Source organism: Agrobacterium tumefaciens, from assembly GCF_017726655.1.
Taxonomy (GTDB): Bacteria; Pseudomonadota; Alphaproteobacteria; order Rhizobiales; family Rhizobiaceae; genus Agrobacterium; species Agrobacterium tumefaciens_B.
The window spans coordinates 427,501-484,247 of the sequence record NZ_CP072309.1 but is presented as its reverse complement, the minus strand read 5'-3'; the positions used below and the strand labels follow the sequence as shown (position 1 = coordinate 484,247).

49 protein-coding genes (2 of these 49 only partly in view) are annotated in these 56,747 nt (G+C 58.9%); 31 read left to right on the top strand and 18 right to left on the bottom strand.

Going from position 1 to position 56,747, the window contains the following annotated elements:
- The 9 genes from AT6N2_RS16335 to AT6N2_RS16295 form a co-directional block, all read left to right on the top strand.
- Positions 1–466: the 3' portion of an ABC transporter ATP-binding protein gene (locus tag AT6N2_RS16335; protein WP_063947202.1), read on the top strand. 236 nt of this gene lie to the left of the window's left edge; only the last 466 of its 702 coding nucleotides appear in the window; its start codon lies beyond the left edge, outside the window; it ends in the stop codon at positions 464–466.
- A 2-nt stretch (positions 467–468) separates the two neighbouring features.
- A complete protein-coding gene (locus tag AT6N2_RS16330) occupies positions 469–1,356 on the top strand; it encodes a branched-chain amino acid ABC transporter permease (protein ID WP_004437878.1) in 888 nt (295 codons plus the stop codon).
- A gap of 1 nt (position 1,357) precedes the next feature.
- On the top strand, positions 1,358–2,365 hold the full coding sequence (locus AT6N2_RS16325) for a branched-chain amino acid ABC transporter permease (RefSeq protein WP_209090234.1): 1,008 nt from the start codon (positions 1,358–1,360) through the stop codon (positions 2,363–2,365).
- 73 nt (positions 2,366–2,438) lie between these two features.
- Entirely contained in the window at positions 2,439–4,034 is a 1,596-nt protein-coding gene (locus tag AT6N2_RS16320) for a GMC family oxidoreductase (protein ID WP_063947205.1), read from the top strand.
- Between the two features lie 13 nt (positions 4,035–4,047).
- Positions 4,048–4,932 carry a 3-hydroxyisobutyrate dehydrogenase gene (gene mmsB, locus AT6N2_RS16315; RefSeq protein WP_209090232.1) on the top strand — a complete coding sequence of 295 codons (885 nt, stop codon included), beginning with the start codon at positions 4,048–4,050 and terminating at the stop codon, positions 4,930–4,932.
- Entirely contained in the window at positions 4,929–6,884 is a 1,956-nt protein-coding gene (locus AT6N2_RS16310; protein ID WP_209090230.1) for an acetoacetate--CoA ligase, read from the top strand. The genes mmsB and AT6N2_RS16310 overlap by 4 nt, the downstream gene beginning before the upstream one ends.
- Positions 6,885–6,888: 4 nt before the next feature.
- The gene (locus tag AT6N2_RS16305; protein ID WP_209090228.1) at positions 6,889–7,674 is read left to right on the top strand and encodes a 3-hydroxybutyrate dehydrogenase; all 786 of its coding nucleotides are present in this window, start codon (positions 6,889–6,891) and stop codon (positions 7,672–7,674) included.
- Positions 7,675–7,806: 132 nt separating this feature from the next.
- Entirely contained in the window at positions 7,807–8,148 is a 342-nt protein-coding gene (locus tag AT6N2_RS16300; RefSeq protein ID WP_209090226.1) for a hypothetical protein, read from the top strand.
- A gap of 97 nt (positions 8,149–8,245) precedes the next feature.
- Complete coding sequence (locus AT6N2_RS16295) at positions 8,246–10,582, top strand: glucose/quinate/shikimate family membrane-bound PQQ-dependent dehydrogenase (RefSeq protein WP_209090225.1); 2,337 nt, start codon at positions 8,246–8,248, stop codon at positions 10,580–10,582.
- Between the two features lie 158 nt (positions 10,583–10,740).
- Here AT6N2_RS16295 and AT6N2_RS16290 read toward each other — a convergent pair whose 3' ends face one another.
- Entirely contained in the window at positions 10,741–11,241 is a 501-nt protein-coding gene (locus AT6N2_RS16290) for a ferritin-like domain-containing protein (RefSeq protein ID WP_063947211.1), read from the bottom strand.
- A gap of 170 nt (positions 11,242–11,411) precedes the next feature.
- Between AT6N2_RS16290 and AT6N2_RS16285 the strand changes: the two genes are divergently transcribed.
- Positions 11,412–11,897: an MgtC/SapB family protein gene (locus tag AT6N2_RS16285; RefSeq protein ID WP_063947212.1), complete on the top strand. Its 486-nt coding sequence runs from the start codon at positions 11,412–11,414 to the stop codon at positions 11,895–11,897.
- A gap of 34 nt (positions 11,898–11,931) precedes the next feature.
- Here the strand turns inward: AT6N2_RS16285 and AT6N2_RS16280 are convergent, their stop codons facing one another.
- From AT6N2_RS16280 to AT6N2_RS16260, 5 genes are all read right to left on the bottom strand, one after another.
- Positions 11,932–12,342: a TIGR02588 family protein gene (locus AT6N2_RS16280; RefSeq protein ID WP_063947213.1), complete on the bottom strand. Its 411-nt coding sequence runs from the start codon at positions 12,340–12,342 to the stop codon at positions 11,932–11,934.
- 7 nt (positions 12,343–12,349) lie between these two features.
- Positions 12,350–13,210 (bottom strand): TIGR02587 family membrane protein, encoded by an 861-nt coding sequence (locus AT6N2_RS16275; RefSeq protein ID WP_144578492.1) that lies wholly within the window; start codon positions 13,208–13,210, stop codon positions 12,350–12,352.
- Positions 13,211–13,264: 54 nt separating this feature from the next.
- Positions 13,265–13,705 carry a PPC domain-containing DNA-binding protein gene (locus AT6N2_RS16270; protein WP_209090224.1) on the bottom strand — a complete coding sequence of 147 codons (441 nt, stop codon included), beginning with the start codon at positions 13,703–13,705 and terminating at the stop codon, positions 13,265–13,267.
- A gap of 63 nt (positions 13,706–13,768) precedes the next feature.
- Entirely contained in the window at positions 13,769–14,329 is a 561-nt protein-coding gene (locus AT6N2_RS16265; protein WP_209090223.1) for a DJ-1/PfpI/YhbO family deglycase/protease, read from the bottom strand.
- A gap of 18 nt (positions 14,330–14,347) precedes the next feature.
- The gene (locus AT6N2_RS16260; protein ID WP_209090222.1) at positions 14,348–14,569 is read right to left on the bottom strand and encodes a hypothetical protein; all 222 of its coding nucleotides are present in this window, start codon (positions 14,567–14,569) and stop codon (positions 14,348–14,350) included.
- Between the two features lie 290 nt (positions 14,570–14,859).
- On the opposite strand from AT6N2_RS16260, the gene AT6N2_RS16255 reads away from it, so the two are divergent.
- Genes AT6N2_RS16255 through AT6N2_RS16245 form a run of 3 tightly spaced genes read left to right on the top strand, consistent with a single transcriptional unit; the run spans position 14,860 to position 18,621 of the window.
- The gene (locus AT6N2_RS16255; protein ID WP_209090221.1) at positions 14,860–15,690 is read left to right on the top strand and encodes an N-formylglutamate amidohydrolase; all 831 of its coding nucleotides are present in this window, start codon (positions 14,860–14,862) and stop codon (positions 15,688–15,690) included.
- On the top strand, positions 15,687–17,564 hold the full coding sequence (locus AT6N2_RS16250; protein ID WP_144578488.1) for a flavohemoglobin expression-modulating QEGLA motif protein: 1,878 nt from the start codon (positions 15,687–15,689) through the stop codon (positions 17,562–17,564). The genes AT6N2_RS16255 and AT6N2_RS16250 overlap by 4 nt, the downstream gene beginning before the upstream one ends.
- Before the next feature lie 10 nt (positions 17,565–17,574).
- Complete coding sequence (locus AT6N2_RS16245) at positions 17,575–18,621, top strand: glutathione synthase (RefSeq protein WP_209090220.1); 1,047 nt, start codon at positions 17,575–17,577, stop codon at positions 18,619–18,621.
- On the opposite strand, the gene AT6N2_RS16240 is transcribed toward AT6N2_RS16245, so the two are convergent.
- Positions 18,622–19,641 carry an NAD-dependent epimerase gene (locus AT6N2_RS16240; RefSeq protein WP_209090218.1) on the bottom strand — a complete coding sequence of 340 codons (1,020 nt, stop codon included), beginning with the start codon at positions 19,639–19,641 and terminating at the stop codon, positions 18,622–18,624. It abuts the gene before it with no gap.
- A gap of 86 nt (positions 19,642–19,727) precedes the next feature.
- Positions 19,728–21,059 carry a UDP-glucose dehydrogenase family protein gene (locus tag AT6N2_RS16235; protein ID WP_209090216.1) on the bottom strand — a complete coding sequence of 444 codons (1,332 nt, stop codon included), beginning with the start codon at positions 21,057–21,059 and terminating at the stop codon, positions 19,728–19,730.
- A 378-nt stretch (positions 21,060–21,437) separates the two neighbouring features.
- Here AT6N2_RS16235 and AT6N2_RS16230 point away from each other — a divergent pair, with 378 nt between their 5' ends.
- Together AT6N2_RS16230 and AT6N2_RS16225 are read left to right on the top strand one after the other, a co-directional pair.
- Entirely contained in the window at positions 21,438–22,325 is an 888-nt protein-coding gene (locus AT6N2_RS16230) for a DMT family transporter (RefSeq protein WP_209090214.1), read from the top strand.
- 104 nt (positions 22,326–22,429) lie between these two features.
- On the top strand, positions 22,430–23,410 hold the full coding sequence (locus AT6N2_RS16225; RefSeq protein ID WP_209090212.1) for a glutathione S-transferase family protein: 981 nt from the start codon (positions 22,430–22,432) through the stop codon (positions 23,408–23,410).
- Between the two features lie 11 nt (positions 23,411–23,421).
- Here AT6N2_RS16225 and AT6N2_RS16220 read toward each other — a convergent pair whose 3' ends face one another.
- A complete protein-coding gene (locus tag AT6N2_RS16220) occupies positions 23,422–24,324 on the bottom strand; it encodes a LysR family transcriptional regulator (RefSeq protein WP_209090209.1) in 903 nt (300 codons plus the stop codon).
- Positions 24,325–24,534: 210 nt separating this feature from the next.
- On the opposite strand from AT6N2_RS16220, the gene AT6N2_RS16215 reads away from it, so the two are divergent.
- The 4 genes from AT6N2_RS16215 to AT6N2_RS16200 all read left to right on the top strand — a co-directional run bounded on the left by AT6N2_RS16215 (position 24,535) and on the right by AT6N2_RS16200 (position 28,876).
- Positions 24,535–26,064, top strand: a complete 1,530-nt coding sequence (locus AT6N2_RS16215; protein WP_209090207.1) for an L-piperidine-6-carboxylate dehydrogenase — start codon at positions 24,535–24,537, stop codon at positions 26,062–26,064.
- A 227-nt stretch (positions 26,065–26,291) separates the two neighbouring features.
- Positions 26,292–27,245, top strand: a complete 954-nt coding sequence (locus tag AT6N2_RS16210; protein WP_209090205.1) for an aliphatic sulfonate ABC transporter substrate-binding protein — start codon at positions 26,292–26,294, stop codon at positions 27,243–27,245.
- A 15-nt stretch (positions 27,246–27,260) separates the two neighbouring features.
- Positions 27,261–28,040, top strand: a complete 780-nt coding sequence (locus tag AT6N2_RS16205) for an ABC transporter permease subunit (protein ID WP_063947224.1) — start codon at positions 27,261–27,263, stop codon at positions 28,038–28,040.
- An 8-nt stretch (positions 28,041–28,048) separates the two neighbouring features.
- Entirely contained in the window at positions 28,049–28,876 is an 828-nt protein-coding gene (locus AT6N2_RS16200) for an ABC transporter ATP-binding protein (RefSeq protein WP_209090203.1), read from the top strand.
- A 38-nt stretch (positions 28,877–28,914) separates the two neighbouring features.
- Here the strand turns inward: AT6N2_RS16200 and putA are convergent, their stop codons facing one another.
- A complete protein-coding gene (gene putA / locus AT6N2_RS16195) occupies positions 28,915–32,589 on the bottom strand; it encodes a trifunctional transcriptional regulator/proline dehydrogenase/L-glutamate gamma-semialdehyde dehydrogenase (RefSeq protein ID WP_209090201.1) in 3,675 nt (1,224 codons plus the stop codon).
- Between the two features lie 175 nt (positions 32,590–32,764).
- On the opposite strand from putA, the gene AT6N2_RS16190 reads away from it, so the two are divergent.
- Positions 32,765–33,235 (top strand): Lrp/AsnC family transcriptional regulator, encoded by a 471-nt coding sequence (locus tag AT6N2_RS16190; RefSeq protein WP_209090199.1) that lies wholly within the window; start codon positions 32,765–32,767, stop codon positions 33,233–33,235.
- A gap of 60 nt (positions 33,236–33,295) precedes the next feature.
- On the opposite strand, the gene AT6N2_RS16185 is transcribed toward AT6N2_RS16190, so the two are convergent.
- Positions 33,296–33,862 (bottom strand): sigma-70 family RNA polymerase sigma factor, encoded by a 567-nt coding sequence (locus AT6N2_RS16185; protein ID WP_063947259.1) that lies wholly within the window; start codon positions 33,860–33,862, stop codon positions 33,296–33,298.
- A complete protein-coding gene (locus tag AT6N2_RS16180) occupies positions 33,862–34,068 on the bottom strand; it encodes a NepR family anti-sigma factor (protein ID WP_063947228.1) in 207 nt (68 codons plus the stop codon). Before AT6N2_RS16180 ends, AT6N2_RS16185 begins: the two co-directional genes overlap by 1 nt.
- A gap of 137 nt (positions 34,069–34,205) precedes the next feature.
- Here AT6N2_RS16180 and AT6N2_RS16175 point away from each other — a divergent pair, with 137 nt between their 5' ends.
- Both AT6N2_RS16175 and AT6N2_RS16170 read left to right on the top strand, forming a co-directional pair.
- Positions 34,206–35,000 (top strand): response regulator, encoded by a 795-nt coding sequence (locus tag AT6N2_RS16175; RefSeq protein WP_063947229.1) that lies wholly within the window; start codon positions 34,206–34,208, stop codon positions 34,998–35,000.
- 95 nt (positions 35,001–35,095) lie between these two features.
- The gene (locus AT6N2_RS16170; RefSeq protein WP_063947230.1) at positions 35,096–36,082 is read left to right on the top strand and encodes a sensor histidine kinase; all 987 of its coding nucleotides are present in this window, start codon (positions 35,096–35,098) and stop codon (positions 36,080–36,082) included.
- Positions 36,083–36,338: 256 nt separating this feature from the next.
- Here the strand turns inward: AT6N2_RS16170 and AT6N2_RS16165 are convergent, their stop codons facing one another.
- Complete coding sequence (locus tag AT6N2_RS16165; protein ID WP_209090198.1) at positions 36,339–38,063, bottom strand: sensor histidine kinase; 1,725 nt, start codon at positions 38,061–38,063, stop codon at positions 36,339–36,341.
- A gap of 233 nt (positions 38,064–38,296) precedes the next feature.
- Here AT6N2_RS16165 and AT6N2_RS16160 point away from each other — a divergent pair, with 233 nt between their 5' ends.
- On the top strand, positions 38,297–38,869 hold the full coding sequence (locus tag AT6N2_RS16160) for a PRC-barrel domain-containing protein (RefSeq protein WP_209090191.1): 573 nt from the start codon (positions 38,297–38,299) through the stop codon (positions 38,867–38,869).
- A gap of 88 nt (positions 38,870–38,957) precedes the next feature.
- Here the strand turns inward: AT6N2_RS16160 and galE are convergent, their stop codons facing one another.
- From galE to AT6N2_RS16145, 3 genes are all read right to left on the bottom strand, one after another.
- The gene (galE, locus tag AT6N2_RS16155) at positions 38,958–39,941 is read right to left on the bottom strand and encodes a UDP-glucose 4-epimerase GalE (protein WP_209090190.1); all 984 of its coding nucleotides are present in this window, start codon (positions 39,939–39,941) and stop codon (positions 38,958–38,960) included.
- A gap of 172 nt (positions 39,942–40,113) precedes the next feature.
- The gene (locus AT6N2_RS16150) at positions 40,114–40,551 is read right to left on the bottom strand and encodes a hypothetical protein (RefSeq protein ID WP_209090189.1); all 438 of its coding nucleotides are present in this window, start codon (positions 40,549–40,551) and stop codon (positions 40,114–40,116) included.
- A gap of 4 nt (positions 40,552–40,555) precedes the next feature.
- Complete coding sequence (locus AT6N2_RS16145; RefSeq protein WP_063947235.1) at positions 40,556–40,900, bottom strand: DUF883 family protein; 345 nt, start codon at positions 40,898–40,900, stop codon at positions 40,556–40,558.
- 279 nt (positions 40,901–41,179) lie between these two features.
- On the opposite strand from AT6N2_RS16145, the gene nspC reads away from it, so the two are divergent.
- Complete coding sequence (gene nspC, locus AT6N2_RS16140) at positions 41,180–42,277, top strand: carboxynorspermidine decarboxylase (RefSeq protein ID WP_209090188.1); 1,098 nt, start codon at positions 41,180–41,182, stop codon at positions 42,275–42,277.
- Between the two features lie 59 nt (positions 42,278–42,336).
- Positions 42,337–43,575 carry a saccharopine dehydrogenase family protein gene (locus tag AT6N2_RS16135; RefSeq protein ID WP_006698037.1) on the top strand — a complete coding sequence of 413 codons (1,239 nt, stop codon included), beginning with the start codon at positions 42,337–42,339 and terminating at the stop codon, positions 43,573–43,575.
- A 292-nt stretch (positions 43,576–43,867) separates the two neighbouring features.
- Here the strand turns inward: AT6N2_RS16135 and AT6N2_RS16130 are convergent, their stop codons facing one another.
- Complete coding sequence (locus AT6N2_RS16130) at positions 43,868–45,715, bottom strand: DEAD/DEAH box helicase (RefSeq protein WP_063947237.1); 1,848 nt, start codon at positions 45,713–45,715, stop codon at positions 43,868–43,870.
- A gap of 389 nt (positions 45,716–46,104) precedes the next feature.
- On the opposite strand from AT6N2_RS16130, the gene AT6N2_RS16125 reads away from it, so the two are divergent.
- The 6 genes from AT6N2_RS16125 (at position 46,105) to clpB (ending at position 55,953) form a co-directional block, all read left to right on the top strand.
- Positions 46,105–47,382: an aspartate kinase gene (locus tag AT6N2_RS16125; RefSeq protein ID WP_063947260.1), complete on the top strand. Its 1,278-nt coding sequence runs from the start codon at positions 46,105–46,107 to the stop codon at positions 47,380–47,382.
- Between the two features lie 175 nt (positions 47,383–47,557).
- Positions 47,558–49,825, top strand: a complete 2,268-nt coding sequence (gene ptsP, locus AT6N2_RS16120) for a phosphoenolpyruvate--protein phosphotransferase (protein WP_063947238.1) — start codon at positions 47,558–47,560, stop codon at positions 49,823–49,825.
- A gap of 29 nt (positions 49,826–49,854) precedes the next feature.
- Positions 49,855–50,934 (top strand): peptide chain release factor 1, encoded by a 1,080-nt coding sequence (gene prfA / locus AT6N2_RS16115; protein WP_063947239.1) that lies wholly within the window; start codon positions 49,855–49,857, stop codon positions 50,932–50,934.
- On the top strand, positions 50,931–51,806 hold the full coding sequence (prmC, locus tag AT6N2_RS16110) for a peptide chain release factor N(5)-glutamine methyltransferase (RefSeq protein ID WP_209090187.1): 876 nt from the start codon (positions 50,931–50,933) through the stop codon (positions 51,804–51,806). Before prfA ends, prmC begins: the two co-directional genes overlap by 4 nt.
- 391 nt (positions 51,807–52,197) lie before the next feature.
- The gene (locus AT6N2_RS16105; RefSeq protein WP_063947241.1) at positions 52,198–52,983 is read left to right on the top strand and encodes a DUF4167 domain-containing protein; all 786 of its coding nucleotides are present in this window, start codon (positions 52,198–52,200) and stop codon (positions 52,981–52,983) included.
- 351 nt (positions 52,984–53,334) lie between these two features.
- Positions 53,335–55,953 (top strand): ATP-dependent chaperone ClpB, encoded by a 2,619-nt coding sequence (clpB, locus tag AT6N2_RS16100; protein WP_209090186.1) that lies wholly within the window; start codon positions 53,335–53,337, stop codon positions 55,951–55,953.
- Positions 55,954–56,022: 69 nt separating this feature from the next.
- On the opposite strand, the gene AT6N2_RS16095 is transcribed toward clpB, so the two are convergent.
- Positions 56,023–56,747, bottom strand: partial view of a M23 family metallopeptidase gene (locus AT6N2_RS16095; RefSeq protein WP_063947243.1) — the 3' portion only. The gene runs 1,222 nt beyond the window's last position; the window shows 725 of its 1,947 coding nt (coding positions 1,223–1,947); its start codon lies beyond the right edge, outside the window; the stop codon is at positions 56,023–56,025.

Below are 56,747 nucleotides of genomic sequence, written 5' to 3'. Positions count from 1 at the left end.
CGGCCTCGGTTTCGTGCCGGAAGAGCGCGGCATCTTCGCGACGCTGAGCGTCGAGGAAAACCTGAAATTGCCGCCCGTGGTCGCGCCCGGCGGCATGACGCTCGATGAAATCTACGAGCTGTTTCCCAATCTTTACGAACGCCGCACCAGCCCCGGCACCAAGCTTTCCGGCGGCGAGCAGCAGATGCTGGCGATGGCGCGCATCCTGCGCACCGGCGTCAAGGTGCTGCTGCTGGACGAGCCGACCGAAGGGCTTGCCCCCGTCATCGTTCAGCGCATTGGAGAGGTTTTGCAGAAGCTGAAGAGCCGAGGCATGACCGTGGTTCTGGTGGAGCAGAATTTCCGGTTTGCGAGCCGCATTGCCGATCGCTTCTACCTCATGGACCACGGCCAGATGGTCGGCGATTTTCCGGTGGGGGAGCTTTCCGCCCGCATGGGTGAGCTTAACAAGGTGCTGGGGGTTTAACCATGACGATGATCTTCGGCGTTCCCATTCAGGCGCTCCTCGGGCAATTGCTTGTCGGCCTTATCAATGGGTCGTTCTATGCGCTGCTGTCGCTCGGTCTCGCTGTCATCTTCGGGCTGCTGCGCGTCATCAATTTTGCCCATGGCGCACAATATATGCTCGGCGCTTTTGTCGCCTTTCTCGGCCTGCAATATTTCGGCATCAATTTCTGGGTAGCGCTCATCGTTACGCCGCTCGTCGTCGCGCTGTTTGGGGCCATCATAGAGCGTTTCCTTCTGTCACGGCTATATGATCTCGATCCACTCTATGGTCTGCTCTTCACCTTCGGCCTGGCGCTGGTGGTGGAAGGCACGTTCCGGTGGCTTTACGGTGCGGCGGGACAACCCTATTCGGTGCCGCGCGAACTGGCAGGCGGCACCAATCTCGGCTTCATGTTCCTGCCGAACTACCGCGCTTTCGTCGTCGTGATTTCGCTGATCGTGTGCATCGCCACATGGGCCTTGATCGAAAAGACGCGCCTCGGCTCCTATCTGCGCGCCGCGACCGAAAACCCGACCCTTGTGCAGGCTTTCGGCATTAACGTGCCTGTTCTGTTGACGCTCACCTATGCGCTGGGTGCCGGCCTTGCGGGTTTCACCGGCGTGCTCGCCGCCCCCATCTATCAGGTCTCGCCGCTGATGGGCACGAACCTCATCATCGTCGTCTTTGCGGTGGTCGTCGTCGGCGGCATGGGCTCGATCATGGGCGCCATCGTCACCGGCTACATGCTGGGTATCGCCGAGGGTCTCACCAAGGTGTTCTATCCCGAGGCCTCCAACATCGTCATTTTCGTCATCATGGCCTTTGTGCTGCTCATCCGCCCCGCCGGACTTTTCGGAAAGGACGCCTGATATGTCCAAAGCCACTCATAGCCCGACGGCCGGTGCAATGCCGCAGACGGAAGTATCGACGACGGCAGCCACAATCAAGACCGTGCTCATTCTGGCCGGGCTTGCCGTGCTCGTCGCCGCGCCGATGTTCGTTTATCCAATCTTCCTGATGAAGCTTCTCTGCTTCGCGCTTTTCGCCTGCGCTTTCAATCTGCTCATCGGTTATACTGGACTGCTCTCCTTCGGCCATGCGGCATTCTTTGGCGGTGCGGCCTATTTCACCGCCTATTCGGTGAAGGAATGGGGTGTCACGCCGGAAATAGGCCTTGTGATCGGCATGGCGGGCGCGGCGCTTCTGGGGCTCGTCATCGGTTTTTTCGCCATTCGCCGGCAGGGCATCTATTTTGCCATGATCACGCTGGCGCTGTCGCAGATGTTTTATTTCTTCTGTCTGCAAGCGCCGTTCACCCATGGCGAGGACGGTTTGCAGGGCGTGCCGCGCGGCCACCTCTTCGGTATTCTCGATCTCAATGGCCCGCTTAACATCTATTTCACGGTGCTTGCCGCCTTCGTGTTGGCGCTGCTGGTCATCTGGCGTTTCGTCAATTCGCCTTTCGGCATGATCCTGAAATCGATCCGCGAAAACGAGCAACGCGCCATTTCGCTTGGCTATAGCGTGCAGCGCTACAAGCTCGGCGCGTTCGTCATGTCGGCGGCGCTGGCCGGTCTCGCGGGTGGGCTGAAGGCGCTGGTGTTCCAGTTCGCGACGCTAACGGATGTGACCTGGCAGATGTCCGGCGAGGTCATTCTGATGACGCTGCTCGGCGGCATCGGCACGATGATCGGCCCTATCTTCGGCGCGGGCCTCGTCGTCACCTTGCAAAACTATCTCGCGACCTCGGATTTCCCGGTCACCATCATCACTGGCCTCGTTTTCATGGCCTGCGTTCTGGTGTTCCGTCGCGGTCTGATCGGTGAATTTTATGCTTCCCGGCTTGGGCGGAAACTCGGCTTTCAGCACCGCAGCTAGCCAATTTTGAAAACACCTCAAAAGCCTCCCCGCGTTCGGGACGACGCGGCAAGGGTGGCGTGTGGAGAAGAGCATGGGCGAATATGACTATATCGTCATCGGGGCGGGCAGTGCCGGATGCGTTCTCGCCAACCGCCTTTCGAAAGACCCGAATAACCGTGTTCTGCTTCTGGAAGCGGGCGGCAACGATAATTACCACTGGATCCATATTCCGGTCGGTTATCTCTATTGCATTAACAATCCGCGCACGGACTGGTGTTTCAAGACGGCGGAAGAGCCTGGCCTGAATGGACGCGCGCTGATCTATCCGCGCGGCAAGGTGCTGGGCGGCTGCTCCTCCATCAACGGCATGATCTACATGCGCGGTCAGGCACGGGACTATGACGTCTGGCGGCAGCTTGGCTGCGAAGGCTGGGGGTGGAACGACATCCTGCCCTATTTCCTGAAGTCGGAGGATTTTTATCGCGGCAAGAGTGACCTGCATTCCTCCGGGGGCGAATGGCGGGTGGAAAAGGCCCGCGTGCGCTGGGATGTGCTGGATGCCTTTCAGAAAGCCGCAGGGGAAGCGGGCATACCCGCGACTGACGACTTCAACCGTGGAGACAATGAAGGGGCCGGCTATTTTGATGTCAACCAGCGGGCGGGCTGGCGCTGGAACACGGCGAAAGCCTTCCTTAAACCGGCGCTTGGCCGCAAGAACCTCACTGTCTTGACCAAAGCCCATGTCAAACGGCTCATCATCGAAGAAGACCGGGTCACGGGCGTCGAATTCCACCATGACGGCGTCCTGAAAAAAATGCGGGCGCGGCGCGAAACCGTGCTGTCCGCCGGCGCGATCGGCTCGCCGCATATTCTGGAGCTTTCCGGGGTCGGCCGTGGGGATGTGTTGCAGGCTGCCGGTATCGATACGGTGGCGGAGGTTCAAGGGGTGGGCGAAAACCTGCAGGACCATCTACAGCTGCGCATGGTCTACAAGGTCTCCGGTGTTCTGACGCTGAATGAGCGGGCCTCGACGCTCTTTGGCAAGGCGCGGATCGGCCTCGAATATGCGCTGACGCGCTCCGGGCCGATGTCCATGGCGCCGAGCCAGCTCGGTGTCTTCACCCGCTCCTCGCCGGAAAAGGAAACCGCCGATCTGGAGTATCACGTCCAGCCGGTTTCGCTCGACAAGTTCGGAGACCCGGTTCACACTTTTCCCGCGATAACGGCAAGCGTCTGTAATCTGCGGCCGGAAAGCCGTGGCTCAGTGCATGTGAAGGGACCGGATTTTGCCATGCAACCGGAAATCCGCCCGAACTATCTTTCCACCGAAGGCGACCGGAAGGTGGCCATAGATGCCATGCGACTGACGCGCCGCATCGTCGCCCAGCCGGCCTTTTCCCGCTTCAGGCCGGAGGAATACCGGCCGGGTCCCTCCTTCGAAAACGACAATGATCTTGCCAAGGCGGCAGGTGATATCGGCACCACCATCTTCCACCCTGTCGGCACGCTGCGCATGGGATCGGATATCGAAAGCGTCGTTGATGCACGCCTGAAGTTCCGCCGGCTCGCCGGGCTCCGCGTCGCCGATGCCTCGGTGATGCCGCGCATTACATCTGGAAATACCAATTCGCCGACGATCATGATTGCCGAAAAGGCCGCCGACATGATCCTTGCGGATAATCGCTGAAAGGAACCTACCGATGAAGACCGTCGCTTTTCTGGGGCTGGGACATATGGGTCTGCCGATGGCCGCCAATCTCGTCAAGGCGGGTTATGCCGTCAGGGGATATGATCTTGCCGAAGCCTGCCGTGCAGCGGCAAAGGAGGCGGGCATTCCGGTTGCCGCGGATTCTGCCGAAGCTGTCAAAGCTGTTGAAGTCGTCATCACCATGCTGCCGAAAGGCGAACATGTCGTTTCGGCCTATGGCGATCTGGTCGGTAAAATCTCTGCCGGAACGCTCCTTATCGACTGCTCGACTGTGGACATGGCAAGTGCATTGAAGGCGCATGAACTGGCCGCTTCCGCTGGCTGCCCTTCGGTCGACGCCCCCGTTTCCGGCGGCACGGGCGGCGCGGCGGCGGGCACCCTGACCTTCATGTGCGGCGGTGAGGCGGAGGCTTTTTCGGCAGCGAGGCCGCTGCTGGAAGCCATGGGCAAGAAGATCGTGCATTGCGGCAAGGGCGGCAATGGGCAGGCGGCCAAGATCTGCAACAACATGATCCTCGGCATTTCCATGATCGCGGTTTCCGAGGCTTTCGTGCTCGGCGAAAAACTCGGACTTTCGCACCAGGCGCTGTTCGATGTCGCCTCCACATCTTCCGGGCAATGCTGGTCGCTCACCACCTATTGCCCGGTGCCGGGCCCGGTGCCGACGTCACCCGCCAACAAGGATTACCAGCCCGGATTTGCCGCGGCCTTGATGCTGAAGGACCTGAAGCTTTCTCAGGAGGCGGCCAATGGGGCCGACGCCTCAACACCGCTTGGTGCTGCTGCAGCAGCGCTTTACGAGAGCTTCGTTGACGACGGGCAGGGCGGGCGTGATTTTTCCGCGATCGTTGAAATGCTGCGCGGGAGCAAAGCATGACAACCGCAACGCCATCCGAGATTCTATGGGTGCCGCTGGAAGAGCGGGTGAAGGGCTCGGCGCTTTTTTCCTTCGCGACAAAAACGGCAGAGCTCCACGGGCAGGCCGCCGATGTTTATGCTGGCCTGCTGCGCTGGTCCATCGACGCGCCGGAAGATTTTTACAATGCGCTGTGGGACGAGCTCGGCATTATAGGTGCGCGCGGCGAGGTAGCGTTCAAGCCGGGCGCAACGATTCGGGAGGCCGAGTTTTATCCGGGCGCGAGGTTGAATTATGCCGAAAACCTCCTGCGCGATGCCGATGAGCGTCTCGCCGTCATCGCGCACCGAGACGACGGCACACGGCGCGAGATAAGCCGCAAAGCGCTTTATGACGATGTTTCGCGCATGGTGCAGGCGCTCGTTCATGCTGGCGTGCGGGAAGGCGCCCGCGTCGGCGCGATCGTCACCCATGACATAGAAGCGATCGTGGGATATCTGGCCGTGAGCGCCATCGGTGCCATCTGGTCGTCCTGCTCCCCGGATTTCGGCCCCGCAGGTGCCTCGGACCGCCTTTCCCAAATCGATCCCAAAGTTCTCATCGCCGTACCGGAATATGGCTATGCCGGCAAACGCATCGACGTCGGACCCACCATCCGCGCCGTAGCTGATAGTGCGGGTCCGGAGCAAATCGTCCTGATCGGCGAAACCGTACCCGAAAGCCTTGCCGATCTCGGCTGCGTGACGCTTGCGGATTTCGTCGCGCCTTATGCTGCGGGCGAGATTGCCTTCAATCGTCTGCCCGTCAAGGCGCCGCTGGCGATCCTTTATTCCTCCGGCACGACCGGCAAGCCGAAATGCATCACCCATTCCGGCGGTGGACTGCTTCTCCAGCACATGAAGGAGCAGAAGCTGCAATGCGATATCAAGGAGGGCGAGCGCTTCTTCTATTTCACCACCTGCGGCTGGATGATGTGGAACTGGCAGGTCTCCGGTCTGGCGCTCGGTGCCACTCTCGTCACTTATGATGGCAATCCCGGCTATCCGACGCCCGGCCGGTTGATCGATCTCATCGATGCCGAACGTATTGCGACTTTCGGCACGTCGGCGAAGTTCATTGACGCCTGCCTGAAGGCCGGACTGACACCCCGCGAAAGCCACGATCTGTCATCGCTGCGGACAATCCTCTCCACCGGCTCGCCGCTCATCCCGCAGTCCTTCGATTACATCTATCGCGACTGGAAAGCGGATGTGCATCTCGCCTCCATTTCCGGCGGTACCGACATCTGCGCCTGTTTCCTCGGCGGCAATCCGCTGCAGCCGGTTCATCGCGGCGAATTGCAGGGCGCCATGCTGGGCATGGATATCGATACGCTTGACGATGAGGGCCATTCCGTTCGTGGCGTTGCCGGTGAACTCGTCTGCCGCAATGCCCATCTTTCCATGCCGGTGAGATTCTGGGGCGACGACGATGGTTCGCGCTATCGGGCCGCCTACTTCGAACGGTTCCCCGGCCTTTGGGCGCATGGCGATTTTGCCGAATTGCGGCCTTCCGGCGGATACGTCATTCACGGTCGTTCCGACACGACGCTCAATCCCGGCGGCGTCCGTATTGGAACGGCAGAGATCTACCGGCAGGTGGAAGCCGTGCCTGAGGTCGAGGAGGCCATTGCCGTCGGCCAGGATGTCGAGGGCGACCAGCGGGTCGTCCTTTTCCTGCGCATGAAGGAAGGTGCTGCGCTTACGGAAGAGCTGGAAAAGACGATCCGCAGCCGCATCCGCTCAGGCGCGACGCCGCGGCACGTTCCAGCAAAAATCATCGCCGTCAGTGCCATTCCCCGCACCCGGTCGGGCAAGATTTCCGAAATCGCGGTACGCGATACCATTCACGGGCGGCTGGTCAAGAATACCGATGCGCTCGCCAATCCGGAATCGCTTGAGCTTTTCCGCAACCTGCCGCAGCTGAGGGACTAGGCCGATGGAGGATCAACCAAAGACCGTGCTGGTTACGGGTTCCACCAGCGGCATCGGGCTCGCCATCGCCAAACGTTTTGCCGAAGCGGGGTATCTGGTCGCGGTGCATGGGCTAGAGACCCCCGAGGAGGCGAGGCAGGCGCTGGAGACAGTTGCAAGGGTCGCGCGGCACAGGCCGGTCTATTTTTCAGCCAACCTCGCCAAACATGACGAAAGCGCGCATCTGCCGGAAAAGGTCATCGCCGAGTTCGGCCATATCGATGTCCTCGTCAACAATGCCGGCATTCAGAAGGTCGCACCCATCGATGAGTTCGATGCAGCGGATTTCTCCCGCATCGTTTCCATCTCACTCGACAGCGCCTTTCACACCATCCACGCGGCCCTGCCGGGCATGAAGGAGAGGGGTTGGGGTCGCATCGTCAATATCGCATCTGCCCATGGCCTGCGCGCCTCGCCCTTTAAGGCGCCCTATGTGGCGACCAAACATGCGGTGGTGGGGCTGACGAAGAGCGTCGCACTGGAGATAGCGGAGCTCGGTATCACCTGCAATGCCATCTGCCCCGGTTATGTCTGGACCCCGCTTGTTGCCGCGCAGGTGGCCGATCAGGCACGGGTGCACGGTATGAGCGAGGATGACGTGGTGAAAAAGGTCATGCTTGCGCCGCAGCCGACAAAACGCTTCATCCAGCCGGAGGAAATCGCCGAGATGGCGCTTTATCTCGCCGGCGATATGGCGCGTTCCATCACCGGCACCACCATCTCCATCGATGGCGGCTGGACCGCAAAATGAGCTGAAAGCATCTCGACGTCAAAAAGCAGGTTTGCAAACCAGTGCTTTGGTCTGTCTCGGTCATCCTGTCCTGTCTGGAACAAAACCCGTCGCCGGGGATTAGATTTCCAAAGGACACAGGGAGTGAGAGATATGGCTAGAGACAATACCAGCTATATGCGCAGCCAGGATGCACCCAGAGCGGAAACAGCGACGCGCGCACGCCAGGGTTCGCGCGGACGACCTGTTCTCGTCATCCTGATCGTCAGCGTGCTTCTGGCGTTGGTGGTTTGGGGCGTTGTGGAATATTCCGTCTTCAAACCGGACGAGAACCTGCCGCCGAACCCGCAAACGGAAACCGCACCCGTGCCTCAGCAGCCGTCGGGTTCTGGCACCTTCGACAATGACCCTGCCAATGGCCGCCCGGCCGCTCCGTCTTCGACGGAAACCAACCCGACACCGCAGGATTCAACCGGCGCGCCCCGGAGCCCATAACCATCATGGGTTAAATACCCATGGTGATAAATAGTATGGAACCATATCGCCCTCGATTCCGTTCGACCGAAAGTGACAGGAATCGGGGGTCTCATACATGGCAGTCACGGTCACTGCAGTTATTCTCGCGCTGATCGGCCTTGCGCTGTTCGGCTTCGGCTCCGAGCTCGTTATGCTGGGCGGGAGCTTTTATTATGTTCTTTCAGGGTTGGCCTTCCTCCTGACAGCGTTTTTGCTGTTCAAGCGCAATCGCGCCGCCCTTCACGTGTATGCCATCTTCATCGTGGCAACGCTCGCCTGGGCAGTCTGGGAAGTCGGTTTCGACTGGTGGCAGCTTGGACCGCGCGGCGGCGTCATCATCGTCATCGGTCTTTGGTTACTGGTGCCGTGGGTGAGGAAACCACTTGGTTTTTCCAGTCCGACCGGGCTGAGCTATGGCCCGAATGCCTGGCCGCTCGCGCTTTCCGTCCTGGCATCCATTGCTGTGGCCGGTTATTCCATGGCACAGGATCCACATGACCAGCCGGGCTCGCTGCCGCAGGAAACCGCTTCGGCGGCACCTGTTTATGGCGGCGATGTGCCTGACGGAGACTGGCATCAATATGGCCGCACGCCCTATGGTCAGCGATATTCCCCCCTGACGCAGGTCAACGTCGACAATGTCTCCCAGCTTAAGGAAGCGTGGCGCTACCAGACGGGTGACGTGAAGCTGCCTGACGATGTCGGCGAAACCACCTACCAGGTGACGCCGCTTAAGATCGGTAACACGCTTTACATCTGCACGCCGCATAACTGGGCAATCGCCATCGATGCTGCCACCGGCAAGGAAAAGTGGAAATACGACCCGAATGTCGGCCTCAATCCGGACCGTCAGCACCAGACCTGCCGCGGTGTTTCCTATTACGCCGAACCCAGCGCTGCGGAAGGCACGGCCTGCGCCCAGCGCGTTTACCTGCCGACCTCTGACGCGCGCCTGATCGCCCTCGATGCCGGCACGGGTCAGGTCTGCACCTCCTTTGCGGATCAGGGTGTTCTCCATCTTGAGCAAGGCATGAAATACAACCCGGCAGGCTATTATTATTCGACCTCACCGCCGGTCATTGCCGCTGGAAAAATCATCATTGGCGGCGCTGTGAACGATAACTATTCGACGCAGGAGCAGTCCGGTGTCATCCGCGCTTTCGATGTGAATAGCGGTGAACTGCTCTGGAACTGGGATTCGGGCAATCCAACGAAAACCGAGCCGATTGCCGCCGGCGAAACCTATACTACGAACTCGCCAAACAGCTGGTCGGTCTTCAGTTACGATGAAGGCCTTGGTCTGGTTTATATCCCGCTTGGCAATCAGGTGCCGGACCAGCTGGGCATGGGCCGCAGCGAGAACGTGGAGAAATATTCTTCCTCCATCGTCGCGCTTGATATCAACACCGGCAAGGATCGCTGGGTTCGCCAGACGGTTCACCATGACCTTTGGGATATGGACGTACCGGCGCAGCCGGTGCTGCTCGACATCACCAAGGATGGCCAGACCGTGCCTGCGCTCGTCGGGCCCACGAAGCAGGGCGACATCTATGTTCTTGACCGCCGCACCGGCGAGCCGCTGCTGCCGATCACCGAAGAACCTGCCCCTGATGGTGCGATCCCCGAGGATTTCACGTCTCCGACGCAGCCAACGACAGCCTTGTCCTTCAAGCCGGAGCCATTGCGGGAAAAGGACATGTGGGGCGTCTCCATGTTCGACCAGTTGGCTTGCCGGATTCGTTTCCATCAGTTGAATTATAAAGGCCGTTACACGCCGCCTTCACTCAAGGGATCGATCATTTATCCTGGCAATTTCGGCACGTTCAACTGGGGCAGCGTGGCCGTCGACCCCGAGCGTCAGGTGATGTTCGGCATGCCGACCTATCTCGCTTTCACCTCGCAACTCGTGCCGCGCGCCGATATCCCGCCAAAGGGACAGGACGAAAAGGGCAGCGAACAGGGCTTGAACCGCAACGATGGCGCACCCTACGGTGTGTTCATGGGACCGTTCCTCGGACCGTTGCAGGTTCCCTGCCAGGCGCCGCCATGGGGTTATGTCACAGGAGCCGACCTGCGCACCGGCGATGTCGCCTACAAGCACAAGAATGGTACGGTTTATGACATGACGCCCCTACCGCTGCCGTTCAAGGTTGGTGTTCCGGGCATCGGTGGTCCGATGATCACCAAGGGTGGCGTGGCTTTCCTCGGTGCCGCTGTTGATAACTATCTGCGGGCCTACAACCTGACGACTGGCAAACAGCTTTGGGAAGCACGTCTGCCCGCCGGCGGCCAGGCGACGCCCATGACTTACTCCCTCGATAACGGGAAACAGTATGTGGTGATGGTGGCCGGCGGTCATGGGTCTGTCGGAACCAAGCCCGGGGACTATGTCATCGCTTATACCCTGCCGTAACAACGGCAGGTTTCGGGCCCATAAAAAACCGGAATGGTTCGCCATTCCGGTTTTTTCTTGCGCATTGCAATAAAGCGGTCGCGTTTTACTTGTGGTTCATGCAATGGCGGTAGGGCACGCAGGGTTGTTTCAAAACCCGACGTGCTCTGCGGGCGGTATCAGGCCGCCTTTTTCTCGCCGGCAGCATTGACCGACGTTTTAGCGAGTGCGGTAAGCGCGTCGTCTGTCTTGGACTCCTCCTTGAGGGTCGCGTCGAGCAACGACACAGCCTTGGTATGGCCCAGCTTTTCCGCCCACGCCTTCAGTGTGCCGTAGCGGGCAATTTCATAATGCTCGACTGCCTGTGCAGACGATACAAGGCCGGCATCGAGAGCGGGCGAACCTTTGAAGTCGTCCATGATCTCTTCGCCTTCCGCGATGATACCCTGGATAGCTTCACAGGTCTTGCCCTGCGCCCGTTTGCCGATGATCTCGAACACTTCCTGCAGACGCTCGATCTGACCCTGCGTCTCTTCCTTGTGCTTCTCGAAGGCCTGTTTGAGTTTCGGGTCTGTGGCTGCCCGCGCCATTTTCGGCAGGGCCTTCAGGATCTGCCTTTCGGCATAATAGATGTCCTTGAGCGTATCATAAAAAAGGTCATCGAGTTTCTTCTCGGCCATTGGTTCTTCTCCCATGAAGTGAATAGCATGAAGTGCGTCATGCGCACGGGAGACAAACTGTCCGCCGCTCCTATGGTTCCGGGTTGGTTGTGCACAAGGTTTATATTGCGCGGGCGGAACCAATGCGCGCGTTCGCGCTTAGTGTGACCAGTTTACGGAGGAGTGCGAACATGCCGCAGAGTCTGGCAGAAGAATTTTCAATGGATATTTCCATTCCGTTCGAGGTGCTTGTCGTGCGCATCTTCGGTGCCGTCATCCTGTGCGGTCTGATCGGTCTGGAGCGGGAGTTCCACAGGAACACGGCGGGCCTGCGCACCAACATGCTGATCGGCCTGGCCGCCGTCACGTTCTGCATCATCACCATTCATATGATGGAAACGATGGCCGAAGGCCAGGAGGCAGCGCGGCTCGATCCTATCCGCCTTGTGGAGGCAGTGACTGCCGGCATCGCGTTTCTTGCCGCGGGCGTGGTCGTTTATACGCGAGGCGATGTCAAAGGCCTGACGACCGGGGCCAGCATGTGGCTTTCGGCGGCCATCGGCCTTTCGGCCGGTCTCGGCCTGTGGCCCTTGGCTTTCCTCGCGTCGGCCGTGGGCATCATCGTGCTGTGGATGCTGCGTCGCGTCCAGGTCATCGCGGGTATCAAGGAAGAATGAGCGAGCTACCGCAAACAGACACGATGGCGATGGCTCACGGCTCGGTATAGCCGGCGACGCTGAGGGTGAGTGTTCCGCTGCGTGGATCGTTACGGAAGAAGAGTGTGCCGCTGTCGCTGGATTCCGATGCGACATAATCGAAGGTCACATCGGCGTTTTCCGGCGCTGCGTTATTCCGCTCGAGGTCTCCCCGCACCTTGACCTGGGCTGCCGTGGTCATCGAAAGATTGCGGATGTCGAATTTCACGCGATATTGTCCCGGCTCGCCCTCGACACGGCTGACGGCGACCTCAAAGCGCGCCTCCTCAGGCGAATAGCGGTAGATGTCATAGGCGATCCAGCCCAGCATCGCGGCAACCAGCAAGGTGCAGGCGATGCCCGTTACCCATTCAATCCAATGCGGATTTGAACTTTCCGTCTGTTTTCCGTTTTTTGATGTCGTCATCTTGTCCTCACAGGATCAGCCGGGCCGACGCCGCGCCGATCGAGGCGGGAACACCCAGAATGACCGCAGCATTCATGATCTGCGACAGCGACGTATGGTCGAGGCGTTCGAAGGTCCAGAGCGTATAAATGCTGATGGCGATGGCGACGACATAACCGGGCAGGGTAAAGCGGATGAAGGATTGCCACCATTGCTGGCCTTCATCCAGCTGATGTGATCCCTTGAAATGAAGCGCATAGACAAAACCGTGCATGACGGCGATGGACAGCAGGGAGAGCGCAAGAATGTGAAAGGGCGTCACCTTGTAGGCAATCAGGATCATTTCTTCCGTCGGCGCGACATTCAGGCTCAGAAAAAGCGCGCCCACCATCATCATGAACAGTTCGTGCAGATAACCGGTCTCGCCGGAATATTCGTCGTCTTCTTCATCGTCATCGTCGGAGTGCTGGCCAAGCTGGCTGCGGCCAAGAAGAGCGCCAATGCTGGCAGGCACGGATTGCAGCGCAACCTTCGCAACGGCCGTGGACGCGGTAAGCTGGTCGTCCATTATGCCGAACAGAAGGAGCACGGCTGCGCTGACCATTATGCCCAGGCCATAAGCGGTTATCGCGTCCCTTAAAGCCTGGCCCCAGGAGTGGATGTTCTCAAAACCGATGCGGCGGGCAAGAAGAAAAAGAAGCGGGAGATTAAGGACGCAGAGCAGCAGAAGCCGCCATGGGTTGATGTAGAGACCCAGAAACCACATTTCCATGGTCATTAGCATCGGCAGGGCAAACAGCAGCGCACCAGCCGTTCCACGCGCAAGGCCGATCAGAAACTTTCTGACCTCGCCGTCTTCCCCGTCTTTACGATCTATTGCTGTCGCCATGCTGCCCCCAGATATACGCCAATAACGCCAGCGCGTTTTTCCGGTTCCGTCGTGTCAGCGCGCAGGATCGATCAATGCGATGCCGAAGTCTTTTCTGTAGCTCCGTCGCAGTTCCGCAGGCGTCTCGCGGATAACCACCTCCAGTGTCGGTCGTACCATACCCTTTAGGAAATGGCCTCCTCTCGTAGAGCCGTCGGCAAAGCCCAGCACGACGTGCAGGTGAGGATTGGGCGTTTCGTTTTCGTCGAGCACGATATCGCCGAGCATGCTCAGGACCTCGCTCTGCGCACTCACCGGAATTTCCTTGTATTCTTTGCTGGCGAGATCGAAAAAAGCGAGCGTCGCCGTCGAAAAGGCGCCGATCGCGGTCACTGACGCGGCATTGATATTTTCTCTTTTGGCAAAGCGCTTGATCGCCTCGAAGGCTTCTTCCTCGGGTTCGATGACGAGTATCAAAGTCCGCTCCGCGCCGCCTGCCAGTAATCTGCTTTTCATGTCTTCCTCCCGAATAAAAATGCCGCCGGCAGGGCCGGCGGCATAAGGGCGTCAAAGGACCGATCAGGCGGCGCGGCGCTCGTGGCGGCCTTCCTCGACCTCCTCAACGATCTTTGCGACGAAGGCATCGAGGTCGTCAGGGCTGCGAGAAGTAATGATGCCCTTGTCCGTCACCACATTCTCGTCTTTCCAGTTGGCACCGGCGTTTCTGACGTCGGTCTTGATCGACCAATAGGAGGTGGCGTCGCGTCCGCGCAGGGCGTCTGCTTCAATCAGCAGCCAGGGCGCGTGACAAATCGCGGCGACGACCTTGCCGGATTTGACGAAGTCGCGCACGACACGCATCGCATCCTCATCATGGCGCAGCACGTCAGGATTGATCTGGCCGCCGGGAAGCACCAGCGCATCGAAATCTTCTGTCTTCACGGTCTTTGCCTGGATGTCGACGGCAATACTGTCGCCCCAGTCTTTCTCATCCCAGCTCTTGATTTCGCCTTCCTTGATGGAAGCGATCTTCACGTCCGCACCCTTGGCCTTGAGCTGGTCATAGGGCACGCGCAATTCTGAACGCTCGTAGCCATCGGTTGCGAGGATAAGGATTTTTGCAGAGTTGATGGAAGTCATGTCGATCTCCTTTTGATTTCAGTCTTCCTGGTCGGAATTGATGGATGGCAGGAAAAATTCTACGTCCTTGCGGCGTTCCGCATCGAGCTTTTCGATATTTTCCTGCCAGAACTTTTCTGCCTCGGCAGGCTCGTGCTCCCACTGGCGCACGAAGGTCTTGTTGTCGTCGATCATCACCTGGCGGGTGCCGCCGAGACGCAGATATTCCTCGGCGATCTTGCGCGTTTCGGTCTTTTCCATGTCGCGGCTCCTTGTGCGTGGAAAGCGAAGCGGAGGGGATACCGGATGGGTAAGAAGCTCGGCTGCCATTTCGTTGGCCATCGGGAGAAAACGGAAAAATCCCGATGTTCTTCAGCGCCATCGCGTCCGTTTGACACGGCGGCCCCTCCTGCCAGAACAACGTGAGCTTTTCGGTATGGTTCCGCATTTTTTCTGTTGAACTCGTGTTGACGGCGACTAGATCGCGCACAATTTTTACCGGAACAAATGCTGAGGTCGTGCTGTTTTACCCCCGGATGCAGGGAGGCAGCATGTCAGCCAGAACAAACGACGGTGAAGGCAAGCGTATCAACGAAAACAAGGGCTTCTGGACGATCGACTTCGGCGGTTCGCCGGTCGTTGGCACGGCTATTCATGATGGCCACCAGATCCGGCCCGATGTCGCCGGTCTTATCGCCCTGTCCGACGAGCAATGTCTGAGAGAGGAAGACCCTTTTACCGGTGAGATGATTGCCGGCCTCACCAACCGCATTGTCGTTCACCACTCGCGGTTCGAGGTCGACCTCAACCGCGCCGCCGACCAGGCAGTGTATCTGAGACCCGAACAGTCCTGGGGCCTTGAGGTCTGGAAAGAGCAGCCCTCCGAGCAGGCAATTTCCCATTCTCTCGACTTCCACGCCGATTATTATGCGATGCTGGAGAGCGTGCTATCGGCTGTCGAAAGGCGGCACGGCGCTTTTGTGGTCCTTGATGTGCACAGCTACAATCATCGTCGGCAGGGGGCTTCTGCACCGCCGACGGAGCAGGCGGAAGCGCCGGACATTAATATCGGCACCTTTTCCATGGACCGTAGCCGCTGGGGGGATGTCGTCAGCATCGTCGGTCGCCATTTTGCATCGGCCACCATCGGTGGGCGCCGCCTCGACGTGCGTGAGAACGTTGCGTTTCAGGGCAAGGGAGAGCAGACCCGCTTCATCCATGAGCGTTTTCCCGAGAATGGCTGTGCCATCGCGATTGAGTTCAAGAAATTCTTCATGGACGAATGGACCGGTGAGCCAGACAGGCGTGTCATTGCTGATATCAGGGACACTTTCGCGTCCCTTCAACCAGTTCTCGAAGACTTTCTGAGGTCGCGGCGATGAACCTCTCATCCGCCCGACATGCGCCGCCGTCCGTGAACGATCTGGTCGATGACGTTACATCATGCCTTGAAGCCGGAAAGGCAATCCGCCGTGATGTGGGGAAGGATGGCCGCCTCCATATCGACCGGCCGCTGCCGTTTCTCTGCCTGCACCTGACCGGCGGCACGAAGAATTTGGCGGCCCGGGATATCGCCGCAGCCCATGCTTCCTACCTCATCGCTTCGAACATTCAGGAAGCCGCGCCGCTGATAAAGGCGGTCGGTGCTGTAATGCAGGCGCGTTTCGGCGCCTTTATCGTTCTCGATATTGGCGAACTGGAACACGACATTCTCCTTGCGGACGATTCACCTTTTCTGCCGCACTACGAGGTCTCAATCTCTGCGACGACGGAGCTGGAAACGCAAAAGGCGCGCAGGGTGTTCATCAAGGCGGTCTGCGATGCGGAGGTCCGGTTTCGCACGCCTCGCATCACCCGCCCCGAGCCTGAGGCGGATCCAATACTCAGATTCCAGAATGCCAATCTGGAGTTCCCATGCATCAGCGTGCGCTTTGCGCCGATCTATCGCCAACCGGAATCCGGTGCGGATTATCCCGGCCTTCGCGAAACAATGATCGCCGATCTCTTCGATGCGGGTCTCCAGGCATTCTCGGCTTTTTCCTCCGGCATGGACGCGCTGAAAGTCACCACGCACCGGGCGCTGGGCCGCAAGGCATTTGTCGATGCGGTGAAACGTGCTGACCGATCGATCGACGATATCGTCTCCTCTTTCGACTTCCTTCTTTCCGTCACGCCGATCAATGCCCGGCGCGCCTTCGAGGAATTCCGCGACGGCGGCTTTCAGTATGCGCCGCGCCTGCTTTATCGCCCGCTCGGCGTCGATGTGGAGGAACAGAAACGTAAACTTTATTCTGTGGTCTTCGATCACCTCGAAGACCCGGTGCTTTACCATCTCTATCGCGAAAAGCAGCAGGAGATCGACCTGCAACTGACGATGCTCGCGAACCTGCACCGGCGAACCTTCACCGATTTCTCCCGCGCGCTTTATGGCGCTGTCGAGCCGGAGCTTCTGACGCTTGCGCTTCGTGTTCTCGATGAATGCCCGCGCGCAGAGGAGAGCGGCGCGATCGCGATGGTGGACTGTTACGCTGTCGCTGGCAAATCGCGTGAGATGATCGAGACCTATCTGGCGGAAGAACCGGAATTCAAGGCGCGTGTCGAAATTCGTGACGACCTACCGCCCGGCTTGATGGTGACGGGGGAGAAGCTTTTGATTTCCCGGCACACCGTCATGGAACAGCGCCGCGTCGAGGCTCTGTTGTCGCACGAGATTGGGGTGCACCTACTTACATATTTCAACGGCTCGTTTCAGGGCCTGCGCCTCTTCCGCACGGGGCTTTCCGGTTATGAGGGCGTGCAGGAAGGATTGGCAGTTCTGGCAGAGCATCTGGCCGGCGGGATGACGCGCGAGCGCCTGCGGCTGATCGCCGGCCGCGTTGTCGGCTGCGCGGCGATGCTGGATGGCGCAAGCTTTGTCGACACCTTCCGCATCATGACGCGCGAGCACGGTTTCGACGAGGCCGGCGCCTTCAATATGGTGCTGCGCATCTATCGAGGCGGCGGTCTTTCGAAGGATGCAATCTATCTGCGGGGTCTTTCTGAAGTGATGGAGCATTTGCGCCGGGGCGGTGCGCTCGATCCATTCTGGATGGGCAAGATCGCGGCCCAGCATTTTCCAATCATGCAGGAGCTTGCGCTGCGTGGCCTGTTAAGGCCCCCGGGCGTGCGGCCGGCATTTCTGTTACCCGCAAAGGCGAATGAACGCCTTGAAAAGATCCGTGCGGGATTATCCATTGCCGAACTGGCGACATTATAGGAGGGGCTCCATGCGTATCGCATTTTTCGTCAATTCCATCGAAACCGAAGGTCCGACCTTCGCAACCGGTCTGCTGGCCATGGCGGCGCTCAATCGCGGCCACGAGGTGGTCTATCTGACGCCCGGCGATTTTACCCTGCGCTCCGACGACACGCTGGCCGTCCATGCGACGATCATGCGTAAAGGAAAATACAAGAAACCCGAAGCCTTTCATGCCGCCCTGCAGGACAAGTCGCTCGAGCGGATGACCATGGATGTGGAGGAAATCGATGCGCTGATGTTGCGCAACGATCCCTCGCTCGACCAGACGACCAGACCCTGGGCGGTTCACGCCGGTATTCTGTTCGGCAGGCTTGCCGAGCAGCGCGGCGTCGTCGTGCTCAATGATCCGGAAGGTTTGGCGCTTGCGCAGAACAAGCTTTATTTCCAGAGCTTCCCCGAGATCGTGCGGCCGACGACGCTTATCTCCCGGAATGTCGAGGAAATCCGCGCATTCGCCGACGCCCATCCCAAGGGTGTCATCGTCAAGCCGCTTCAGGGGTCCGGAGGCAAGAACGTCTTCAAGATCGGGTCCAGTAAGGAAGCCAATCTCAACCAGATTTTCGAGGCGGTCAGCCTCGAAGGTTATCTCATCGCGCAGGCCTATCTCCCTGCGGCGAAGGAAGGCGACGTCCGCTTTTTCATGATGAACGGCAGGCCGCTGATGCGCGATGGCCAATATGCCGCGCTTCGCCGCGTTCCGGCCAAGGGCGACCTGCGTTCCAATATTCACGCCAACGGCACCGCCGAAGCGGTGAAGGTGACGGACGACATCGTCGAGCTTGCCGAAATGATGCGGCCAAAGCTCGTCGAAGACGGGATGTTTTTGGTGGGTCTCGATATCGTCGGTGACAAGATACTCGAAGTGAACGTCTTTTCGCCCGGCGGCCTATCCAACATCCTGGAGCTTACCAATGTGGACTTCAGCGATACGATCATAGAGGCCGTCGAGACCAAGGTGTCGATGCAGGCGGCATCGGGCGGCACGCTATCGAACCGCCTGCTCGCGACCCTTTGATTATTCCTGCAGTGGGCCGTTCATCTCGCGATACCAGGCGACGAGGACCTTGATGCCCTCTTCGACCGGAGTGTGCGGCACAAAACCGGTCAAAGCCCGGAGAAGATCAGGCGACGCGAAGGTTCGCGGAACATCACCCTGCTGCATCGGAAGCATGTTGCGGATCGCCGGTTTTCCCACCGCCTTTTCGACCGTTTCGACGAAATGCATCAGTTCCACCGGTTGGCCGCCGCCGATATTGACGACGCGGAACGGCGCGTGGCGGGAAAGTGTATCGATGACGCCGTCCTCGGTGACCCGGTTTTCCTCGGAAGGGATGATCTGGCTTAGCCGCACAATGCCTTCGACGAGATCGTCGATATAGGTGAAGTCACGGCTCATATTACCCTGGCCATAAATGTCGATCGGCCGGCCGTTGGAAACGGCGTCAACAAACTTGATCGGCGCCATATCCGGGCGTCCCCATGGTCCGTAGACGGTGAAGAAGCGGAAGGCAGTCGTCGGAAGCTTGTGAAGATGGGCATAGGAATGCGCCATCAGCTCCATCGATTTTTTGGTGGCCGCATAAAGCGTCATCGGCTCATCGGCCTTGTCGCTTTCCGCAAACGGGATTTTCTCGTTGGCACCGTAGATGGAGGAGGTCGACGCCAGCATCAGGTGCTTCACCTCCAGGCTTCTCGCAAGCTCCAGCATGTTGAAGGAGCCGATGAGATTTGAATCGACGTATGCGCGCGGGTTTTCGAGGCTGTACCGGACGCCGGCCTGCGCGGCGAGATGGATGATGATTTCCGGCTCTGCGGCCTCTGCGACACGCTTCAAGGCATCCACATCTTCCAGCATGCCGATTTCGGCCCGAAAGCCGTTAGAGCGGGAAAGAATGGCGTGGCGTTTTTCCTTGAGACTGACATCGTAATATTTCGTCATTCCGTCGAAGCCGGTGACGAAATGGCCGGCATCCAACAGCCGTTTCGCGACGTAAAAGCCAATGAAACCGGCAGTGCCTGTAACCAGATAACGCATGATGACCATATCCTGAATTGTTTGGCGCGTTTGCGATCTGACCGAAACGCTGAAAATCTATTAATGAAATTGTAAAAATGGAACCTTCATGCCCCCTGGTCGAGGCTGCTTTCGTGCGGACGACCAACGGCGGCATAGGTGAAGCCATGGGCGGCAACCTCATCCGTGCGGTAGATATTGCGCAGATCCACCAGAACGGGGCTCTTCATGATGGCCTTGAGACGCGGTAGATCGAGCGCGCGGAACTGGTTCCATTCCGTCACGATAACCACGGCGTCGGCGTCCTGCGCCGCCTCGTAAGGGCCGGTTGCATAATCGATGTCTTCGATCAGGTGCCGGGCATTCGTCATGCCTTCGGGATCGTAACCCACAATTTTCGCTCCGCCATCCTGCAGGGTCTGGATGATGGCAATGGCCGGGCTGTCGCGCATGTCGTCCGTATTCGGCTTGAAGGTGAGGCCGAGAACAGCAATCTTCTTGCCGCGCACATCGCCCCCCACGGCATTGATGACCTTGCGGCCCATGGCGCGCTTGCGGTTGTCGTTGATGGCAATGGTGGTTTCGATCAGTCGCACCGGTGCGTCATAATCCTGCGCGGTCTTGGCAAGCGCCAGCGTATCCTTGGGAAAGCATGAGCCGCCATAGCCCGGCCCGGCATGCAGGAATTTCGACCCGATACGGCCGTCCAGGCCGATGCCGCGCGAGACGTCCTGTACGTTGGCACCGACTTTTTCGCATAGATCAGCCATCTCGTTGATGAAGGTGATTTTCATCGCCAGGAAAGCATTGGCGGCATATTTGATCAGTTCGGACGCTCTTCTGGTGGTGAAAAGGAGCGGCGACTGGTTGAGGTAAAGCGGTCGATACACCTCGGTCATGACCGGGCGGGCGCGCTCGTCCGAAAGGCCGACGACGATGCGGTCCGGCCGCTTGAAATCCTCGATGGCGGCGCCTTCGCGCAGAAACTCCGGATTGGAGACCACGGCAAAATCGGCAGATGGATTTTCCTCGCGGATGATGCGTTCCACCTCGTCGCCAGTGCCGACGGGAACGGTCGATTTGGTGACGATGACGGTGAAGCCGTCGAGCGCATGGGCAATCTCTTTTGCCGCCGCATAGACATAGCCCAGATCGGCGTGCCCATCGCCGCGCCGCGACGGCGTGCCGACCGCTATGAAGACGACATCGGCATTGGCCACGGCTGCCGAAAGATCGGTGGTGAAGCTCAACCGGCCCGCTTTGGTATTGTTGGCGACGATGGTTTCAAGACCCGGCTCGAAGATCGGTATATGGCCGCTTTTCAACGCCTCGATTTTCTCCGGCATCTTGTCGACGCAAACCACGTCATGCCCGAAATCTGCAAAGCATGCGCCGGACACAAGACCGACATAACCCGAACCAATCATTACAATTCGCATTCGTTTTCCTTTCGGTTAGCAGGGCGATGGTAACGCATCGGCAGCCGATGGGGAAACTGGCGGATGAAAAAAACCGTCGCAATGGTTAGCCGCCATCGTGTCAGGCACCAGCCCCTTTATCATCACCGGCTAACCGCTTTCCGTGACGGTGATGTGATGCCCCGCGGGACAAATTTGCCGCACCTCGCAGCCATTTGCATCGATGTTGGAGGATGGCCCAATTTTGCCGGTTTTGCGGCTTGCACTCATAGGTAGCCGGGTCTAGCCATAGGGTGAGGATCAAATCTGCCAGACTGTCTGTCCCTACAGGGGCATCCGGGTCGCGTGTCACGCGACTGGGATACGCTTTGCGTTGCGGTCTATGTTCGGGGAAGTCGAATGCAAAAGGGTTTTCTGCTCGGTCTGTTCGCCTATGCGACTTTCTCCATGGGCGATGCCACCATCAAGTCGCTGGGATCTCAGATCAGCGTTTTTGAAATCGGTTTCTTCAGCATCCTGTTTTCCGGCATTTTCATCTTCTTCAGCAAGCCGCGGGAAGAGAGATGGCGTGAATTCTGGCGCATGAGTCGCCCCTTTGCCGTGCATGGCCGCGCGATTTCCGGCCTTTTTGCGGGTATTTTCGGCATCTATGCCTTCACCACCATTCCGCTGGCGGAAGCCTATGCACTGATCTTCCTGTCACCGCTCTTCGTGACCGTGCTGTCAGCTTTTGTGTTGAAGGAGAATATCGGCCCTTGGCGCTGGGCGGCGGTACTCGCCGGCATCGTCGGTGTCATCCTCGTCGTACGGCCGGGGTTCAAGACTCTGGAGCTCGGGCACATCGCCGCCATCGGTGTCGCCTTCCTTGCTGCCATGACCATAGTGCTCTTGCGTTCGCTCGCGGGAAAGGAAAAGCGCACCTCGATCATGGGTGTGCTGTTGATCTATGGTTTGACCTTCAATGGAATTGCCGCAATCCCCGATTTCGTCGTGCCCAATTTGCACCAGTTGCTCGCATTCGCTTTCATCGGGCTTTGCACGGCAACGGGTCAGATCACCCTCTTGGTCGCAACCCGTATTGCGCCGGCAAGCCAGATCGCGCCATCGCATTATTCGCAAATCCTTTGGGCCGTAGCGATTGGCATGACGTTCTTCCATGAATATCCTGATGCCATCGCCGTGCTCGGGCTCGCCGTCATCGCCGCATCGGGGTTGCTGACGATGATCCGCGAAAAGGTGAGGCTGGGCACAGTGCGCTGGAACCCGTTTTTCCGCAATCGCCTTTGAAATCATTCGTGGTTTGAAACAGTGCGTCAACCGAAGCGTGTCTTGTGAAAGGATGACGACCCGTTCCATATGGCGTTCATCGATAGATGAACGGGGAGCCGCAAATGCTCGTGGATGGAAAATGGACCGCCGAATGGCATCCGGTGCAGGCGACCGACACGAAAGGCGGCTTCGTTCGCCAGACTTCAGGTTTCCGCAACTGGGTAACTCCAGATGGTTCTGCCGGACCAACGGGTGAGGGCGGTTTTGCGGCGGAAGCTGGCCGTTATCATCTTTACGTCGCGCTGATCTGCCCTTGGGCGTCGCGGACGCTGATCGGGCGAAAGCTGAAGAAGCTGGAAGATGTCATTTCGGTCTCGGTGGTGGAGCCGGCACTCTCGGACGAAGGCTGGAAATTCGGTGACTATCCGGGTTCGGACCGCGATATGCTCAACGGCTTCATCCATATGCATGAGGTCTATACCAGTGCGGACCAACACTACACCGGTCGCGCCACAGTGCCGGTTTTGTGGGACAAGAAGACGAGAACCATCGTCAACAACGAGTCTGCCGATATCCTGCGGATACTGAATGACGGCTTTGGTAATCTTGCCGATAATGGCGTTGATCTCTATCCCGAAGCGCTGCGCAACGAGATCGATGCGCTTAACGACCACATCTATCCGCGCCTTAACAACGGCGTTTACCGAACCGGTTTCGCCACCACACAAGGGGCTTATGAAGAGGCCTTTGCAGATGTGTTCTCGACGCTCCAGGAGCTGGAAAATCGCCTTCTTTCAGGTGGACCTTTTCTTTTCGGCCATCAGCTCACCGAGACGGATGTCAGGCTTTTTGTGACGCTGGTGCGTTTCGATGCTGCCTATTACGGCCTGTTTAAATGCAATCTTCGCCGTATCGCAGATTATACCGCATTACAGGCTTATATGATGCGGGTGCTGGACATTCCAGGCGTGCGCGAAACGGTCAATATCGACCATATCAAGCGCGGCTATTATTCCATCAAAGCACTCAATCCGACCCGTATCGTTCCTGTTGGTCCTGATCTTCCGGGGCTGGACGACGTCGCCTCGGGCTGGGCAGGCTGAAGAAGCAGCACTCAGACTGGTCTGCCGACCTGGTCGAGCAGCCACGCCTGGAAGCTGCGGGCAAGCGCATTGTCCTGCCGTCCTTCCGGCAGGGCGACATAATAGCTCTTGTCGGTCTGCAGGGGGATGTCAAAAACGATTTCGAGGCGGCCGGACGCCAGTTCGGCCTCGATCAGATACCGTGGCAGGAGGGCGAAGCCGATGCCGCTCGCTGCGGCCTCGATGATCATCGAAAACTGATCGAAACGGCTGCCCTGGTAGGCATTGTCTGCCATCACTCCGTTCATTTCCAGCCACTCCGTCCAGAGCTTCGGGCGGGTGGTCACATGAAGCAGCGGCTTTGCGGCCAGATCCTGGACATGGGTCACGCCGGCGCGGCGAAGCAGGGAAGGGCTCGCCACAGGAACGATGACCTCATTGCACAGGAAGGTGCAGGTGCCGTGCGCCCAGACCGGCTGGCCATAATGGATGGCGAGATCGAAACCCTCCTCATCGAAATCGAAGGGGTGGGATCGTGAGCCGATGGTGATCGTCATATCAGGATTGGCATCGATGAAGCGATAGAGGCGCGGCATCAGCCAGCGGCTTCCAAACGTCGGTAGTGTCGCGACGGAGAGCGATGCGTGGGAGGTACCGGCAGAAACTGCACGCACCATCAACTGTTCGGATTGCTGCAACAGGCGCCGCACGTCCGGCAGAAATTTCCGGCCCGCCTCTGACAGGACAACCCGTCTGCGGATACGCTCGAAAAGCTGCATGCCCGTCTGCGCTTCCAGCTCGCCGATCTGCCGGCTCACCGCACTCTGCGTGAGGTTGAGTTCTTCGGCCGCGCGCGTAAAATTGCCGTGCCGTGCCGCGCATTCGAACGCTAGCAGGGTGACGATATCAGGAACCAGTCTTCTGCGCGGGTCCATTCCATTCTCGCATCAACTTACCCGCGTTTCTCATTGGAAACGGGTTGTTATGGTCATATATGATTACGGGAAAGAATGGAACGGCGTTTCCCGGCAATGCCGGCGCAGTTTCAGAGAACGAACGAAAAATTCGGGGAAAGAAGAGTGGCGGGAGTTGAAGGCGCCGTGTCAAGCGGCCTTTCCTCCCTTTCAACCAAAAGGATGATGGACATGGATGCGATGACGAAGCTCGACGTGAAACAGGAAGCTGCGGCCCTGCTCGACAGGATGGGCGTTGACCGCGATCTCTATACCGGTGGCGACATGGCGTCCTTCAGCCCCGTCACGGGTGAGCAGATCGCGAGCCTCAAAACCGTGTCGGTCGAAGGCGTCGCTGCTGTGATCGAAAAGGGCGATGCGGCTTTCCGGACCTGGCGCAACGTGCCGGCGCCCCGCCGCGGCGAATTGATCCGCCTGCTGGGCGAAGAACTGCGCGCCTTCAAGACCGATCTTGGCCGTCTCGTTTCGCTGGAAGCGGGCAAAATCCCGTCCGAAGGTCTCGGTGAAGTGCAGGAAATGATCGATATCTGCGATTTCGCCGTCGGTCTGTCCCGCCAGCTTTATGGTCTCACCATCGCCACCGAACGGCCCGGCCACCGGATGATGGAGACCTGGCATCCGCTGGGTGTCGTCGGCGTCATCTCGGCCTTCAACTTCCCCGTTGCCGTCTGGTCGTGGAATGCCGCACTTGCCCTCGTCTGTGGTAACTCGGTTGTCTGGAAGCCTTCGGAGAAGACCCCGCTCACGGCTCTTGCCGTTCAGGGCATTTTCGAGCGCGCCGCGGCCCGCTTTGGCGATGCGCCGGAAGGCCTGTCCCAGTTGCTGATCGGTGACCGCGCTGTTGGCGAGGCGCTGGTCGATCATCCAAAGGTACCGCTCGTCTCGGCCACCGGCTCCACCCGCATGGGCCGTGATGTCGGCCCGCGCCTGGCAAAGCGCTTCGCCCGCGCCATTCTGGAACTCGGCGGCAACAATGCCGGCATCGTCTGCCCGTCTGCCGATCTCGACATGGCGCTGCGCGCCATCGCCTTTGGCGCCATGGGCACGGCCGGCCAGCGCTGCACCACGCTTCGCCGCCTTTTCGTGCATGACAGCGTCTATGACGAGCTGGTGCCGCGTCTGAAGAAAGCCTATGCCTCCGTCTCCGTCGGCAATCCGCTGGAAAGTTCCGCACTCGTCGGCCCGCTGGTCGACAAGGCGGCCTTTGACGGCATGCAGAAGGCGCTCGAGGCCGCCAAGGCGGCCGGTGGCGCGGTACACGGCGGCGACCGCGTGGATACGGGTGCGGCAGATGCCTATTACGTAAAACCAGCACTGGTTGAAATGCCCAAGCAGGTTGGCCCCGTTCTGGAAGAGACGTTCGCCCCGATCCTCTACGTCATGAAGTACAGCGATCTCGACCAGGCGATCGACGCGCATAATGCTGTCGCCGCCGGACTTTCCTCCTCGATCTTCACTCGCGACATTCAGGAGTCCGAGCGGTTCCTGTCGTCGGAAGGCTCGGATTGCGGCATCGCCAATGTCAATATCGGTACCTCGGGTGCTGAAATCGGCGGCGCATTCGGCGGTGAGAAGGAAACCGGGGGTGGACGTGAATCCGGTTCGGATTCCTGGAAGGCCTATATGCGCCGCGCGACCAACACCATCAACTACTCCAAGGCGTTGCCTCTGGCGCAGGGCGTTTCCTTCGATATCGAATAAGCTCGGGCCATTGCGATTGATCTCTATGCCGGCGCCCCTCGCGCCGGCATTTTGTTGAGGCGAAAAGAATGTCGCCGCGATTATTTGCGGGAAGGCCCAATGGCGGCGGAATTTTATTTCCGCCATATCAGTTATATTGAATTATTGTCTCTCTATCGTTTTTGTCGGAAACCCTAGCATCACTCCATATCGCAGACCGGCCAGTGGGGCTGGTGATAGGAGATGAAATGCCAGCCATTACCCGACGCGCCCTTTCCGCCGGTCTCATCGCGGCAGCCGCATTTTCAACGCTCGCGTTCTCCGCCCAAGGTGGGGAAGAACTGAAAATCGGATACCAGAAAACCGGCCTGCCAGTTATCGCAAGGCAGCAGGGCGTCATCGAAAAGGCGCTTGAGGCAAAGGGCGTCAAGGTTTCCTGGGTGGAGTTCACGGCAGGCCCACCGCTGGTGGAGGCCCTGAATGTCGGTTCCATCAATGTTGGCTGGACGGGGGATGCGCCGCCGATTTTCGGACAGGCGGCAGGTTCGGCGATTGTTTACGTCGCGGCGCTTCCTTCGAACGGCAAGGGCGAGGCGGTCTTTACCAAGACTGAAAGCGGCATCAAGTCAGTGGCTGATCTCAAGGGCAAGAAGATTGGGGTCGGCAAAGGCACCAGTGCTCACAATCTTCTGGTAGCGGCTTTGGAAAAGAACGGCCTGAAATTCAGCGATATCGAGGTGACCTATCTTAGCCCCGCCGATGCTGCCGCCGCTTTTGCCAGCGACAAGATCGATGCCTGGGCAGTGTGGGATCCTTTCTACGCGATAGCCGAAACCCGCTACAAGCCTGTCACTCTTGCGCGGACGAGCGACATTCTTGATGTCAAAACCTATTTCCTCGCCAACCGGGACTATGCCAAATCGCATGGCGACACCATCAACACGACGATCGATGCGCTCGGAGAGGCCGCGACGTGGTCCGCCGCCAATCGCGACAAGGTTGCTTCGGCGCTGCATGAGGTGACGGGTGTTCCGCTCGAGGCGCAAACGCTTGCCGCCAACCGCTCGGAGTTTGGCATTACCAAGATCGATGACAAGATCATCCCCAGCCAGCAGGAAACCGCCGATCGCTTTTATCGTCTCGGCCTTATCCCGAAACAGATCAGCATCAAGGATGCTGTCTGGTCGGGCGCGACGAACTGAGCCGGAGGATATGCCGTGAGCAGCAGTAAGCGCATCGAGTTTGGCGGTATCATCGGTTGGCTGCTTCCCGCACTCATCCTCGTAGGGTGGGAGGCGGCAGCAAGGGCGGGGGTGATTTCGGCTAACGTCCTGCCAGCACCTTCCGCCGTCGCGGAAGCATTCTGGCGTCTGCTCCTATCCGGCGAGCTTGTTGCCAATATCGGGGTAAGTTCTGCCCGGGCACTCGCAGGCTTCGCCATCGGGGGCTCCATCGGTTTCATTTTCGGGCTGGCAAATGGTCTCTCCAGATTTTCCCGAAGCTTCACCGATACGACGCTGCAGATGATCCGCAACATCCCGCATCTGGCGCTCATTCCGCTCGTCATCCTATGGTTCGGCATTGATGAGGAAGCCAAGCTCTTTCTGGTCGCGCTCGGCGTGTTTTTCCCCATCTACATCAACACGCTGCTCGGCATTCAGGGTGTCGATCCGCAACTGGTGGAGATGGGCCGGACCTACGGCATGACGCCCTTTACGCTGTTTCGAAGGGTCATCCTGCCGGGCGCGCTGCCATCCATCTTTACCGGATTGCGGTATGCCCTTGGCATCATGTGGCTGACGCTGATCGTCGCAGAAACAATCTCCTCATCGTCCGGTTTGGGTTACATGGCGATGCAGGCGCGTGAATTCCTGCTGATCGATGTCGTGGTTCTGTCGATCCTCATCTATGCACTCCTCGGCAAGCTCGCCGACAGTTTCGCCCGCTTCCTGGAAAGCGTCTTCCTGCAATGGCATCCAGCCTTCAAGAAAGCCTGAGGTAACCCATGTCGAACGGTAATGTGACGACGCTGAGACGCCCCGACGCTACGCAATCCCTTCCATCCGGAACCGAAGCGCGGATTGTGGAACGCGCCAAACTGGACGAAAGCAAGGTTGCCTTCAGTTTTCGAAACGTCACGAAGAGTTTTGGCGATAAACCCGTTCTGCGCGGCATCGATCTCGATGTGCGGGAAGGCGAGTTTCTGGCCATCATCGGCAAGAGCGGCTGCGGCAAAAGCACGCTTTTGCGCATTCTGGCGGGCCTCGACACGCCGACGACCGGAACCGTGTCGAAGGATGCATCCAGCCGAACCCGCATGATGTTTCAGGAGCCGCGCTTGCTGCCTTGGGAGAGGATCGCAAGCAATGTTTCCGTTGGGTTGACTGGCATCGCCAAAGGCGAAGCGGCGCAGGAGCAGGCGCTTGCCATTCTTGAAGAGGTCGGCCTGAAGGACCGGGCAGGGGAATGGCCCTACGTCCTCTCCGGCGGCCAGAAGCAGCGCGTGGCCTTGGCACGCGCCCTTGTCGCCCATCCGCAGATACTGGCGCTGGATGAGCCGCTCGGTGCGCTCGATGCGCTCACCCGCATCGAAATGCAGCTTCTTCTGGAACGCATCTGGCGCAAGCAGAAATTTACAGCCGTCCTCGTCACCCACGATGTCTCGGAGGCCGTTGCGCTCGCAGACCGCATTGTTGTCATCGATGAAGGGCGCATCGCGCTCGACCTCGATGTAAAATTGCCGCGCCCACGTCGCCACGGCACCGCCGAGTTTGCCAAATTGGAAGAGCAGGTCCTGGACCAGCTTTTTGGCCGTGGCGAGAGCAACGGATGAGGTTGACCGGCAGGGCCTGAGCCCCGCCGGTTTCGTGTTTAGCCGATGCTCATCAGGCTGGCGTTGCCGCCAGCCGCCGTGGTGTTGACGCTGACGGAAACCTCTTCAACGAGCCAATCCAGCGTGTAAGGCTGGCTGTCACCCTCGAGCGCCTCCGTGGTTGCGGCCTGAACCAGAACCAACGGTCCCGGAAGGGCGGCGATCTTCCTGTTCACGTCTACCACCCGCTCCGCATCCCCTTCGACAAGCGCCCCTGCGAAGGGACCGGCCTTCGACCATTCATCCGCCCAGACAATCCGTGATGTGACAGTTGCCGGAAGGCCGTAGGTGGATTTTTCCAATCCCGATACATTGTCGATGACAGCGGTGTTGCCGGTTGCGAGCGCCGCGGCGAGCTGGCGGTAAAGCCCCTGTTCGGTTGCCGGCACTAGCAGGATTTTTCCGCGCGGATGAAGCGCGTAGACGTTGCGCTCGCCAACGGGTCCGGCAAGCTCCGTCTCAAAGCCCAGGCCGGAATGCGCTGCAGCCTGGCGTGTGGCCTCGGCCGCAACGGTCTCGCCGTTTTCATCCAGCCAGCGGGCGAGTTCGACCGCAGCCTGATCTTGCTGGCTGGCGATGCGGTCGATCTTCGGTGCTTTCTCCGTCATGCGGCCAAGATAGAGCGGGCCGCCGGCCTTGGGGCCGGTCCCGGAAAGGCCGCGGCCGCCAAAGGGCTGCACGCCGACCACCGCGCCGATGATGTTGCGGTTCACGTACATATTGCCGGCCGCCACGCGGGAAAGCACATGCTGGATCGTATCATCGAGACGTGTGTGCAGTCCAAAAGTCAATCCGTAACCGGTAGCGTTGATGTCATCGATCAGCCGGTCGAGATTGTCGCGCTTGAAGCGGATGACATGCAGCACCGGCCCGAAGACCTCGCGCTTCAGGTCAGCAAGCGATTTCATCTCGATGATGGTCGGCGGCACGAAGGTGCCCTTGCCGGTTTCGCCGGCAAGCGTGATCTGCTCGATCCTGTGGCCAAGCGCGCGCATACCTTCGATATGCTTTTCAATGATGCCCTTGGCCTCAGCGGTTATGACGGGGCCGACGTCGACCGAGAGCCGGTCCGTGCGGCCGATGCCCAATTCGTGCAATGCGCCTTTCAGCATGGTCAGCGTGCGGTCCGCCACGTCTTCCTGTAGGCACAGAATGCGCAATGCCGAGCAGCGCTGGCCGGCGCTGTCGAAGGCGGAGGCAATGACGTCGGCGACGACCTGTTCGGCAAGAGCCGAGGAATCGACGATCATGGCGTTCTGGCCGCCGGTCTCGGCAATCAACGGCACCGGCTGGCCATTGGCCAGAACCCGGCCGGCAAGCTGGCCTTGAATCAGCCGCGCCACTTCCGTGGAACCGGTGAACATGACGCCCGCCGTCAGCGGCGATCCGACAAGTGCTGCCCCCGTCTTGCCGTCGCCCGGCAGAAGCTGCACGGCATCCTGCGGAACCCCTGCCTCAAGCAGCAGGCGCACGCCCTGCGCGGCGATCAGCGGCGTCTCTTCAGCGGGCTTTGCGAGAACCGGATTGCCGGCAACCAGCGCCGCCGTCACCTGACCGATGAAGATGGCGAGCGGGAAGTTCCACGGGCTGATGCAGACGACCGGGCCAAGCGGCGCTTCGCCGGCCTTGAGATTTTTACGGGCTTCCCCGGCATAGTACCGCAGGAAGTCGATCGCCTCACGCACCTCGGCAATGGCGTTCGGCATGGATTTGCCGGCTTCGCGCATTATGAGGCCGAGCAGTGCAGGCATTTCGGCCTGCATGGCGTCTGCTGCGCGTTCCAGGCAGGCGGCGCGTTCGTTGACCGGGGTTGAGGGCCAGCCAGAGGCCGCGGCCCGCTGCATGGCCGCTTCGACATCGGCTTGCGTCGGTTCGGTGACATAGCCGACGATATCATTATGGTCACCAGGGTTGCGAACCGGGCGGGTTTCGCCGTTCGCCTGTGGTGCGGCGGCCGTCCACTCCTTTGTTGCGCCCGCCTTCAGCGTTTCATTGAGGGCGGAAAGCGTCGTTTCGCTGGAAAGGTCAAGGCCCGAAGAATTTTTTCGTTCCGGGCCGAACAGGCCGTCAGGGGCTGCAATGCGATCGTGGCGTGCGCCGGGAACGGCATAGGACTTGACGACCGCGACCGGGTCCTCCAGCAGGGAATCCACCGGCACGGCAGGATCGGCAATGCGGTTGACGAAGGACGAATTCGCACCGTTTTCCAACAGACGGCGGACAAGATAGGCCAGCAGCGTCTCATGGGTACCGACGGGGGCATAGAACCGGCAGGGCCGGTCGAGCTTCTTTTTGCCGACGACTTCGCTGTAAAGCGGCTCGCCCATGCCGTGCAGGCACTGGAACTCGTAGTCGCCGGGTTTGAAGTCAGGGCCGGCGAGATGGTAGATCGTCGCCATGGACTGCGCGTTGTGGGTCGCAAACTGCGGGAAGATGACGTCGCGCGCGGCGAGCAGCTTGCGGGCGCAGGCAATGTAGGAGACATCGGTGTGCACTTTCCGGGTAAAGACCGGGAAGTCTTCCAGTCCTTCCACCTGCGCGCGCTTGATTTCCGCGTCCCAATAGGCGCCCTTGACGAGACGCACCATGATACGGCGGCCCGAACGGCGGGCAAGATCGATGATGTAATCCAGAACGAAGGGGCAGCGACGACCATAGGCCTGCACGACGAAACCGAGGCCATCCCAGCCTGCGAGGTCCTTGTCGAGCGCCAGTTCTTCCAGAAGGTCGAGTGAAAGCTCAAGCCGGTCGGCTTCTTCCGCATCAATGTTGAGGCCGATGTCATATTGTTTGCTGAGCAGCATCAGCGATTTCACGCGGGGCAAAAGTTCCGCCATCACGCGTTCGGCCTGCGAGCGGGCGTATCGCGGGTGAAGCGCCGAAAGCTTGATGGAAATGCCTGGCCCGCCGTAGATACCGCGACCGGCAGAGGCCTTGCCGATGGCGTGAATGGCGTTTTCATAATCCTTATAATAGCGCTCGGCATCCCTGGCGGTGGTCGCCGCCTCGCCCAGCATGTCATAGGAATATTGAAAGCCATGCTCCTCCAGCGGCTTCGACCGCTTGATCGCTTCGCCGATCGTTTCGCCCGTCACGAACTGTTCGCCCATCATGCGCATGGCCATGTCGACGCCGCGGCGGATAACGGGTTCGCCGGCCCGGGCAATCAGCTTCGTCAGAGCGGCCGACAACCCGCTGTCGTTGACGGTCGAGGTGAGCTTTCCGGTAATGACAAGGCCCCAGGTGGCTGCATTGACGAAGAGCGAGCGCCCTCCGCCGATATGGGACTTCCAGTCACCGCGGGCGATCTTGTCGCGGATCAGTGCATCGCGGGTAGCGGTGTCTGGAATGCGCAGCAGTGCCTCGGCAAGGCACATCAGCGCCACACCTTCATGGCTTGACAGCGAATATTCCTGCACCAGCCCCTCGACGCCCGTGCCCTTCGTTTTGGCGCGCAGGGCTTCGATAAGTTTGCGGGCGGTGGCGCGAATGGCTTTCGCCTCATCAGCCGTTACCGTCGCTGCCTCGATCAACGGCGCCATGCATTCTTCTTCGGCACGGCGATAAGCCGCCGTGATCGCCTTGCGCAGGGGGCTCTGCTCGCGCACTGCCGGCGCGAAATTCTGGAAGATACCATTCGCCACTACACCGGCGTTGCTTGCACCATCGGCCATTCTGAAAATCCTGATAACGCTGTTGAAGGCAGATCGTCGGCGGCAGCGTTTCCTCCGCCCGCCGCCTGTCATCCTGGGTCACACAATATCACCGCCGCAAAAATTGCTATGGCCTTATTTTCAGGATAGAACAGGCAATATGAACTTTTATCAATCGAGATTGGCGTAAAATAGGATGGCAAATACTCAAAAAACAGACGGTCTAGATCATTTCGATCTCAAGATTCTCGAGGCGCTCAGCGAAGATGGCCGCATGTCCGTACTGCAACTCTCGAAAAGAGTCGGTCTTTCAAAGACCCCGTGCCAGACGCGGCTGAAGCGACTGGTGGATGAGGGGTACATCCTCGGTTTCCGCGCCATGCTCAATCCGCACAAACTGGGCGTCGATCACATCGCCTTTGCCGAGGTGAAACTGTCTGACACGCGGGAAAAAGCGCTGGAAGAGTTCAACACCGCGGTGCGCAAGATCAAGGAGGTCGAAGAGTGCCATATGATTGCAGGAGCCTTCGACTATCTTCTGAAGGTCCGCACCAGCGATATCCGCAAATACCGACGGGTTCTCGGCGAGAAAATATCGAGCCTTCCGTCCGTCGCAAACACATCTACCTTCGTGGTGATGCAGTCGGTCAAGGAAACCGGCATATAGCGCCCAACGAAAAACGGGCAGACGTCCGCCTGCCCGTTCGATACGTTAGATGTCGTTCGCTCACCGCGCCGTAGCAGCGGCGGTCACTGCCGTCATTTGCGCGTCAGGACCGAACTCATTCTCGTTTTCGATGCCAAGCAGCTCCTGGAGGCGCAATCGGGCGCGACTGACACGGCTCTTGATCGTCCCGACAGGGCAACCGCAGATCTCTGCCGCTTCCTCGTATGCGAAGCCCGAGGCGCCGATCAGCAGAATGGCCTCGCGCTGATCATCGGGCAGTTTCGCGAGCGCAGAGCGGAAGTCCTGAAGATCGACTGATCCATGCTGTTCGGGCGGTACGGACATGCGGGCGGTATAGACCCCATCGGTGTCCTGTACTTCTCGACCCGACTTGCGGATTTGGCTGTAGAATTCGTTGCGCAGGATTGTTACCAGCCAAGCCCGCATATTGGTGCCCGGCTGATAGCTGTCCTGTTTCGCCCACGCCTTCATGATCGTGTCCTGCACAAGGTCGTCAGCACGATCTCTGGAGCGAATGAGGGAAATTGCGAAGGCGCGAAGATTTGGCAGCGCCGCCAGCATTTCCCGTTTGAAATTGTATTCTGTCTTCTCCGGCTCTTTCGCCATCATTCCCCCGAAGCCTTCACGTTGGCTTTGCTTTCGGCTTCATCGAGTTTTTCGAGAAGATCGAGGAACTTGTCAGGGATGCCCTCGTCCTGGACGGCATCGTAAAGCTCCCTGAGCTTACGGGAAATCACCGCCCGCCCGGAGTGCGGAACCTGGGGGGCGGCCGGATTATCCGGCTGGTCTTGGTCCGATTGAAAAATGCTCATAACGTCCGGTATTCCTTTTGTGTCAGGCTAAGAATGCGCGACGAAAAAAATAGTTCCGGGGCTCTGGAACTTTTTTTTGGGCATGTGCGTTGTTATCTCAGGTTTGCGCTGCAAGCCGCATGAAAGGGGAGAATTCCATGTCAGTTTCTACACGCATCGCACCGCACCTGCCATATCTTCGCAGGTTCGCGCGTGCCGTTTGCGGCTCACAATCGACCGGCGATGCCTATGTTGCGGCGACGCTTGAGGCGCTCATTGCCGACATCAGCATCTTTCCGCAGACAAGCAACGATCGCGTTTCGCTTTATCAATTGTTCGTGTCGATCTTTAGTTCCGTCACCATCAACATTAAGGCCGATGAAAATCTGTCAGGATGGGAAAAACGCGCCTCGGCGAACCTCTCTGCCGTGCCGCCGCTCGCCCGTCAGGCCTTTCTTTTGACCACCGTCGAAGAATTCACGCCATCTGAAGCTGCGGAAGTCCTGAAGGTGTCGGAAGACCAGATTGGCAAGCTGATCGACGAGGCGGCCTCTGAAATCGCCCGCCAGGTCGCGACCGACATCATGATCATCGAGGATGAGCCTCTGATCGCCATGGATATCGAGCAGATGGTTACCGATCTTGGCCATCGCGTCACCGGCATCGCCCGTACCCACACGGAAGCACTTGATCTTTTCCATCGCACACAGCCGAAGATGATCCTGGCGGACATTCAGCTCGCCGATGGCAGTTCCGGTCTGGATGCCATGAAGGACATTTTGCAGATGACCACCCTCCCGGTGATCTTCATTACGGCATTCCCCGAACGTCTTCTGACAGGCGAGCGGCCGGAGCCGACCTTCCTCGTCACGAAGCCGTTCAATCCGGACATGGTAAAAGCGCTTATCAGCCAAGCTCTGTTCTTCAATGAAAGCTCACGCGTCGCGGCGTGAAAGTTGCCGAAACCGCGGATTAACCGGGAACCAGTCTGGTGCCCGGACGTTGGCGGTTACGGTCGTGGGACTGCGCCACGACTTTCTGCAAGGAGATGAATTTGCATCGGCTGGCATGGCATAACGCGGATAGGGACGAAAGCGAACTTCACGATTCGCTCGTCCTTGCCTTGCTCGATTCGGGCGAGACGGTCATGTTGCAGGACTGGAACCGCGATTACATTTTCGTGGCCAACCTGCCTGACATCTGGAAAATTCCGGCCGATTCACGTCCTACCGATGAAAATCTTTTCGGTACTGATCTCTCCGTACGTCTCGGCGAGCTGAAAAAGGATATGAAGACGGCAGGCAGCCGTGGCATGCTGGAAGTGAATGCCGGTCATGACCGCGTCTTTCAGTTTCAGATCCACTCCACGCTTAACCAAGCGAACCAGATGGTGATGAAAACCACCATCCGCGAGGTGACGGCGGAAAGGCGTCGTGAGCAGCTTTTACGATCGCTGCTTCGGGAGGTCAGCCATCGCTCCAAGAACCTGCTGGCGATCATTCAGAGCCTCGCCGGGCAGACGGCCCGTTTCAGTCTCACCAAGGATGATTTCCTTCGCAAGTTCCGGGGCAGGCTGCATGCACTCGCCCAAAGCCAGGATCTCATCACGGATTCCGATTGGAGGGGCGCGCGTATATTCGAGCTGCTTCGTCAGCAGTTCGACCTTTACGTCCCCGAATACCCCAACCTGATCCACATGGAGGGTGAAAACCTCCTGCTCAACCCGAACGGTGCACTTTACATCGGGCTCGCCTTCCATGAGCTCGTTGTCAACACCGTCAGCCACGGCGGTAATCTTGCCTTCCATCCGCCCATTATGCTTCAATGTCGCCAGGAAGACGAGTTTTACATCGTTGAATGGAACGAGCCAATGACGCCCTCGAAAGACCCGTCCGAGGCACGGCGCGGCAGCTTCGGAAGCGTTGTGCTGGAAAAGGTGGTGCCGTCTGCCCTCGGCGGAACCGCTGAGTATCATCTTACACCCGAGCGGATCGTCTACCGGCTCAAATTTCCCTCACGCGACATGGACGGCTGAAACCTGGAGCTTGGCAGCGGGAAACAGCCTGCTCCAAGTTTGCCAAAATAAAAAATAGCACGGCTCTTGAAAGAGCCGTGCTATTATTAGGACAGGTTTTCAGGGGCGAAACCTGTTTATTTCGGGCCAAGCTTCAGGCGGGGACGGGGGAATTGCTTGGCCTGCAGTAACAACACGCCTGAACGAAATAGGTTCCACGAAAATTCATTTTTTTGACAAGACGCAGAACCTGGAATTTTAGGGTTTACGCATCGTCTTAAGGCGCGTCTGTCTGTTCTGTTCGTTTCGGCGTGAAATAGCGCATCGGGGCCTCCAGTGACCATTCGAACCCCGTCGCCCGATATGTCGTTATCACTTGGCCGCCGAACGCGCCTTCTGCATGCCTCTTTATGACTGTTGTGCCAAAACCTTTCCGGCTCGGTTCGCTGGCCGCGGGGCCGCCTGTTTCCGTCCAAGCCAGATGAATCATCTGCCGCCCGTCCGTATCATGCAGCCGCCATCGGATCGTAATAGTCCCGGACGGGACCGAGAGCGCGCCGTATTTGATGGAGTTCGTCGTCAGCTCGTGGACAACCAGACCGAAATTCTGGGCGGCCTCGGGGGAGAGCATGAAATCATCACCCTCAAGCGTGACCCGTTGCGCTACCGAGCCGAAAACTTCGAGGTGTGTCTCGATAAGCTTGTGAATGTGCAGGCCCTGCCATTGAACCTCCGCCAGTGCCCTTATCGACATTCCGAGGCCGCGCAGACGGTGGTCCACTTCTTTCTGAAATTCGGGAATGCTTTTATTTTCCCGCCCCAGTTGCCGTATCATTGCCTGAACAAGCGTCAGGATATTCTTGGAACGATGAACCAGCTCGTGCAGCAGCAATTGCAGGCGCTCTTCCGATTGGCTTCTGTCGAAGGATGCGTTGGAAAGCGCATAGGCGACCTGATTGGCTTCCTTGATCTTCGTATCGACGGGCGCGACAATCTCGCCTTCGCCGATCCGTTCCGCCATGCGTGTCAGGTCGCGGATAGAGCGGCGCAGCTGCCGCCCCACGAGATAAGCACCGCCGATCGCGATCAGCACCAGCACAAGGCTGCCGATCATCATCTGCCGCCAGGTGTCGATGAGCGCGGCCTGACTGGCGGCCATTGGGCCCCACATCACCGTCCTCCATTGCCATCCGGGCAACTGGGCATAGGCGTAAAGATTGCCTTTACCGTCAAGAAGGTTGCCGCTGAACGCCTGCATTTCGGTAAGCAGGTCCGCGTTGAAAAAAGGCTTGCCGACCTCCGCCTGGTCCTGCGACGTGGAGGCGACGACGCGGTTGTTTCCATCGATAATCGCGACCGCCCAGTTTCGTGGCAGGTTCTCCGTGGAGATCAGCCGGCTGAGATCGCTCGCATTCTGTGTCAGGATCAGCGCGTCCCCCGCCGCATGCAGTTCTTCATCAAGCGGGAGGGTGACATTGAAAACCCACTCTTTGCTGATGTTGCCGAAAAAAATGTCAGATACGGTGATGCGACGGGCGTCGGCTGCCTTGGCGAGATTTGCCCCCTCAGGCACCCTGCTGAGAGGCTGACCGTAGGCAACTCGGGTGTTGAGCCGCTGCTGCCCATCCTTTGTTGCCAGAATGGCATAAAGCCCGTCTTTGGTCAGACTGTCAGCGACCCGTCCCTGGAATGCCGCTAGATTTCCGCTTTCCAGTTCAGGAAACTGTGAAAGAAGATTGAGCGAGGTGGCGATTTCCTGGAGGCGGCGATCGATGTTGCGGGAAACGGTGCGCACATCCTCGATCGTTTCCCTTTGCAGGTCATCGCGTTTCTCTGCTTCCAGCCTCATCGTGAGGTAACCGACGAAAAGGATCAGCGGCAGCGTCGTTACGGTTGCCATGACCACCAGATAGGTGCCGATCGAGGCTGTGGGGAAAAAATTCGCGCCGCGCCGACGCAAAGCCGAGACTATGTTCATCAGTCTGTTGCCGGGTCGAGGCATGTGAAAACTCCGGCATTTATCCCTTTGTTACACATGGATAATAGCGCGCGACGGCTCATTAGCAATGGCTGATTTTTTACCTTGTGATGTTGTGGTTCACGACATCTCCCGAAGCCGTGATCGGAAAAATCGGAACTATTTTAACAACCATGCCGTTTGCCAGTCGAACCGGTCGAGGAGCGGAGGAAATGTCCCCGCCGGCCAGTTGAGAACGATGAAAGGAAGGTACGAAAATGACCAAGAAACTCGCAACTCTGTTTACCGCCGCTCTGATGGGTACCACCGCTTTCGCGCCGCTTGCCATCGCTCAGGGAACGACGCAGCCGGCACCGGCAACCCCGGGCGCAACCGAGCCGGCAAGCCCTTCTGCTACACCGATGACCCCTTCCGCCCCGACAGCTGGTGACACCGCTGCTGCAACCACGGGCGGCGCTTACATCACTCAGCAGGGTGAAAATCAGGTGAGCGCGAACGACTATATCGGCAAGTCCGTTTACACTGGTGCCGATGAAAGCATCGGTAACGTGACAAACCTCATCATGGAACAGGATGGCGGTCTGGTCGCAGCCGTCATCGGCGTTGGTGGCTTCCTCGGAATCGGCGCAAAGGACGTCGCCGTTCCCATGGAGAAGATCACGATGACCCGTAACGTCGAGGACGGCACCATTCGCCTGACGACGACCGAAACGGCAGAAACGCTGAAGGCCGCGCCCGAGTTCAAGACCCTCGAGCAGAAGGCCAGCGAGCAGAATGCTGCTGCACCGGCGACGCCTGACGGCACGACGACTTCCGCCACCAAGCCCTGATAAGGTTACCTGGGAGGCAGGAGCGGGACAGGCCTGAACTGGCAGTCCCGCGCGAGGCACCGACCGAAAGGTCGGTGCTTTTTTGTGCTCAGTCGCCAGCGTTGCGGGAGGAATGCCACGCCCAGGCGGACTTGATGATGTCGTGTAGCGTGTAACGCGGTTGCCAGCCGAGAACGTCCCGCGCCTTGTCGTTGTTGGCTACGAGGGTCGTCGAGTCCCCATCGCGGCGCTCCGTATACTCGACAGGGAAGGGACGGCCGGAAACTTCAGAAATGGCGGCCAGCAATTCCTTCACCGTGGTGCCAGTTCCGGTCCCGAGATTGAGCTCGACAGTCTCGCCGCCGCCGAGCAGGTAGTCCACCGCCCGCACATGCGCGTCGGCGAGATCGAGGATGTGGATATAATCGCGCACGCATGTGCCGTCGCGCGTATCGTAGTCGGTGCCGAACACCTTGAAGCCCTGTCGCCTGCCTAGCGCTGCCTCGATGGCAAGCGGGATCGCGTGGGTTTCAGGCTTGTGCCATTCACCGATGCGGCCTTCAAAGTCCGCGCCGGCGGCGTTGAAGTAGCGCAGCATTACCGAGCGCAGGCCTTTATAGGTGCTATAATCCTTCAGTGCCTGCTCTACGACCCACTTGGTGCGGCCGTAGGGGTTTATGGGCGCTTGGCGATGTGTCTCATCGATCGGCACCTGTTCAGGCAAACCATAGGTCGCGCAGGTGGAGGAGAAAACAAAGGCCGTCACGCCAGCGTCGATGGCGGCGGAAAGCAGGTTGAGAGATCCGACGACGTTATTGTCGTAGAAGGCAACCGGCTGCTTGACGGATTCGCCGACTTCGATCAGCGCGGCGAAATGAAGGACCGCTTCAGGCTTATGTTTTGCGAAAACCTCGTCCAGCCGTGCCCGGTCGCGAATATCGCCCTGTTCAAATGGCCCCCAGCGGACAAATTCCTCGTGCCCATTGGACAGATTGTCGAAAACGACGGGCTCATAGCCTCTTTCAGAGAGCAGCAGGCAGGTGTGCGAACCGATATAACCGGCGCCGCCAACGACAAGAACTTTCTTCTTCATCAATTGCCTTTCAGAAAATTATGGACGCGCCCGAGACTGTATTTCACTGTGTTCAAAAAAGGGCGGCGAGGCGCGGGAAGCCCCAAGCCAATTTATCCTTCGCCGGTAACATAAAAAAAACCGCGCATCCATGGCTTGGATGCGCGGTTGGTTCGGTTCGCCTGCCAAGAAATCACTTGGTCTTTTTCGTACCTACTCTAGTCGCGAGGAAACCTGCGGCCACTGCGACGGCAAGGGTGGCATAGGGCCGCGCCTGAATTGCGAGTGAAAGCAGAGATTGCAGAGCAAGCGGTGCCGCCGTCAAAGGCGCAGTGGCAGCAAGCGGAGAAATCGGCCTCGTGGCATAAACCCGGGGACGTTTGAGGATCGCAAGCGCGACCAACATGATGACGCCGAGAAGGAATGCCGCACCCGCAACAACGAGGGCCGCCGGTCCGGCCCCGACATGACGGGCAAGATAGATGGAACCCGCCACGACCGCTGCGACGAAGGCGATGAGGAAAAATATCCCAGCAAGTACCGATAGTATTATGACTGACCGCAGTCGTCGGGTGACGACGCGGCCTTCACGCTGGGTCTCTCCCAGATAAACCAGCAATGCCTCAAGCATGAGCTTATCGACGCGTCAGGAGAGCGAGAACGAAGCCGACGCCAACGGCAATGCCGAGCGATTGCAACGGGTTCTTCTGGACCTGATCGGTAAGGTTGTCGTTCAGCGTCGAGATTTCGTTGCGGACGGTGTCGGCCATGTCGCTGGACGCAGAGATCGCATCGTCAGCAACGCGCGCTGCCTGCGCTTTCAGTTCATACGAAGCGCCAACGCCAAGCGCCTTCACACTCTTGGCAAGATTTGCCAGGTCTTCGCGAAGCTGGGAGAGCTGGGCTGCCACGTCGGCTGCATCACCGCTTTCGAGGGATTGCTGGATCTTGTCGTTAACGCTGCTACGCACGCTTGCCATGAGTAAAGTCCTTCCTGAACATCGTTGATCGGGGTTGCGACGTGTCAGAAACCGCCGCCGTTTAACTCTCGTTACGGCGGCAGAAACACCCGCCTGTCCGCGATGGAAACGCGCCCGCTTAGGCTTGGTTCCGTAACGTCATGTGTTTTATTCGTCCGATTTTCAGGGAAAGGCCTTTTTGAAGGAATTCACCCCCGGACATTTGTTTTCCTGTCACAAGCATCATATAAGGCCCATCATCCAAGACCGACGTTGACTTCAATCAATATGTGAAACGACATGCTGCAGACGCCTTATTACCTGATCGACAAGACAAAACTCCTCCGCAACATGGAGAAGATTGCCTATGTGCGTGAAAAATCCGGCGCCAAGGCGCTGCTGGCGTTGAAATGCTTTGCGACTTGGTCGGTCTTCGATTTCATGTCGCAATATATGGACGGCACGACCTCATCGTCGCTTTATGAAGTCCGTCTCGGGCGCGAGAAATTCGGCGGCGAGACCCATGCCTACTCCGTGGCCTACGCTGATTACGAAATCGACGACGTCATTGCGAATGCGGACAAGATCATCTTCAATTCGATCGGTCAGCTGGAGCGTTTTGCCGACAAGGCATCTGGCATCACGCGCGGTCTGCGCCTCAATCCGCAGGTCAGCTCCTCGAGCTTCGACCTCGCCGATCCCGCACGTCCTTTCAGCCGTCTCGGCGAATGGGATGTCGCCAAGGTTGACAAGGTGATGGACCGGATTTCCGGCTTCATGATTCACAACAATTGCGAAAACAGCGATTTTTCCCTGTTTGACCGCATGTTGACGCAGATCGAGGAGAAATTCGGATCGCTGCTGTCGCGCGCCGAATGGGTAAGCCTCGGTGGCGGCATCCACTTTACCGGAGACGATTACCCGCTCGACCAGTTCTGCGACCGTCTGCGCGCCTTCTCCGAAAAATACGGCGTTCAGGTGTATCTCGAGCCGGGCGAAGCGTCGATCACGAAGAGCACGACGCTCGAAGTGACCGTTCTCGACACGCTGTTCAACGGCAAGAACCTCGCCATCGTCGACAGTTCGATCGAGGCGCATATGCTCGATCTCTTGATCTATCGCGAGAGCGCCAAGGTTTCGCCGAACGAGGGCGAACATCCCTACATGGTCTGCGGCAAGTCCTGCCTCGCCGGTGATATCTTCGGCGATTTCCGTTTCGACAAGGAGCTGAAGGTCGGTGACCGCATCTCCTTCCAGGATGCTGCCGGCTATACCATGGTCAAGAAGAACTGGTTCAACGGTGTCAAGATGCCGACGATCGCCATCAAGGAACTCGACGGCTCGGTTCGCGCCGTTCGTGAATTCGACTTTGCCGATTTCGAGCAAAGCCTGTCTTAAACCCTGTTTCAACATCCAACGAAGCTCATCCCTGCGGGGAAAAGGAGGCATCACCTGAAATGAAGAAGAACGTTCTGATCATCGGCGCCGGTGGCGTAGCACAGGTCGTGGCGCATAAATGCGCCCAGAACAGCGATGTATTGGGAGACATTCATATTGCGTCACGGACCTTGGAAAAGTGCCGCAAGATTGTCGAGTCCGTACGCGAAAAGAAGAGCCTCAAGACGGAAGTGAAGCTTGAGGCCCATGCGCTTGACGCGATGGATATCGAGGCGACAAAAGCCTTGATCAAGAAAACCGGCGTGGAAATCGTCATCAATGTCGGTTCGGCTTTTGTCAACATGTCCGTTCTTCGTGCCTGCATGGACACGGGGGTTGCCTATATGGATACGGCGATCCACGAGGATCCGACCAAGATCTGCGAGACGCCGCCGTGGTACGGAAACTACGAGTGGAAGCGCGCGGAGGAATGCAAGGAAAAGGGCATTACCGCCATTCTCGGCGTCGGTTTCGACCCGGGCGTGGTCAACGCCTATGCGCGCCTTGCCAAGGATGAGTATTTCGACAAGGTCACGTCGGTCGATATCGTCGATATCAACGCCGGCAGCCACGGCCGCTGGTTCTCCACCAACTTCGATCCGGAAATCAATTTCCGCGAATTCACGGGCGTCGTTTATTCCTGGCAGAATGGCCAGTGGCAGACGAACCAGATGTTCGAAGTTGGCCAGGAATTCGATCTGCCCGTCGTCGGCAAGCAGAAGGCTTATATGACCGGCCATGACGAGGTGCATTCGCTTTCCAAGAACATGGACGGTGCCGATGTGCGCTTCTGGATGGGCTTCGGCGATCACTACATCAACGTCTTCACCGTGCTGAAGAACCTTGGCCTCTTGTCCGAAAAGCCGGTCAAGACGGCGGAAGGTCTGGAAGTCGTGCCGCTCAAGGTGGTCAAGGCCGTGCTGCCCGATCCGTCCTCGCTCGCGCCCGATTACGTCGGCAAGACCTGTATCGGCGATATCGTCAAGGGTATCAAGGACGGCAAGGAACGCGAAGTCTTCATCTACAATGTGGCCGACCACAAGGACGCTTACGAAGAAGTCGGTTCGCAGGGCATTTCCTACACCGCCGGCGTTCCGCCGGTCGCTGCCGCCATGTTGATCGCGACAGGTGAATGGGATGTGAAGCAGATGGCAAACGTCGAAGAACTGCCGCCGAAGCCGTTCCTGAACCTTCTGAACAAGATCGGTCTTCCGAACCGCATCAAGGACGAAAACGGCGATCGCGCTCTGGAATTCTGAGCGCAGGCGTTTTGATTGCGTTAAATAGAAAGCCCCGCGAAAGCGGGGCTTTTTGCTGAATCTGTCGACCTGAATCGATTGCAAAGTTTTCGCATCCCCGCTCCGTCAAACCGGACTTGATCCGGGGTCTAGCGCGATCAAGTCTTTGATCGCAAAAGGGTCTTCTCACGACGCAGACGCGTCCTGGCTGGATGCCGGATCAGGTCCGGCATGACGGAGGAGGTCGTCGACCGGCTTGAGTCCCACAAAAAGGGACCCATTTTCCTGCAAGAGCCAAAAACGAAGGACGTCCTCAGCCCTTCGTCGGCTTCGGTCCGCGCTTCTCGAAAGGCTTGTCCTTTTTGCCTTCATATTTCGGCTTGTCGCCAAAGGCCTTTTTCTTTTTCCAGGGCTTGTCGTCGCCCTTGCGGTCATCGCGGGGGGCGCTCGCGTTGTCTGACTTGCTGAACTTCCGCTGGGCCTTGGCCGGGCGCGTGTCTTCGCGGAAGCCGCCGGTCATTTCCGGCTTGCCTTCCAGCGCCTTCAGACGAATGCCCTTTTCGAGGGTCATGTCCTTACCGATGGCGGAGGTGAAGCGGTCGACGGCGTCGGCGGCCAGTTCCACGAAGGTCTCGGTCTGCTGCATGCGGATCGCGCCGATATCCTGGCGGGTGATCTTGCCGAAGCGGCAGAGCATCGGGATCAGCCAGCGCGGTTCGGCACTCTGCTTGCGACCGACGGACAGCGAAAACCAGGCGCTGTCGGCGAAATCGGAACGCTCGCGACGCGGTGCGTTGTTCTCAACCGTTTCGAAACTGTCGCGGCGCGGCTTGCGGCTGTTGTCGAGCGACACCTCGGTGATATCCTCGGGAGCAGACCGTCCGGCGTGATAGAGGCGCACGAAGGCGGCGGCAACCTTTTCTGCGCCATGCTGGTCCAGCAGCTTGGTGACGAAATCGCGTTCGTCCTCGGCCACGGCCTCCATCAGCGACGGGTCGGCCAGAAGCCGCGCACCATCACGCTCGATGATTTCTTCCGCAGATGGCGGGTGAACCCAGGCGGCGCTGACCTTCGCGCCTTCCAGCAGGCGTTCAGCCTTGCGACGCTGCGTGACAGGCACGACAACGGCGCTGACGCCCTTCTGCCCGGCACGGCCTGTGCGGCCGGAACGGTGGAGAAGCGTCTCGGAATTGGTCGGCAGGTCGGCGTGAATTACGAGTTCGAGACCCGGAAGATCGATACCGCGGGCGGCAACGTCAGTCGCAACGCAAACGCGGGCGCGGCCGTCGCGCATGGCCTGCAGGGCATGTGTGCGCTCGTTCTGGGTGAGTTCGCCCGAGAGAGCCACGACCGAAAAGCCGCGATTGTTGAGGCGTGCCGTCAGATGATTGACCGCGGCGCGGGTGGAGCAAAACACGATGGCGTTGCGGGCTTCGTAAAAACGCAGCGCATTGATAATGGCGTTCTCGCGATCGGCGGGCGTCACCAGCATGGCGCGATATTCGATATCGACATGCTGCTTCTGCTCGGAAGCAGTTGCGATGCGAACGGCATTCTTCTGATAGCTCTCGGCCAGCTTTGCGATGCTGCGCGGCACGGTTGCCGAGAACATCAGCGTACGGCGATCTTCTGGCGATTCTTCCAGAATGAATTCCAGATCTTCGCGGAAGCCCAGGTCCAGCATCTCGTCGGCTTCGTCGAGCACGACAGCGCGGATCGACGAGAGATCGAGCGCATTGCGCTTGATGTGGTCGCAGAGACGGCCGGGCGTGCCGACGACGATATGCGCACCGCGCTCCAGCGCCCGGCGCTCATTGCGGATATCCATGCCGCCGACGCAGGAGGCAATGGAGACGCCAGCAAATTCGTAAAGCCATTCCAGCTCGCGCTTGACCTGCATGGCCAGTTCACGTGTGGGAGCAATGGCAAGCGCCAGAGGCGCGGCGGCCTGGCCGAAACGGGTGTTGTCACGCAGCAGCGTGGTCGCAAGCGCGATGCCGAAGGCAACGGTTTTGCCGGAACCGGTCTGCGCGGAAACCAGCGCGTCCTTGTCGGCAAGTTCCGGCGCAAGCATGGCCTGCTGCACGGGGGTCAAGTCTTTGTAGCCGCGTTTTTCCAACGCCTGCGCGATCGCCGGGGCGATACCCTGGGTGTCTGTCATCTACCGTCTTTCGGATATGAGCTGCCCGCATCCGCCCGAAACCAATAGGTCCTAAAGTCTCCGGGGCAGCCGATACTGGCCATTTCGGCCATCTGGCCGGTTGCATTGCCGCGCTCATACTGCGAATGGCGCCATTTGTACAGTGCACCGCGGTACGCTCTTTTACGGGTGCTTTATCCCGCCAGAGATTCGAGCCGACAATCCGAACATCTTGCAGGCGCTCAAAAGGCGTACCGCATGGTTCATAAACGGCATTGCGTGCCCCCCGGCTTTTCGCTAAGAGACCCGCAACTTGAGGCTCTTTGTCATGAAGGGCCGACTGGGTGTGTTCTTGTCCGTCCGTCTTCTGAAAGAGCCGGCGGGAAAATGGGATGGTACTGGTCAAGGCTATGGCTCGCATTGTCATGAAATTCGGCGGCACGTCCGTCGCGAACCTCGAACGTATTCACAATGTCGCACGGCATGTGAAACGCGAAGTGGATGCCGGCCATGAAGTGGCCGTGGTTGTTTCGGCCATGTCCGGTAAAACCAACGAGCTGGTGGACTGGGTACAGAACGCGGCCAAGGTCGCGGGAAGCAACGCCGCATCGTTCTACGACGCGCGGGAATATGACGCTGTCGTCGCGTCGGGCGAGCAGGTGACGTCGGGTCTCCTCGCAATCACGCTGCAGTCCATGGGCATCAATGCGCGCTCGTGGCAGGGCTGGCAGATCCCGATCCGCACCGATAATGCGCATGGCGCCGCCCGCATTCTGGAAATCGACGGATCCGATATCGTCAAGCGCATGGGCGAAGGCCAGGTTGCCGTTGTCGCCGGTTTCCAGGGCATCGGTCCGGATAACCGCATCGCAACGCTCGGCCGTGGCGGCTCCGACACCTCGGCCGTTGCCATCGCCGCTGCCGTCAAGGCGGATCGTTGCGACATCTATACGGATGTCGACGGCGTCTACACCACCGATCCGCGCATCGAGCCCAAGGCTCGCCGCATGAAGAAGATCGCCTTCGAGGAAATGCTCGAAATGGCGTCTCTCGGCGCTAAGGTGCTACAGGTGCGCTCGGTCGAGCTTGCCATGGTACACAAGGTGCGCACCTTCGTTCGCTCCAGTTTCGAGGATCCCGATGCACCGGGCATGGGCGACCTCATCAACCCGCCCGGTACTTTGATTTGTGACGAGGATGAAATCGTGGAACAGGAAGTCGTAACCGGCATCGCCTATGCCAAGGATGAAGCACAGATCTCGCTGCGCCGCGTGGCCGATCGTCCGGGCGTCTCCGCCGCGATCTTCGGGCCTCTGGCAGAAGCGCACATCAATGTCGACATGATCGTGCAGAACATCTCCGAAGACGGTTCGCGCACCGACATGACCTTCACCGTTCCTTCGGGTGACGTTGCCAAGGCGCTCAAGGTTCTCGATGACAACAAGGCCCAGATCGGCTTCGACGTCGCGCAGAACGAAACGGGTCTCGCCAAAGTGTCGGTCATTGGTATCGGCATGCGCAGCCATGCGGGCGTTGCCGCCAGCGCGTTCAAGGCGCTGGCCGAGAAGAACATCAACATCAAGGCGATCACCACCTCGGAGATCAAGATTTCGATCCTGATCGACGGCGCCTACGCCGAACTTGCCGTTCGCACTTTGCATTCCGCCTACGGCCTCGATAAAGCTTGAACCCGAGACATCGGTTCCCGATGCTCCGATTCTTCGGAGTTGCGTTCTTCCGATGTGGCGTTTCATGAAGGCGTGTCCCTTGCGGGACGCGCTTCTCTCGCTATAAATTTTTAAATGACGTTTCGATTCTCGAATATTATGAGATTCAGATCGGAAGCGTCGGGGAGCAAACGCGATGAGAGACCTTTCCGCAGGTCCACGCGTCCTGCTCAAGCGGCTGCGCGAAATGATGGCGGAGCACCTTGAACCGCAGGAGCGTCTGGACCAGATCGTCCGTCAGATTGCCAGCAACATGGTGGCGGAGGTTTGCTCGGTCTACGTGCTGCGTTCCGACAGCGTTCTCGAACTTTACGCCACTGAAGGTCTCAACAAGGATGCCGTGCATCTTGCCCAGCTGAAAATGGGGCAGGGCCTTGTCGGCACCATCGCCGCATCCGCCCAACCGCTCAATCTTTCCGATGCGCAGGCGCATCCCGCATTCCGCTATCTCCCTGAAACCGGTGAGGAAATTTATCATTCTTTCCTCGGCGTGCCGATTTTGCGCTCCGGTCGCACTCTTGGCGTTCTTGTGGTCCAGAACAAGGCCAGCCGAACGTATCGGGAGGATGAAGTTGAAGCGCTCGAGACAACCGCGATGCTTATCGCTGAAATAGTGGCGAGCGGTGAATTGAAGAAGATCACCCGCCCCGGCGTGGAGCTCGACCTGACGCGTGCCGTCTCTATCGATGGAGACGCCTATGGCGAAGGCATCGGTCTTGGCCATGTCGTGCTGCACGATCCGCGCATCGTCGTTACGAACCTGCTGAATGAAGATGCGGACACGGAAATCCGGCGTCTTGCCGATGCCATAGGCTCCCTGCGGCTGTCGATCGACGACATGTTGCAACGCCGTGATGTGCCGACCGAAGGCGAACATCGCGAGGTCCTTGAGACCTACCGCATGTTTGCCCACGACCAGGGCTGGGTGCGGCGCATGGAAGAGGCGATCCGCAACGGCCTGACGGCCGAAGCCGCGGTCGAAAAGGTGCAGAGCGACACCAAGGCGCGCATGATGCGTCTGACCGATCCCTATCTGCGCGAACGCATGCACGATTTCGACGATCTCGCCAACCGCCTGCTGCGCCAGCTGATCGGTTTTGGCGGTCGTGGTCCCGAACAGGATTTCCCGGTCGACGCCATTGTGCTGGCGCGTGCCATGGGTGCGGCAGAACTTCTGGATTATCCGCGCGAAAAACTGCGCGGTCTCGTGCTCGAGGACGGCGCGGTAACGAGCCATGTCGTCATCGTGGCGCGTGCCATGGGCATTCCGATCATCGGACAGGCGACGGGTATCGTCGCGCTAGCCGAAAACAACGATCCCGTCATCATCGATGGTGATGACGGTCAGGTGCATCTACGGCCGATGTCGGATCTGCAGCGCGCTTATGAAGAAAAAGTGCGGCTGCGCGCCCGCCGGCAGGAGCAGTTTCGGGCGCTTCGTAATGTCGAGCCGATCACCAAGGATGGCCAGAAAGTCAACCTGAAGATGAACGCCGGTCTTCTGGTAGACCTGCCGCAGCTCGAGGAATCCGGCGCCGATGGCATCGGGCTGTTCCGCACCGAGTTGCAGTTCATGATCGCCTCCAACATGCCGAAGGGCGAGGAGCAGGAGGCATTTTACCGTTCGGTTCTTCGGCAGGCGAAGGGCAAGAGCGTCACCTTCCGCACGCTGGATATCGGTGGCGACAAGGTCGTTTCCTATATGCGCGGGCAGGAAGAGGAAAATCCGGCGCTGGGATGGCGGGCGATCCGCCTGTCGCTCGACCGGCCGGGCCTGATGCGCACGCAGATGCGCGCCCTGCTGCGTGCCGCGTCAGGTGCTGAACTGCGCATGATGTTGCCAATGGTGACGGAGGTTTCCGAAATCCGCGCCGCACGCGATCTTCTCCAGAAAGAAGTGCAGCATCTTTCGAAATTCAGCCATGCGCTGCCGAAAAAGCTGCAATTCGGCGCCATGCTGGAGGTGCCGTCTTTGATGTGGCAGCTCGATGAGCTGATGCAGGAGGTGGATTTCGTTTCCGTCGGCTCGAACGATCTGTTCCAGTTCTCGATGGCGGTGGACCGTGGCAACGCGCGGGTCTCGGATCGTTTCGACACCCTGGGTAAGCCGTTCCTGCGCATTCTGCGTGATATCGTGCGCGCCGGCGAAAGGCATCATACCTCCGTGACGTTGTGCGGCGAAATGGCAAGCAAGCCGCTTTCGGCGATGGCTTTGATCGGCCTCGGTTTCCGTTCGGTGTCCATGTCGCCAACGGCGATCGGTCCGGTCAAGGCGATGCTGCTCGGTCTCGATGCTGCGAGCCTGGCCGAGGAGCTAAACGCAGCGCTGGACGATCACAATTCGCTGGAAAGCGCGCGCGAGGTGTTGTTACGCTTTGCAGCGACGCATTCCATTCCCATCTAACAAGACCTGTTTCATAATTGGAGTGACTGGTGGCGAAGCTTCCCGTCGAAAAAATGCGCGAGTTGGAAAGGCGTTTCGGTGAAATCGAAGCGCGAATGTCGGCCGGGCCTGCTGCGGATGTGTATGTGAAGCTGGCTTCGGAATATTCCGAACTCGAGCCGGTGGTGAAGAAGATACGCGAGTACGAAAAAGCTGTTTCCGAGGCCGCCGATCTCGAAGCGCTGCTTGCCGACAAGACGACCGACAAGGATATGCGCGAACTGGCGGAAATGGAGCTGCCGGAAATCGACAGCCGGATCGAGGATCTCGAGAAGGACATGCAGGTCCTGCTGCTGCCGAAGGATGCAGCAGATGAAAAGAGTGCAATTCTTGAAATCCGCGCCGGAACCGGCGGTTCCGAGGCGGCGCTTTTCGCCGGCGATCTTTTTCGCATGTATGAGCGCTTTGCTGCTTCCAAGGGCTGGAAGGTGGAGGTTCTTTCCGCAAGCGAGGGTGAGGCGGGTGGTTACAAGGAAATCATCGCCACCATCAGCGGGCGAGGGGTATTCTCCAAGCTGAAATTCGAATCGGGCGTTCACCGCGTCCAACGCGTCCCGGAGACGGAAGCAAGCGGCCGCATCCACACCTCCGCCGCCACGGTTGCGGTGTTGCCGGAAGCTGAGGACATCGACATAGAAATCCGCCCGGAAGACATTCGTATCGACACCATGCGCGCGTCGGGTGCAGGCGGTCAGCACGTTAACACCACCGACTCGGCGGTTCGCATCACCCATCTTCCAACGGGTCTGATCGTCACCAGCTCGGAAAAATCGCAGCACCAGAACCGAGCCAAGGCCATGCAGGTGCTGCGGTCACGTCTCTATGACATCGAGCGTCAGAAGGTAGAGAGCGAACGCTCTGCCGACCGTAAGAGCCAGGTCGGCTCAGGCGACCGGTCCGAGCGCATCCGCACCTATAATTTCCCGCAAGGCCGCGTCACCGATCACCGCATCAATCTCACGCTCTACAAGCTGGACCGCATGATCGAGGGCGAGATCGATGAACTCTTGGATGCGCTGATCGCCGATTATCAGGCGGGACAGCTCGCCCAGCTCGGCGAGCAGCTTTGAGCACTTCGGGCGAAGGGAGCGTTGCAAGCGTGCTTGCCGCCGCCCGCAAAAGGCTGCAGGCCGCCGGGATCGGCGATCCGCTTTTCGATGCGCGGGTTATGATTGCTGATGTCGTCGGTTTCTCATTGACCGATTTCGTGATGAAGCCAGACCGTCCAGTCACCGTGGAAGAAAATGCCCGTATCGTCGCCATGATCGAACGTCGGGCCAGTGGCGAACCCGTTCACCGCATTCTCGGTCACCGCGAGTTTCATGGTCTGGATCTTCTGTTGTCGAAGGAAACGCTTGAGCCACGGCCGGATACGGAAGTTCTGGTCGATACGCTGTTGGCGGCGCTGAAAAAAATTGTTTCCGCCAAGGGCAGCGCTCGTATTCTGGACATGGGCACCGGCACCGGGGCGATCTGTCTGGCACTGTTGAAGGAGTGCCCAGAAGCGACCGGAATCGGCAGCGACATCTCCCTTGATGCGCTGGAGACGGCGGCCAAAAATGCAGCCCGAAACGGCCTCGGAAAACGCTTCGCAACCATACGCAGCGACTGGTTCGAAAAAATCTCTGGTCGCTTTGACATAATTGCGTCGAATCCGCCCTATATAAGAACGGATGTCGTCGCAACGCTCGACCAGGAGGTTCGTAACCACGACCCGATGGCCGCGTTGGACGGAGGTCAGGACGGCCTTGCGCCGTACCGCCTCATCGCCGCCGATGCAGGTCGTTTTCTTGTGGAAAACGGGATTGTCGGTGTAGAGATCGGTTTCGATCAAAAACTTGATGTTTCCGCTATATTTGCTTCCCACGGCTTCTCTCTTCTGGGCGCCGTCAAGGATTATGGCGGTAATGATCGCGTTTTGACCTTCCGGAGAGAGTTGTGAGCGATTTGTTTGCGGGCTTTTTTCAAGGATATTTTGCACAGCAAAAGAAAAGGCTTGGATTTCCGCGGGAAGCGGGATAGTTTGCGGCCACATGCCGGGTGGCTGAGGACGAACTGAGATTCGTCAGGGTATGGGTCAGTCCCGAAGCGGGTTCTTTTGAGAACCCTGAAAGGCTGGGCGTTTCCGGCATGTGAATCAGGAAACTTTGTTCGCAGGCGGCTCGGTGCAGCATTTGCGCAGCCGGTCGTCATACGCGAGGTCTTGCCCAGGAGTTATCTTCGGCAAGGCGCGTGATGGAGCAATTTCAGGAAAAATTTCCAGCGGTTTTCCGCCCGGAATTGCATGAAAACAACCAGATTGTCAGCAAAAACAGAATTCAGGTGAGCAATTGATGAGGCCAGGACAGCAAAACAAGCGCGGCCGGGGGCGTGGAAACAACAACAATAACAATGGTGGCGGTAACAACAATAATTTCAACCGCAAGGGCGGCAATCCGCTGACCAGAACTTATGACAGTTCCGGCCCCGATGTTAAAATCCGTGGCACTGCGCAGCACATAGCGGAAAAATACGCCGCTTTGGCGCGCGACGCGCAGAGCTCCGGCGACCGCGTCATGGCGGAGAATTATCTCCAGCACGCTGAACATTATAACCGTATCATCGCATCGGCCCAGGCCCAGATGCAGGAACGCTTCCAGCGCGACGACCGCGGCGACTATTCCGGGCCCGATGGCGACGATATGGACGTGAATGATGGCGAGGAAGGCGTCGTTGCACCGCAGCAGCCGGCCGAACAGGCCGAGCGCGCGCAACAGCCTGACCGTCAGGAGCGTGCTGAGCGAAACGAGCAGCGTCAGGAACGTCGCGAGCGTCCGGATCGCCGCGAACGGCAGGAGCGCCAGCCGCGCCAGCCGCAGATGGCCGCCGAACAGCAGCCGCCGGTTTACGACGCCAGCCAGGCGCCCCAGCCCGTGATCGAGGGCACGCCCATGGAAGTGGCTGTCGAGGAAGAGCAGCAGCAGGCCGAGGCGCCGGCGGCTGAACGCGCCCCGAAGACCCGCCGTGCGGCTGCCCCCCGTCAGCGCCGGCCGCGCCGCACCGCCACGGCGGAAGGTGCGGAAGGCGAAGAAAAGCCTGCCGGTGAAGAGGCTGCGCCTCTCGAGAATGCTGCCGAATAAGCAGCATCTGCAAATCACATCGCGATTGAAAAACTCCGGCTTGCCGGAGTTTTTTGTTTTCGGCGATCCTTCGCATTCTCCGGCTTTATTGGACTGGCGAATTGACACCTGTCAGGTAGACCGAAAATTTCCCGATACGGTAGATTCACTCCCCTTTAAACCGATGAAAACGCCTCCCATATTCGTGCAGGAAGGATAAAACCGCATTGTCGGTGCCGACCAGCGAGAGGCGACGGGCGTGAAATCTCTTCAACACGGCTGTCGTAGCGGGGCTTGCCTTTTGAGGGAGCCTCAACCCTAACACCCGGAGCCGTGCCGAAAGCGGGCGGACCGGTCTATGGAGGTTCGACTATGAATATTGAAAAATACTCCGAGCGCGTTCGCGGTTTTCTGCAATCGGCGCAAACCTTTGCGCTTGCCGAAAACCATCAGCAGTTTTCGCCCGAACATGTTCTGAAGGTTCTGCTTGATGACGAGCAGGGCATGGCGGCATCACTCATTGAGCGCGCCGGCGGCAACGCCAAGGAAGCGCGGCTCGCCAATGACGCGGCCCTTGCGAAGTTGCCGAAGGTTTCCGGCGGTAACGGCGGCCTTGCGCTGACTGCGCCGCTTGCCAAGGTTTTCTCCACTGCTGAAGACCTTGCGAAGAAGGCCGGCGACAGTTTTGTCACCGTCGAGCGTCTTCTGCAGGCGCTTGCAATCGAAAGCTCTGCGTCCACCTCGGCTTCCCTGAAGAAGGCGGGTGCGACCGCACAGGCGCTTAATCAGGTCATCAATGACATTCGCAAGGGCCGCACGGCTGACAGCGCCAACGCTGAACAGGGCTTCGATGCGCTGAAGAAGTTCGCGCGCGACCTGACGGAAGAAGCCCGCGAAGGCAAGCTCGACCCTGTTATCGGTCGCGACGACGAGATTCGCCGCACCATTCAGGTCCTGTCGCGCCGTACCAAGAACAACCCCGTTTTGATCGGTGAACCAGGCGTCGGTAAAACAGCTATCGCGGAGGGCCTTGCGCTGCGCATCGTCAATGGCGACGTGCCTGAAAGCTTGAAAGAGAAGAAGCTAATGGCGCTCGATATGGGAGCGCTGATTGCCGGCGCAAAATATCGCGGTGAGTTCGAGGAGCGCCTGAAGGCTGTCCTTAATGAGGTACAGGCCGAAAATGGCGGCATCATCCTGTTCATCGACGAGATGCACACGCTTGTCGGTGCTGGCAAGGCGGATGGCGCCATGGATGCGTCCAACCTGCTCAAGCCCGCTCTTGCCCGTGGTGAGCTGCACTGCGTGGGCGCCACAACGCTCGATGAATACCGCAAGCACGTCGAAAAGGATCCGGCCCTTGCCCGCCGGTTCCAGCCCGTGTTGGTGGACGAGCCGACCGTTGAGGACACGATCTCGATCCTGCGCGGGTTGAAGGAAAAATACGAACAGCACCACAAGGTCCGCATCTCGGATTCGGCCCTGGTTGCGGCTGCGACGCTTTCCAACCGCTACATCACTGATCGGTTCTTGCCTGATAAGGCAATCGACCTGATGGACGAGGCCGCCTCGCGTCTTCGCATGCAGGTGGATTCCAAGCCGGAGGAGCTGGACGAACTGGATCGCCGCATCATTCAGTTGAAGATCGAACGCGAAGCCCTGAAGCAGGAAACTGACCAGTCCTCCGCTGATCGCCTGAAGAAGCTGGAAGACGAGCTGGCGGATACGGAAGAAAAGGCGGATGCGCTGACGGCCCGCTGGCAGGCGGAAAAGCAGAAGCTCGGCCACGCCGCCGATCTTAAGAAGCGGCTGGATGAGGCCCGCAACGAATTGGCGATTGCTCAGCGCAACGGTCAGTTCCAGCGGGCCGGCGAGTTGACCTATGGCATCATTCCTGGCCTCGAAAAGGAACTGGCTGCGGCGGAAGCCCGCGACAGCAGCGGTGCCGGCTCGATGGTGCAGGAAGTGGTCACGGCCGACAACATCGCTCATGTCGTGTCCCGCTGGACCGGCATTCCGGTCGATAAGATGCTCGAAGGCCGGCGTGAAAAGCTGCTGCGCATGGAAGACGAACTTGCCAAGTCCGTTGTCGGGCAGGGCGAGGCCGTTCAGGCGGTTTCCAAGGCTGTCCGCCGTTCGCGTGCCGGCCTGCAGGATCCCAACCGGCCGATCGGTTCGTTCATCTTCCTCGGCCCGACGGGCGTGGGCAAGACCGAGCTTACCAAGTCGCTCGCCCGCTTCCTGTTCGACGACGAAACCGCGATGGTTCGCCTCGACATGTCGGAATATATGGAGAAGCACTCCGTTGCCCGGCTGATCGGCGCGCCTCCCGGCTATGTCGGTTATGAAGAGGGTGGGGCGCTCACGGAAGCGGTTCGCCGCCGGCCCTATCAGGTCGTGCTGTTTGACGAGATCGAAAAAGCGCATCCGGATGTCTTCAACGTCCTGCTGCAGGTGCTGGATGATGGCCGTCTGACGGATGGCCAGGGCCGCACCGTCGATTTCAAGAACACGATCATCATCATGACCTCGAACCTCGGTTCGGAATTCATGACGCAGATGGGCGACAATGACGATGTGGATTCGGTTCGTGAACTGGTGATGGAGCGGGTTCGGTCGCATTTCCGGCCGGAATTCCTAAACCGTATCGACGATATCATCCTGTTCCATCGCCTGCGGCGCGACGAAATGGGTGCGATCGTGGAAATCCAGTTGAAGCGTCTCGTTTCGCTGCTTGGCGATCGCAAGATTTCGCTCGAACTGGATGAGGATGCCCGAACCTGGCTTGCCAACAAGGGTTACGATCCTGCCTATGGCGCTCGACCGCTGAAGCGGGTGATCCAGAAATCCGTTCAGGACCGGCTCGCCGAGATGATCCTCGGTGGCGAAATTCCTGATGGTTCGCGGGTCAAGGTCACCTCGGGAACCGATCGGCTGCTGTTCAAGGTCAAGCCCGCGAAGGGTGAGGCCGAGACCGCCGATGCGGCATAAAACGAGAGGGCTCCGGAAACGGAGCCCTTTTCGCATGGTCGTTTCTGACGATCTCAGATTTCTCGCGGATTAGCGGCTCGCTACCTGCTTATTTTTCTCATCGATATTCAGCAGATTATCGATGCGCTTTCTCTCGTCTGAGAAACGCGCCAGAGCCTCGCCGGAAAGCGACTTGCCGCCTGGCAGGCGGACTTTCATGGCGTCCACCTTGGTGCCGTTGACAATCAACTCGTAATGCAGATGGGCACCGGTAGAAAGCCCGGTCGACCCCACATAACCAATGACCTGCCCCTGCCGCACCTTGGAGCCTTCGGTCACCCCCTTGGCGATGGCGCTCTGGTGGTTATAGGAGGATACATAGCCGTTGGCGTGACGGATCAGCGTCTGGTTGCCGTAACCGGAGGCCCAGCCGGCCTTTTCCACGGTGCCGTTACCCGTCGCGATGATCGGGGTCCCGCGTGGTGCGGCCCAATCGGTGCCGGTATGCATGCGACTGAACTTCAGGACGGGGTGGCGACGCATGCCAAAACCTGATGTCATGCGGCCGTTCGGGACCGGGTTGCGCAACAGGAACTGGCGGATGCTTTTGCCGTTCTCATCGAAATAATCGATGCTGTTGTCATCCGAATTCTGGAATCGGTAAAACCGGGTCTCGTTGTCGCCGAATTTGGCGTTGACGTAGAGTAGCTCGGATTTGTCCGTCGCCATGCCGTCCGCGTCTTCTACGGAAAAGAAGGCCTCGAGCGTATCGGTCGGCTTGAGCTGCGCCTGAAAATCAACGCTGCTGGCAAGAA

What these genes read in the sequence shown, in the direction of transcription:
- ptsP (WP_063947238.1), top strand. Translation starts at nt 47,558, where the DNA reads ATGAGAGACCTTTCCGCAGGTCCACGCGTCCTGCTCAAGCGGCTGCGC.
- AT6N2_RS16125 (WP_063947260.1), top strand. Translation starts at nt 46,105, where the DNA reads ATGGCTCGCATTGTCATGAAATTCGGCGGCACGTCCGTCGCGAACCTC.
- AT6N2_RS16170 (WP_063947230.1), top strand. Translation starts at nt 35,096, where the DNA reads ATGAATTTGCATCGGCTGGCATGGCATAACGCGGATAGGGACGAAAGC.
- AT6N2_RS16180 (WP_063947228.1), bottom strand. Translation starts at nt 34,068, where the DNA reads ATGAGCATTTTTCAATCGGACCAAGACCAGCCGGATAATCCGGCCGCC.
- AT6N2_RS16265 (WP_209090223.1), bottom strand. Translation starts at nt 14,329, where the DNA reads ATGACTTCCATCAACTCTGCAAAAATCCTTATCCTCGCAACCGATGGC.
- AT6N2_RS16310 (WP_209090230.1), top strand. Translation starts at nt 4,929, where the DNA reads ATGACAACCGCAACGCCATCCGAGATTCTATGGGTGCCGCTGGAAGAG.
- AT6N2_RS16240 (WP_209090218.1), bottom strand. Translation starts at nt 19,641, where the DNA reads ATGCGTTATCTGGTTACAGGCACTGCCGGTTTCATTGGCTTTTACGTC.
- nspC (WP_209090188.1), top strand. Translation starts at nt 41,180, where the DNA reads ATGCTGCAGACGCCTTATTACCTGATCGACAAGACAAAACTCCTCCGC.
- AT6N2_RS16135 (WP_006698037.1), top strand. Translation starts at nt 42,337, where the DNA reads ATGAAGAAGAACGTTCTGATCATCGGCGCCGGTGGCGTAGCACAGGTC.
- AT6N2_RS16255 (WP_209090221.1), top strand. Translation starts at nt 14,860, where the DNA reads ATGTCAGCCAGAACAAACGACGGTGAAGGCAAGCGTATCAACGAAAAC.
- AT6N2_RS16330 (WP_004437878.1), top strand. Translation starts at nt 469, where the DNA reads ATGACGATGATCTTCGGCGTTCCCATTCAGGCGCTCCTCGGGCAATTG.
- AT6N2_RS16325 (WP_209090234.1), top strand. Translation starts at nt 1,358, where the DNA reads ATGTCCAAAGCCACTCATAGCCCGACGGCCGGTGCAATGCCGCAGACG.
- clpB (WP_209090186.1), top strand. Translation starts at nt 53,335, where the DNA reads ATGAATATTGAAAAATACTCCGAGCGCGTTCGCGGTTTTCTGCAATCG.
- AT6N2_RS16230 (WP_209090214.1), top strand. Translation starts at nt 21,438, where the DNA reads ATGCAAAAGGGTTTTCTGCTCGGTCTGTTCGCCTATGCGACTTTCTCC.
- galE (WP_209090190.1), bottom strand. Translation starts at nt 39,941, where the DNA reads ATGAAGAAGAAAGTTCTTGTCGTTGGCGGCGCCGGTTATATCGGTTCG.
- AT6N2_RS16320 (WP_063947205.1), top strand. Translation starts at nt 2,439, where the DNA reads ATGGGCGAATATGACTATATCGTCATCGGGGCGGGCAGTGCCGGATGC.
- AT6N2_RS16175 (WP_063947229.1), top strand. Translation starts at nt 34,206, where the DNA reads ATGTCAGTTTCTACACGCATCGCACCGCACCTGCCATATCTTCGCAGG.
- AT6N2_RS16160 (WP_209090191.1), top strand. Translation starts at nt 38,297, where the DNA reads ATGACCAAGAAACTCGCAACTCTGTTTACCGCCGCTCTGATGGGTACC.
- AT6N2_RS16210 (WP_209090205.1), top strand. Translation starts at nt 26,292, where the DNA reads ATGCCAGCCATTACCCGACGCGCCCTTTCCGCCGGTCTCATCGCGGCA.
- AT6N2_RS16150 (WP_209090189.1), bottom strand. Translation starts at nt 40,551, where the DNA reads ATGCTTGAGGCATTGCTGGTTTATCTGGGAGAGACCCAGCGTGAAGGC.
- AT6N2_RS16200 (WP_209090203.1), top strand. Translation starts at nt 28,049, where the DNA reads ATGTCGAACGGTAATGTGACGACGCTGAGACGCCCCGACGCTACGCAA.
- AT6N2_RS16185 (WP_063947259.1), bottom strand. Translation starts at nt 33,862, where the DNA reads ATGGCGAAAGAGCCGGAGAAGACAGAATACAATTTCAAACGGGAAATG.
- AT6N2_RS16290 (WP_063947211.1), bottom strand. Translation starts at nt 11,241, where the DNA reads ATGGCCGAGAAGAAACTCGATGACCTTTTTTATGATACGCTCAAGGAC.
- AT6N2_RS16260 (WP_209090222.1), bottom strand. Translation starts at nt 14,569, where the DNA reads ATGGAAAAGACCGAAACGCGCAAGATCGCCGAGGAATATCTGCGTCTC.
- AT6N2_RS16165 (WP_209090198.1), bottom strand. Translation starts at nt 38,063, where the DNA reads ATGCCTCGACCCGGCAACAGACTGATGAACATAGTCTCGGCTTTGCGT.
- AT6N2_RS16225 (WP_209090212.1), top strand. Translation starts at nt 22,430, where the DNA reads ATGCTCGTGGATGGAAAATGGACCGCCGAATGGCATCCGGTGCAGGCG.
- AT6N2_RS16235 (WP_209090216.1), bottom strand. Translation starts at nt 21,059, where the DNA reads ATGCGAATTGTAATGATTGGTTCGGGTTATGTCGGTCTTGTGTCCGGC.
- AT6N2_RS16190 (WP_209090199.1), top strand. Translation starts at nt 32,765, where the DNA reads ATGGCAAATACTCAAAAAACAGACGGTCTAGATCATTTCGATCTCAAG.
- AT6N2_RS16245 (WP_209090220.1), top strand. Translation starts at nt 17,575, where the DNA reads ATGCGTATCGCATTTTTCGTCAATTCCATCGAAACCGAAGGTCCGACC.
- mmsB (WP_209090232.1), top strand. Translation starts at nt 4,048, where the DNA reads ATGAAGACCGTCGCTTTTCTGGGGCTGGGACATATGGGTCTGCCGATG.
- AT6N2_RS16130 (WP_063947237.1), bottom strand. Translation starts at nt 45,715, where the DNA reads ATGACAGACACCCAGGGTATCGCCCCGGCGATCGCGCAGGCGTTGGAA.
- AT6N2_RS16215 (WP_209090207.1), top strand. Translation starts at nt 24,535, where the DNA reads ATGGATGCGATGACGAAGCTCGACGTGAAACAGGAAGCTGCGGCCCTG.
- AT6N2_RS16275 (WP_144578492.1), bottom strand. Translation starts at nt 13,210, where the DNA reads ATGGCGACAGCAATAGATCGTAAAGACGGGGAAGACGGCGAGGTCAGA.
- AT6N2_RS16220 (WP_209090209.1), bottom strand. Translation starts at nt 24,324, where the DNA reads ATGGACCCGCGCAGAAGACTGGTTCCTGATATCGTCACCCTGCTAGCG.
- AT6N2_RS16305 (WP_209090228.1), top strand. Translation starts at nt 6,889, where the DNA reads ATGGAGGATCAACCAAAGACCGTGCTGGTTACGGGTTCCACCAGCGGC.
- AT6N2_RS16270 (WP_209090224.1), bottom strand. Translation starts at nt 13,705, where the DNA reads ATGAAAAGCAGATTACTGGCAGGCGGCGCGGAGCGGACTTTGATACTC.
- AT6N2_RS16285 (WP_063947212.1), top strand. Translation starts at nt 11,412, where the DNA reads ATGCCGCAGAGTCTGGCAGAAGAATTTTCAATGGATATTTCCATTCCG.
- AT6N2_RS16295 (WP_209090225.1), top strand. Translation starts at nt 8,246, where the DNA reads ATGGCAGTCACGGTCACTGCAGTTATTCTCGCGCTGATCGGCCTTGCG.
- AT6N2_RS16280 (WP_063947213.1), bottom strand. Translation starts at nt 12,342, where the DNA reads ATGACGACATCAAAAAACGGAAAACAGACGGAAAGTTCAAATCCGCAT.
- AT6N2_RS16105 (WP_063947241.1), top strand. Translation starts at nt 52,198, where the DNA reads ATGAGGCCAGGACAGCAAAACAAGCGCGGCCGGGGGCGTGGAAACAAC.
- AT6N2_RS16250 (WP_144578488.1), top strand. Translation starts at nt 15,687, where the DNA reads ATGAACCTCTCATCCGCCCGACATGCGCCGCCGTCCGTGAACGATCTG.
- putA (WP_209090201.1), bottom strand. Translation starts at nt 32,589, where the DNA reads ATGGCCGATGGTGCAAGCAACGCCGGTGTAGTGGCGAATGGTATCTTC.
- AT6N2_RS16145 (WP_063947235.1), bottom strand. Translation starts at nt 40,900, where the DNA reads ATGGCAAGCGTGCGTAGCAGCGTTAACGACAAGATCCAGCAATCCCTC.
- AT6N2_RS16300 (WP_209090226.1), top strand. Translation starts at nt 7,807, where the DNA reads ATGGCTAGAGACAATACCAGCTATATGCGCAGCCAGGATGCACCCAGA.